The organism is Prauserella flavalba (assembly GCF_003202235.1).
GTDB classification, from domain to species: Bacteria; Actinomycetota; Actinomycetes; order Mycobacteriales; family Pseudonocardiaceae; genus Prauserella_A; species Prauserella_A flavalba.
The window spans coordinates 842,133-897,274 of record NZ_MASU01000005.1; the positions used below are offsets into that span (position 1 = coordinate 842,133).

60 protein-coding genes (2 of these 60 cut by a window edge) are annotated in these 55,142 nt (G+C 71.7%); 24 read left to right on the forward strand and 36 right to left on the reverse strand.

The window, feature by feature from the left end; translation table 11 throughout:
* Window positions 1-1,281: the 5' portion of a dipeptidyl-peptidase 5 gene (locus tag BA062_RS11360; protein WP_110336006.1), read on the reverse strand. Its footprint begins 648 nt before the window's first position; 1,281 of the gene's 1,929 nt are visible here — the first part of the coding sequence; the start codon lies at window positions 1,279-1,281; its stop codon lies beyond the left edge, outside the window.
* Between the two features lie 85 nt (window positions 1,282-1,366).
* Here BA062_RS11360 and BA062_RS11365 point away from each other — a divergent pair, with 85 nt between their 5' ends.
* Together BA062_RS11365 and BA062_RS11370 are read left to right on the forward strand one after the other, a co-directional pair.
* The gene (locus BA062_RS11365) at window positions 1,367-1,948 is read left to right on the forward strand and encodes a DUF3090 domain-containing protein (protein WP_110336007.1); all 582 of its coding nucleotides are present in this window, start codon (window positions 1,367-1,369) and stop codon (window positions 1,946-1,948) included.
* Window positions 1,949-1,955: 7 nt separating this feature from the next.
* A complete protein-coding gene (locus BA062_RS11370) occupies window positions 1,956-2,762 on the forward strand; it encodes an SCO1664 family protein (RefSeq protein WP_110336008.1) in 807 nt (268 codons plus the stop codon).
* Window positions 2,763-2,771: 9 nt separating this feature from the next.
* Here the strand turns inward: BA062_RS11370 and BA062_RS11375 are convergent, their stop codons facing one another.
* Window positions 2,772-3,596, reverse strand: coding sequence for an NmrA family NAD(P)-binding protein (locus BA062_RS11375; RefSeq protein ID WP_110336009.1), 825 nt, complete (start codon window positions 3,594-3,596; stop codon window positions 2,772-2,774).
* A gap of 86 nt (window positions 3,597-3,682) precedes the next feature.
* Here BA062_RS11375 and BA062_RS11380 point away from each other — a divergent pair, with 86 nt between their 5' ends.
* From BA062_RS11380 to BA062_RS11395, 4 genes are all read left to right on the forward strand, one after another.
* Window positions 3,683-4,426, forward strand: coding sequence for a TetR/AcrR family transcriptional regulator (locus BA062_RS11380; protein WP_110336010.1), 744 nt, complete (start codon window positions 3,683-3,685; stop codon window positions 4,424-4,426).
* A 49-nt stretch (window positions 4,427-4,475) separates the two neighbouring features.
* On the forward strand, window positions 4,476-5,282 hold the full coding sequence (locus tag BA062_RS11385; RefSeq protein WP_110336011.1) for a DUF3097 domain-containing protein: 807 nt from the start codon (window positions 4,476-4,478) through the stop codon (window positions 5,280-5,282).
* An 81-nt stretch (window positions 5,283-5,363) separates the two neighbouring features.
* Complete coding sequence (locus BA062_RS11390; protein ID WP_110337250.1) at window positions 5,364-5,795, forward strand: NfeD family protein; 432 nt, start codon at window positions 5,364-5,366, stop codon at window positions 5,793-5,795.
* Window positions 5,796-5,919: 124 nt separating this feature from the next.
* Window positions 5,920-7,257 carry an SPFH domain-containing protein gene (locus BA062_RS11395; protein ID WP_245959843.1) on the forward strand — a complete coding sequence of 446 codons (1,338 nt, stop codon included), beginning with the start codon at window positions 5,920-5,922 and terminating at the stop codon, window positions 7,255-7,257.
* A 59-nt stretch (window positions 7,258-7,316) separates the two neighbouring features.
* Here BA062_RS11395 and BA062_RS11400 read toward each other — a convergent pair whose 3' ends face one another.
* From BA062_RS11400 to BA062_RS11420, 4 genes are all read right to left on the reverse strand, one after another.
* Complete coding sequence (locus BA062_RS11400; protein ID WP_110336013.1) at window positions 7,317-8,666, reverse strand: MFS transporter; 1,350 nt, start codon at window positions 8,664-8,666, stop codon at window positions 7,317-7,319.
* Between the two features lie 84 nt (window positions 8,667-8,750).
* Window positions 8,751-9,521: an SGNH/GDSL hydrolase family protein gene (locus BA062_RS11405; protein WP_110336014.1), complete on the reverse strand. Its 771-nt coding sequence runs from the start codon at window positions 9,519-9,521 to the stop codon at window positions 8,751-8,753.
* Window positions 9,522-9,555: 34 nt separating this feature from the next.
* Window positions 9,556-10,071 (reverse strand): CGNR zinc finger domain-containing protein, encoded by a 516-nt coding sequence (locus tag BA062_RS11410; RefSeq protein WP_110336015.1) that lies wholly within the window; start codon window positions 10,069-10,071, stop codon window positions 9,556-9,558.
* Window positions 10,072-10,319: 248 nt separating this feature from the next.
* On the reverse strand, window positions 10,320-11,417 hold the full coding sequence (locus BA062_RS11420) for a tyrosine-type recombinase/integrase (protein WP_168213925.1): 1,098 nt from the start codon (window positions 11,415-11,417) through the stop codon (window positions 10,320-10,322).
* A gap of 140 nt (window positions 11,418-11,557) precedes the next feature.
* Between BA062_RS11420 and BA062_RS11425 the strand changes: the two genes are divergently transcribed.
* Both BA062_RS11425 and BA062_RS11430 read left to right on the forward strand, forming a co-directional pair.
* The gene (locus tag BA062_RS11425) at window positions 11,558-11,983 is read left to right on the forward strand and encodes a YciI family protein (RefSeq protein WP_110336018.1); all 426 of its coding nucleotides are present in this window, start codon (window positions 11,558-11,560) and stop codon (window positions 11,981-11,983) included.
* 34 nt (window positions 11,984-12,017) lie between these two features.
* Window positions 12,018-13,301, forward strand: coding sequence for an RNA polymerase sigma factor (locus tag BA062_RS11430; RefSeq protein ID WP_210406821.1), 1,284 nt, complete (start codon window positions 12,018-12,020; stop codon window positions 13,299-13,301).
* Here BA062_RS11430 and BA062_RS11435 read toward each other — a convergent pair.
* From BA062_RS11435 to BA062_RS11450, 4 genes are read right to left on the reverse strand one after another with little or no spacing between them, the layout of a single operon-like run.
* Window positions 13,282-14,271 (reverse strand): BtrH N-terminal domain-containing protein, encoded by a 990-nt coding sequence (locus BA062_RS11435; RefSeq protein ID WP_110336020.1) that lies wholly within the window; start codon window positions 14,269-14,271, stop codon window positions 13,282-13,284. The genes BA062_RS11430 and BA062_RS11435 overlap by 20 nt on opposite strands.
* On the reverse strand, window positions 14,268-15,074 hold the full coding sequence (locus BA062_RS11440; RefSeq protein WP_110336021.1) for a MerR family transcriptional regulator: 807 nt from the start codon (window positions 15,072-15,074) through the stop codon (window positions 14,268-14,270). The genes BA062_RS11435 and BA062_RS11440 overlap by 4 nt, the downstream gene beginning before the upstream one ends.
* 38 nt (window positions 15,075-15,112) lie before the next feature.
* On the reverse strand, window positions 15,113-15,766 hold the full coding sequence (locus BA062_RS11445) for a response regulator (RefSeq protein ID WP_110336022.1): 654 nt from the start codon (window positions 15,764-15,766) through the stop codon (window positions 15,113-15,115).
* A complete protein-coding gene (locus tag BA062_RS11450; RefSeq protein WP_110336023.1) occupies window positions 15,763-16,929 on the reverse strand; it encodes a sensor histidine kinase in 1,167 nt (388 codons plus the stop codon). The genes BA062_RS11445 and BA062_RS11450 overlap by 4 nt, the downstream gene beginning before the upstream one ends.
* Before the next feature lie 129 nt (window positions 16,930-17,058).
* On the opposite strand from BA062_RS11450, the gene BA062_RS11455 reads away from it, so the two are divergent.
* Window positions 17,059-17,679, forward strand: a complete 621-nt coding sequence (locus BA062_RS11455; RefSeq protein WP_110336024.1) for a class I SAM-dependent methyltransferase — start codon at window positions 17,059-17,061, stop codon at window positions 17,677-17,679.
* Window positions 17,680-18,259: 580 nt separating this feature from the next.
* Here BA062_RS11455 and BA062_RS41310 read toward each other — a convergent pair.
* Both BA062_RS41310 and BA062_RS11470 read right to left on the reverse strand, forming a co-directional pair.
* Entirely contained in the window at window positions 18,260-18,865 is a 606-nt protein-coding gene (locus tag BA062_RS41310) for a TetR/AcrR family transcriptional regulator (RefSeq protein ID WP_425452912.1), read from the reverse strand.
* Window positions 18,799-20,220, reverse strand: coding sequence for an MFS transporter (locus tag BA062_RS11470; RefSeq protein WP_245959776.1), 1,422 nt, complete (start codon window positions 20,218-20,220; stop codon window positions 18,799-18,801). Before BA062_RS11470 ends, BA062_RS41310 begins: the two co-directional genes overlap by 67 nt.
* A gap of 300 nt (window positions 20,221-20,520) precedes the next feature.
* On the opposite strand from BA062_RS11470, the gene BA062_RS11475 reads away from it, so the two are divergent.
* Window positions 20,521-21,693 (forward strand): Cmx/CmrA family chloramphenicol efflux MFS transporter, encoded by a 1,173-nt coding sequence (locus BA062_RS11475; RefSeq protein ID WP_110336026.1) that lies wholly within the window; start codon window positions 20,521-20,523, stop codon window positions 21,691-21,693.
* Here BA062_RS11475 and BA062_RS11480 read toward each other — a convergent pair.
* Entirely contained in the window at window positions 21,663-22,466 is an 804-nt protein-coding gene (locus BA062_RS11480; protein WP_110336027.1) for an aminotransferase class IV family protein, read from the reverse strand. The genes BA062_RS11475 and BA062_RS11480 overlap by 31 nt on opposite strands.
* Window positions 22,467-22,621: 155 nt before the next feature.
* On the opposite strand from BA062_RS11480, the gene BA062_RS11485 reads away from it, so the two are divergent.
* From BA062_RS11485 to BA062_RS11495, 3 genes are read left to right on the forward strand one after another with little or no spacing between them, the layout of a single operon-like run.
* Window positions 22,622-23,689 (forward strand): coiled-coil domain-containing protein, encoded by a 1,068-nt coding sequence (locus tag BA062_RS11485; protein ID WP_146240025.1) that lies wholly within the window; start codon window positions 22,622-22,624, stop codon window positions 23,687-23,689.
* A 50-nt stretch (window positions 23,690-23,739) separates the two neighbouring features.
* Entirely contained in the window at window positions 23,740-24,060 is a 321-nt protein-coding gene (locus BA062_RS11490) for an ArsR/SmtB family transcription factor (RefSeq protein ID WP_245959777.1), read from the forward strand.
* The gene (locus tag BA062_RS11495; RefSeq protein WP_110336030.1) at window positions 24,057-24,551 is read left to right on the forward strand and encodes an SRPBCC family protein; all 495 of its coding nucleotides are present in this window, start codon (window positions 24,057-24,059) and stop codon (window positions 24,549-24,551) included. The genes BA062_RS11490 and BA062_RS11495 overlap by 4 nt, the downstream gene beginning before the upstream one ends.
* On the opposite strand, the gene BA062_RS11500 is transcribed toward BA062_RS11495, so the two are convergent.
* The 6 genes from BA062_RS11500 to BA062_RS11520 all read right to left on the reverse strand — a co-directional run bounded on the left by BA062_RS11500 (window position 24,548) and on the right by BA062_RS11520 (window position 30,625).
* Window positions 24,548-26,857: an MFS transporter gene (locus BA062_RS11500; RefSeq protein WP_110337254.1), complete on the reverse strand. Its 2,310-nt coding sequence runs from the start codon at window positions 26,855-26,857 to the stop codon at window positions 24,548-24,550. The genes BA062_RS11495 and BA062_RS11500 overlap by 4 nt on opposite strands.
* A 163-nt stretch (window positions 26,858-27,020) precedes the next feature.
* Window positions 27,021-27,332 (reverse strand): hypothetical protein, encoded by a 312-nt coding sequence (locus BA062_RS39795; protein WP_168213926.1) that lies wholly within the window; start codon window positions 27,330-27,332, stop codon window positions 27,021-27,023.
* Window positions 27,266-27,484, reverse strand: a complete 219-nt coding sequence (locus BA062_RS11505) for a hypothetical protein (protein WP_110336031.1) — start codon at window positions 27,482-27,484, stop codon at window positions 27,266-27,268. Before BA062_RS11505 ends, BA062_RS39795 begins: the two co-directional genes overlap by 67 nt.
* 134 nt (window positions 27,485-27,618) lie before the next feature.
* Window positions 27,619-29,028, reverse strand: coding sequence for a vWA domain-containing protein (locus BA062_RS11510; RefSeq protein WP_110336032.1), 1,410 nt, complete (start codon window positions 29,026-29,028; stop codon window positions 27,619-27,621).
* Entirely contained in the window at window positions 29,025-29,912 is an 888-nt protein-coding gene (locus BA062_RS11515) for an AAA family ATPase (protein WP_110336033.1), read from the reverse strand. The genes BA062_RS11510 and BA062_RS11515 overlap by 4 nt, the downstream gene beginning before the upstream one ends.
* A gap of 80 nt (window positions 29,913-29,992) precedes the next feature.
* On the reverse strand, window positions 29,993-30,625 hold the full coding sequence (locus BA062_RS11520; protein WP_110336034.1) for an NAD(P)-dependent oxidoreductase: 633 nt from the start codon (window positions 30,623-30,625) through the stop codon (window positions 29,993-29,995).
* Between the two features lie 105 nt (window positions 30,626-30,730).
* On the opposite strand from BA062_RS11520, the gene BA062_RS11525 reads away from it, so the two are divergent.
* On the forward strand, window positions 30,731-31,375 hold the full coding sequence (locus tag BA062_RS11525) for a dihydrofolate reductase family protein (protein ID WP_110336035.1): 645 nt from the start codon (window positions 30,731-30,733) through the stop codon (window positions 31,373-31,375).
* Here the strand turns inward: BA062_RS11525 and BA062_RS11530 are convergent.
* Window positions 31,354-32,127 carry a putative protein N(5)-glutamine methyltransferase gene (locus BA062_RS11530; protein WP_110336036.1) on the reverse strand — a complete coding sequence of 258 codons (774 nt, stop codon included), beginning with the start codon at window positions 32,125-32,127 and terminating at the stop codon, window positions 31,354-31,356. The genes BA062_RS11525 and BA062_RS11530 overlap by 22 nt on opposite strands.
* A gap of 49 nt (window positions 32,128-32,176) precedes the next feature.
* Here BA062_RS11530 and BA062_RS11535 point away from each other — a divergent pair, with 49 nt between their 5' ends.
* Complete coding sequence (locus BA062_RS11535; protein WP_110336037.1) at window positions 32,177-32,623, forward strand: hypothetical protein; 447 nt, start codon at window positions 32,177-32,179, stop codon at window positions 32,621-32,623.
* 116 nt (window positions 32,624-32,739) lie between these two features.
* On the opposite strand, the gene BA062_RS11540 is transcribed toward BA062_RS11535, so the two are convergent.
* The 3 genes from BA062_RS11540 to BA062_RS11550 form a co-directional block, all read right to left on the reverse strand.
* A complete protein-coding gene (locus BA062_RS11540; protein ID WP_110336038.1) occupies window positions 32,740-35,154 on the reverse strand; it encodes an ATP-binding cassette domain-containing protein in 2,415 nt (804 codons plus the stop codon).
* Window positions 35,155-35,225: 71 nt separating this feature from the next.
* On the reverse strand, window positions 35,226-35,636 hold the full coding sequence (locus BA062_RS11545) for a VOC family protein (RefSeq protein ID WP_110337256.1): 411 nt from the start codon (window positions 35,634-35,636) through the stop codon (window positions 35,226-35,228).
* A 148-nt stretch (window positions 35,637-35,784) separates the two neighbouring features.
* Window positions 35,785-36,165 (reverse strand): hypothetical protein, encoded by a 381-nt coding sequence (locus BA062_RS11550; protein ID WP_391357081.1) that lies wholly within the window; start codon window positions 36,163-36,165, stop codon window positions 35,785-35,787.
* 66 nt (window positions 36,166-36,231) lie between these two features.
* On the opposite strand from BA062_RS11550, the gene BA062_RS11555 reads away from it, so the two are divergent.
* The gene (locus BA062_RS11555) at window positions 36,232-37,032 is read left to right on the forward strand and encodes a glycerophosphodiester phosphodiesterase family protein (RefSeq protein ID WP_110336039.1); all 801 of its coding nucleotides are present in this window, start codon (window positions 36,232-36,234) and stop codon (window positions 37,030-37,032) included.
* Here BA062_RS11555 and BA062_RS11560 read toward each other — a convergent pair.
* On the reverse strand, window positions 37,029-37,697 hold the full coding sequence (locus BA062_RS11560) for a transglycosylase family protein (RefSeq protein WP_110336040.1): 669 nt from the start codon (window positions 37,695-37,697) through the stop codon (window positions 37,029-37,031). The two genes, BA062_RS11555 and BA062_RS11560, sit on opposite strands and share 4 nt — an antisense overlap.
* A 176-nt stretch (window positions 37,698-37,873) precedes the next feature.
* Between BA062_RS11560 and BA062_RS11565 the strand changes: the two genes are divergently transcribed.
* From BA062_RS11565 to BA062_RS11575, 3 genes are all read left to right on the forward strand, one after another.
* A complete protein-coding gene (locus tag BA062_RS11565; protein ID WP_110336041.1) occupies window positions 37,874-39,298 on the forward strand; it encodes an MFS transporter in 1,425 nt (474 codons plus the stop codon).
* Window positions 39,299-39,325: 27 nt separating this feature from the next.
* Complete coding sequence (locus BA062_RS11570; RefSeq protein ID WP_110336042.1) at window positions 39,326-40,096, forward strand: thymidine kinase; 771 nt, start codon at window positions 39,326-39,328, stop codon at window positions 40,094-40,096.
* Between the two features lie 227 nt (window positions 40,097-40,323).
* Window positions 40,324-40,668, forward strand: coding sequence for an RNA polymerase-binding protein RbpA (locus BA062_RS11575; protein ID WP_110336043.1), 345 nt, complete (start codon window positions 40,324-40,326; stop codon window positions 40,666-40,668).
* 84 nt (window positions 40,669-40,752) lie between these two features.
* Here the strand turns inward: BA062_RS11575 and BA062_RS11580 are convergent, their stop codons facing one another.
* Genes BA062_RS11580 through BA062_RS11590 form a run of 3 tightly spaced genes read right to left on the reverse strand, consistent with a single transcriptional unit; the run spans window position 40,753 to window position 43,983 of the window.
* Window positions 40,753-41,517, reverse strand: a complete 765-nt coding sequence (locus BA062_RS11580; protein ID WP_110336044.1) for a polyprenol monophosphomannose synthase — start codon at window positions 41,515-41,517, stop codon at window positions 40,753-40,755.
* A 12-nt stretch (window positions 41,518-41,529) separates the two neighbouring features.
* The gene (gene lnt, locus BA062_RS11585) at window positions 41,530-43,125 is read right to left on the reverse strand and encodes an apolipoprotein N-acyltransferase (protein WP_110336045.1); all 1,596 of its coding nucleotides are present in this window, start codon (window positions 43,123-43,125) and stop codon (window positions 41,530-41,532) included.
* A gap of 30 nt (window positions 43,126-43,155) precedes the next feature.
* Window positions 43,156-43,983 (reverse strand): helix-turn-helix transcriptional regulator, encoded by an 828-nt coding sequence (locus BA062_RS11590; protein ID WP_110336046.1) that lies wholly within the window; start codon window positions 43,981-43,983, stop codon window positions 43,156-43,158.
* Between the two features lie 100 nt (window positions 43,984-44,083).
* Here BA062_RS11590 and BA062_RS11595 point away from each other — a divergent pair, with 100 nt between their 5' ends.
* Window positions 44,084-44,791: an SDR family oxidoreductase gene (locus BA062_RS11595; RefSeq protein ID WP_110337260.1), complete on the forward strand. Its 708-nt coding sequence runs from the start codon at window positions 44,084-44,086 to the stop codon at window positions 44,789-44,791.
* Window positions 44,785-45,192 carry a hypothetical protein gene (locus BA062_RS11600; RefSeq protein WP_210406822.1) on the forward strand — a complete coding sequence of 136 codons (408 nt, stop codon included), beginning with the start codon at window positions 44,785-44,787 and terminating at the stop codon, window positions 45,190-45,192. The genes BA062_RS11595 and BA062_RS11600 overlap by 7 nt, the downstream gene beginning before the upstream one ends.
* Here the strand turns inward: BA062_RS11600 and BA062_RS11605 are convergent.
* Window positions 45,177-46,775 carry an amidohydrolase gene (locus BA062_RS11605; protein WP_110336048.1) on the reverse strand — a complete coding sequence of 533 codons (1,599 nt, stop codon included), beginning with the start codon at window positions 46,773-46,775 and terminating at the stop codon, window positions 45,177-45,179. The two genes, BA062_RS11600 and BA062_RS11605, sit on opposite strands and share 16 nt — an antisense overlap.
* A gap of 99 nt (window positions 46,776-46,874) precedes the next feature.
* Here BA062_RS11605 and BA062_RS11610 point away from each other — a divergent pair, with 99 nt between their 5' ends.
* The gene (locus tag BA062_RS11610; RefSeq protein WP_110336049.1) at window positions 46,875-48,260 is read left to right on the forward strand and encodes a KamA family radical SAM protein; all 1,386 of its coding nucleotides are present in this window, start codon (window positions 46,875-46,877) and stop codon (window positions 48,258-48,260) included.
* A 6-nt stretch (window positions 48,261-48,266) separates the two neighbouring features.
* Here BA062_RS11610 and BA062_RS11615 read toward each other — a convergent pair whose 3' ends face one another.
* Window positions 48,267-48,965, reverse strand: coding sequence for an HAD family hydrolase (locus BA062_RS11615; RefSeq protein ID WP_110336050.1), 699 nt, complete (start codon window positions 48,963-48,965; stop codon window positions 48,267-48,269).
* Window positions 48,966-49,027: 62 nt separating this feature from the next.
* Between BA062_RS11615 and BA062_RS11620 the strand changes: the two genes are divergently transcribed.
* Window positions 49,028-50,110, forward strand: a complete 1,083-nt coding sequence (locus tag BA062_RS11620) for a GDSL-type esterase/lipase family protein (protein WP_110336051.1) — start codon at window positions 49,028-49,030, stop codon at window positions 50,108-50,110.
* Window positions 50,111-50,201: 91 nt separating this feature from the next.
* Here the strand turns inward: BA062_RS11620 and BA062_RS11625 are convergent, their stop codons facing one another.
* The 5 genes from BA062_RS11625 to BA062_RS11645 are packed head-to-tail and all read right to left on the reverse strand — an operon-like array spanning window position 50,202 to window position 53,029.
* Complete coding sequence (locus BA062_RS11625) at window positions 50,202-50,501, reverse strand: hypothetical protein (RefSeq protein ID WP_110336052.1); 300 nt, start codon at window positions 50,499-50,501, stop codon at window positions 50,202-50,204.
* Window positions 50,488-50,718, reverse strand: coding sequence for a hypothetical protein (locus tag BA062_RS11630; RefSeq protein ID WP_110336053.1), 231 nt, complete (start codon window positions 50,716-50,718; stop codon window positions 50,488-50,490). The genes BA062_RS11625 and BA062_RS11630 overlap by 14 nt, the downstream gene beginning before the upstream one ends.
* Window positions 50,719-50,757: 39 nt before the next feature.
* Window positions 50,758-51,213: an Lrp/AsnC family transcriptional regulator gene (locus BA062_RS11635; protein WP_110336054.1), complete on the reverse strand. Its 456-nt coding sequence runs from the start codon at window positions 51,211-51,213 to the stop codon at window positions 50,758-50,760.
* Window positions 51,210-52,358: a M24 family metallopeptidase gene (locus BA062_RS11640; protein WP_110336055.1), complete on the reverse strand. Its 1,149-nt coding sequence runs from the start codon at window positions 52,356-52,358 to the stop codon at window positions 51,210-51,212. The genes BA062_RS11635 and BA062_RS11640 overlap by 4 nt, the downstream gene beginning before the upstream one ends.
* A 38-nt stretch (window positions 52,359-52,396) precedes the next feature.
* Window positions 52,397-53,029 carry a class I SAM-dependent methyltransferase gene (locus BA062_RS11645; RefSeq protein ID WP_110336056.1) on the reverse strand — a complete coding sequence of 211 codons (633 nt, stop codon included), beginning with the start codon at window positions 53,027-53,029 and terminating at the stop codon, window positions 52,397-52,399.
* A 25-nt stretch (window positions 53,030-53,054) separates the two neighbouring features.
* On the opposite strand from BA062_RS11645, the gene BA062_RS11650 reads away from it, so the two are divergent.
* Entirely contained in the window at window positions 53,055-54,002 is a 948-nt protein-coding gene (locus BA062_RS11650; RefSeq protein ID WP_245959778.1) for a 5'-3' exonuclease, read from the forward strand.
* On the opposite strand, the gene BA062_RS11655 is transcribed toward BA062_RS11650, so the two are convergent.
* Together BA062_RS11655 and BA062_RS11660 are read right to left on the reverse strand one after the other, a co-directional pair.
* Entirely contained in the window at window positions 53,999-55,006 is a 1,008-nt protein-coding gene (locus BA062_RS11655) for a Rieske (2Fe-2S) protein (protein ID WP_110336058.1), read from the reverse strand. The two genes, BA062_RS11650 and BA062_RS11655, sit on opposite strands and share 4 nt — an antisense overlap.
* Before the next feature lie 38 nt (window positions 55,007-55,044).
* Window positions 55,045-55,142 carry the 3' portion of a flavin reductase family protein gene (locus tag BA062_RS11660; RefSeq protein ID WP_245959779.1) on the reverse strand. Its footprint extends 418 nt past the window's final position, so the window shows 98 of its 516 coding nt (coding positions 419-516); its start codon lies off the right edge, out of view — the gene reads right to left on this strand; it ends in the stop codon at window positions 55,045-55,047.

Sequence of the window (55,142 nt, forward strand, 5' to 3'; positions counted from 1 at the left end):
GAGGTAGGCGAATTCCAGTGACAGCACCGGGTAGTTCCGCCCCGTTGGGCCGCCGTGGGCGTGCACGACGTAGGGCGGCAGCTCACCGTCCGGCGCCGCGAACTCCGGGTTGGCGGGCGGGTAGACGTAGGCGGGCACCGGTTCGCCGTCGGCGGTGTGGAACGTGCGCGCCTGCGGAACCGGCAGGTAGGCCGCGGGTGGCAGCGGCGGCTGGGGCGTCAGGTCGGTGACGGCCCCCGTGCCGAGGTCGACGTGCACCACGGCGACGTCGCGCCGTGGTCCGGCGGCGATACCGGCGACGCCGCCGTCGAACACCGCGGGCGAGGTGGCCCACTCGGTCAGTTCGGGCGCCACCGGCGTGAGCGAGCCCGTGGCCTCGTCGAGCACCGCGAGCCTGCCGGAGTCGAGCACGGCGTGCCTGCCGTTCCCGAGCGGGACCGTCCAGCGTGCGCCGAGCTTCCACAGCGCACCGCCGAGTTCGGCCTCGGCGGGGGCGAGGTTGGTGAGCCCGCCGTCGAGCGTGACGCGGTGCAGGTTCCACCAGCCGTCCGGATCGAGCAGCGCCAGCAGCGTGCCCGATTCCTCCCACTCCAGCTGGCACACCGACGTCCCCGGTCCGCCGGCCAGCACGCGGTGGTCTCCGAACGTGCCGTCCTCGCGGACCTCGGCCACGCACAGCTCGGTGCCGTCCCACGGCATCGCAGGGTGGTTCCAGCCGAGCCAGGCCGCGTGCCGGCCGTCGGCCGAGAGCTGGGGCGCGGTGAGAAAGTGGTGGCTCGCCGAGAGCGAACGCGGCTCCCCTCCAGCGAGCGGGATCGCGACGAGGTCGCGGGCGACGTCGGTACGCCGGGGGCCGGTGGTGCGCTCGCGCACCGCCCACACCTCGCCGTCGCGGCCGGGCCGCAGGTCGCCGTAGCGGATGCCGTGCCGTTCGGGTGGTTCCGGCGTGAGGGGCGTGACCTCGCCGGAGGCCAGGTCCCGGAGGTAGACGCGCTGGTCGGCCCAGTTGGTGAAGACGAGTGTGCGGCCGTCGGAGACCCACGGCCTGCCGCCGTACTCGTGGACGCGGTTGCGGGCGTTCCACGGCGCGGGCAGCAGTTCCTCCACGGCGCCGTCGACCCATCTGACCAGCGACACCCGGCCGCCCTCGGCGGGGCGCGCCTCGGCCCACCACACGGTTCCGTCGACGACGTCGAGCCACTGCGGGACGACCCCCGCGGTCGCGACATCGGCGGCCTGGATGGGCGACGACCAGCTCCCGTACGGCGCGATCTCCGGCATCGTTCCAGCTTATGTGACTCGTGGGACACAAGTGCTCGCCCCGGACGAGCCTGATCTTCGAAGTTGGCTTAGGGTCGTAAGTGCCATGGCTCGCGTCATACACGTCTTCCGTCAACCCGACCGCTTCGTCGCGGGAACCGTCGGGGAACCCGGCGACCGCACGTTCTTCCTGCAGGCGTCGGAGACCACCCGCACGATCAGCGTGACCATCGAGAAGCAACAGGTGGCCGTGCTCGCCGAACGGCTCGGCTCGCTGCTCGAGGAGATCGCCAGCCGCTTCGGCGCCGACGTGCCGGAGGAGGTCCCCGACGAGCTGGTCGACACCGAACCGCTCGACGTCCCCGTCGAGGAGGAGTTCCGGGTCGGCACGATGGGGCTCGGCTGGGACGCCGAGAGCAAGGCGGTCGTCATCGAGCTGCTCGCCATCACCGAGGGCGAGGTGGACGAGACGGTGGTGCTGGACGACACCGAGGAGGGACCCGACGCGGTGCGGGTCTTCCTGAGCCCCGCCGCGGCGCGCGCGTTCGCCGCGCGCGCCGACCGCGTGGTCAACGCGGGCCGCAAGCCGTGCCCGCTGTGTGGTGAACCCCTCGACCCCGCGGGACACATCTGCCCGCGCCAGAACGGCTATCGTCGGGATTCGGAACTCACCGACGACGAAAGCTGACACCGAGTTGGCAGCAGAACACGTGGACCCGGCCGACCCCGCGGCCAGGGAGCTGGTCGCGCGCGGCCGTATCGACGTCGAGGGCAGGCTCGTCGACGCCTCGAACGTCACGCTGTTCTGCACCATCGAACTCGACGGCGTCAGCGCCAACGCGGTGTACAAGCCGGTGAACGGCGAGCGCCCGCTGTGGGACTTCCCCGACGGCACGCTGGCGGGCCGGGAGGTGGCGACGTACCTGGTCGCGGAGGCGGCCGAGCTGGGCAGCGTGCCGCCGACCGTGTTGCGCGACGGACCGTTCGGCGAGGGCATGGTGCAGCTCTGGATCGAGACGACGGACGAGGAGCTCATCGACGTCTGCGCCCCCGAGGACCTGCCGGAAGGCTGGCGCGTGGTGCTGCACGCCCACGACCGCCTCGGGGAGCCCGCCGTGCTCGCCCACGCCGACCATCCCGGTCTGCGGGACCTGGCGGTGCTCGACATCGTCGTGAACAACACCGACCGCAAGGGCGGGCACGTCCTCGCCGGCGGTGACGGCCGGATCTACGGCGTCGACCACGGCATCTGCCTGCACACCGACCCGAAGCTCCGCACGGTGCTGTGGGGCTGGGTGGGCGATCCGCTGCCCGGTGAGTCGGTGGACAAGCTGCAGAAACTGCGCTGGGCGCTGGATCACGAGCTGGGGGAGACGCTCGCCGCGCACCTCACGCGCGCCGAGGTCCGCGCGGTCGCCCGGCGCACTGACGAGCTCCTCGCGGAGCCCGTCTTCCCTGCGCCGGGCGACGACTGGCGGGCGATTCCCTGGCCGCTGTTCTGACGGCCGCGGTCAGCGGAACAACTCGACGTTGCGCCTGGCCCACTCGGCGTAGGTGATGGGCGGGCGGCCGGTGGCGCGCTCGAAGTCGTGCTCGACGGGCACCCGCAGGTCCGGGCCACCCGCGAGCAGCCACTCCGCGGTGGCCTCGTCGAACCCGGACGCCAGCCATTCCTGCTTGGCCTCCTCCCTGGTCTGCTCGATGTAGCGGATGTCCCTGCCCAGGGCGTCGCCGAGCGCCCGCACCTGCTCCGGGATCGTGAGCTGCTCGGGTCCACTGAGCCGGTAGACCCGGTTCTCGTGGCCGTCCCGGGCGAGCGCGGTGGCCGCGATGGCGGCGATGTCGGACATCGCGATGGCCGTGTCGGAGGACTGCGGGAACGGCGCCCGCACCACACTCTCGGCGCGGATGCTCCCCGCCCAGTTGGTCGTGTTCTCCATGAAGGCGCCCGGGCGCAGGAAGGTGCAGTCCAGGCCCGACTCGCGCAGTGTGCGCTCGATGGCGACGAACGACAGCGCGTACTCGTCCTCGGCGTCGTCGGTGGCGAGGATCGACGTGAGCGCGACGACGTGCCGCACGCCGGCCTGTTTCGCCATCGCCGCCACGGTCTCGATCGTCTCGGCGGTGGGCGGGAGGTAGAGCTTCTCGACGCCGTCGAGAGCGGCGGTGAGTGTCTCCGGCTTGCGCACGTAGCCGGTGAACACCTCGACGTCGGCGGGCAGCGCCGCCTTCGCCGGGTTGGTGGTGAGTGCGCGAATCTTGTGGCCGCGGCCCGACAGCTCGTCGACCACCATGCGGCCGATGTTGCCGGTAGCGCCGGTCACCAGGATCGTCATCGGAACAGCCCCCAACTCAGTACGGTGTACGAAGTGAAGGTGCCAGCCTACTCCGTACAGCGCACGGAGTCATAGGATGGCCCCCGATGACGCACGACAACGACGGTTCCCCCGACCTCACCCGCGGCATGCGGCTGCTCTGGCGTGCCGAGGGCGGCGCCCGCCGCGGCCCGAAGCCCGCACTCGACCTCGACCGGATCGTCAGCGCCGCCATCGAGATCGCCGACGCCGACGGGCTCACGGGGCTTTCGATGCGGAAGGTGGCCGAGCGGCTCGGCGTCGGCACGATGTCGCTCTACACCTACGTGCCCGCGAAGGCCGAGCTGGTGAGCCTGATGCTCGACGCCGTGGACGCCGAGGGCGTGCTGCCGCACACCGTCGAGGGATCGTGGCGCGCCAAGACCGAGTCGTGGGCGCGCGAGGACTGGGTCCTCTACCACCGGCACGAGTGGACGCTGCACGCCTCCGGCCGACACCCGCTGGGCCCCAACACGATGCGCCGCTTCGACTCGGCGCTGCGGTCGCTGGCCGCCACCGGGCTGCCGGAGGCGGAGATCGTGGCCGTCGCCGACGTGATCGACACCTACATCCGCGGGATGGCGCGCCGCTCGGTCGAGATGCGGGAACGTGAGCAGCGCACCGGCGTCAGCGAGACGCAGTGGTGGGCCGAGCACGGGCCGATGCTCGACGAGTACCTGACCGGCGAGGCGTTCCCCGCGGTGCGCGAGGTCAGGGCCGCCGGGGCGTTCGAGAGCGAACTCGACAGCTTCGAGTACGGCCTGCAGCGGATCCTCGACGGCGTCGAGGCCCGCATCGGGGCGGCGGGCTGACGGCGTGGCGGGCAGCGCACGGCCCCGGGCGCCCGCTAGGTTCGGCCCCGTGCGCTCCCATTCCTACGACGACATCCTGAGCGGGCCGCGCAGGCGGAAGGTGCCGGAGGTGCCCGCCGAGCCGGGTCTGGTGCTGGAGGACCCCGCGAGCGGTTACTGCGGGGCGCTCGTGAAGATCGAGTACGGCAACGCCGTACTGGAGGACCGGCACGGCAACCACCGCGTCTTCCCGCTGGGCCCCGCCGCGTTCCTGCTGGAGGGCAAGCCGGTGACGCTCGTGCCGTCCCGCAAGCCCGCGGCCCCCGCGCGCACGACGTCGGCGTCGGGCTCGGTGCGGGTCGAAGGGCTCAAGGCGCGCGTCGCGCGTGACTCGCGCATCTGGGTCGAGGGCAAGCACGACGCCGAGCTCGTCGAACGCGTCTGGGGACACGACCTGCGGGTGGAGGGCGTCGTCGTCGAGCCGCTCGACGGCGTGGACGTGCTCGCCGAGCGCATCGCGGAGTTCGGCACCGGGCCGGGCCGCAGGCTCGGCGTCCTCGTGGACCACCTGGTGCCCGGCAGCAAAGAGTCCCGGCTCGTCGCGGCGATCGACGACGAGAACGTGCTGGTCACCGGTCATCCCTACGTCGACGTCTGGCAGGCGGTGAAGCCCGCGTCGGTGGGCATCCGGCAGTGGCCGTCGGTGCCGAAGGGCGTGGAGTGGAAAGAGGGCGTCTGCGCCGCGCTCCGCTGGGGCGAGCCCTACGAGGGATGGCAGCGGGTGCTCGCCGGGGTGAGCAGTTTCCGCGACCTCGAAACCCCGCTGATCGGCGCCGTCGAACGCTTGATCGACTTCGTCACCGACCCGGAGGCGTGAGCATCCTCCGGCAAGGTCACGCGTAGATCACTTCCCGTGATCTTCTCGGTGGAAATGGTGACGATCTGGGAGCATGTCTGCATGACAGCGGCACTCATCTGGCTCATTGTCGGAGTCGGTCTGATCGTGGCGGAAGTGCTTTCCGGCGATTTCGTTCTGCTCATGCTCGGGCTCGGCGCTTTGTTCGGCGCGGGCTCGGCGGCGTTGTCCGGCAACGCGTTCGTCGACGTCGCGGTGTTCGCCGTGGCCTCGATCGGCCTTCTTGTGCTCGCCAGACCGGCGCTGAAGCGCCGGTTCCTCTCCGGTCCCGGAGTCAAGACGAACGCCGACGCCCTGGTGGGGGCGCAGGCGGTGACCGTGTCTACTGTGGATGCACACAGTGGTCAGGTGAAGCTCGCGGGCGACGTGTGGTCGGCCCGCAGCATCGCAGAGGGGCATGTGATCGATCCGGGTACGACGGTCACGGTCGTCGAGATCTCCGGGGCGACCGCCGTGGTTTCGGCGGAACCGTGATGGCCGTCGGCGCCAGCGCGGAAAACGATAGGAAGACGAAGGGAAGTACGTTTTGTCGACGGCAGCGATAATCGTTGTCGCCATCCTCGCGCTGTTCGTGATCGTCACGGTCGCGAAGGCGCTGATGGTGGTGCCTCAAGCGCAATCGGCGGTGATCGAGCGCCTCGGCCGGTTCAAGACCGTCGCCTCTCCCGGCCTGAACTTCCTGGTTCCGTTCCTGGACAAGGTGCGGGCCAGGGTCGACCTGCGCGAGCAGGTCGTCTCGTTCCCCCCGCAGCCGGTCATCACGCAGGACAACCTGACCGTCTCGATCGACACGGTGGTGTACTTCCAGGTCACCGACTCCCGTGCCGCGGTCTACGAGATCTCCAACTACATCGTGGGTGTCGAGCAGCTGACCACGACGACGCTGCGCAACGTGGTCGGTGGCATGAGTCTCGAGGACACGCTGACCTCGCGTGACTCGATCAACCAGCAGCTGCGTGGCGTGCTGGACGAGGCGACCGGCCGGTGGGGCATCCGCGTCGCCCGCGTGGAGCTGAAGGCGATCGACCCGCCACCCTCCATTCAGGACTCGATGGAGAAGCAGATGCGCGCCGACCGGGAGAAGCGCGCGATGATCCTCACCGCCGAGGGTCAGCGGGAGTCCGCGATCAAGACGGCGGAAGGTCAGAAGCAGAGCCAGATTCTCGCGGCCGAGGGTTCGAAGCAGGCCGCGATCCTCGCCGCCGAGGCGGAACGACAGTCGCGGATCCTGCGCGCACAGGGTGAGCGGGCCGCCCGCTACCTGCAGGCGCAGGGTCAGGCGAAGGCGATCGAGAAGGTGTTCGCCGCGATCAAGGCGAGCAGGCCGACTCCGGAGGTGCTGGCCTACCAGTACCTGCAGACGCTGCCGCAGATGGCGCAGGGCGACGCCAACAAGGTGTGGCTCGTGCCCAGCGACTACGGCAAGGCACTCGAGGGCTTCGCGCGCTCGCTCGGGGCGCCCGGCGAGGACGGCGTGTTCCGCTACGAGCCGCCGAAGGAGGAGCGGGTGGAGATGCCCGCGCTGGACGACGACGAGGTCGCCAGCTGGTTCGACACCTCCACCGACCCGAAGGTCGCCGAGGCCGTGCGGGAGGCGGAAGCCGTTGCGCGGCAGGAGGTTCCCGGTCCGCTGACCTCCGCTCCGGGGCCGAGGCCGTCGGCGCTGTCCCCGCTCGGGGGCACCACGCGGCCCGCCGGGCCAGAGGCGGAGGCGGACGAGGCGCAGGAGCCGCCGCAGCAGCTGCCGCCGACTCCGCCCCCGCCGCCTGCGGCTCCGCCGGTGAACAACCCGCCGACCCCGCCGTCGGGGCCGTTCGGCGCGGGCCCGCAGCAGAGCCGTCCGCAGCAGCCGGGGCCGTTCAACCCGCCGCAGGGCGGCGGCGGTCCCTACCCGCCGCAGAACCCGCCGTACGGCGGCCCGCCGCGACCGCAGTAACCACAGTGGACAAAGGGCGCCCCGCGATGTGCTCGCGGGGCGCCCTTTCCGTTGTGTGCTCAGCGTTTCCTGAGATAGACGCTGTCGTCGCTGATGTCGGCCCGTGAGCGGTCGGGCAGCAGGCGCACGCACACGACCGTGACCACCGCGGCGAGCACGATGTAGACGGAGATCGAGAACGGTGTGCCGGTGGCGTGCAGCAGCCACGTCGCCAGCAGCGGTGCCGGTCCGCCCGCGAAGACGGACGCGAGCTGGTAGCCGAGCCCGGCCCCGCCGTAGCGCAGGTGCGTCGGGAAGCTCTCGCCGATGAGCGCGGCCTGAGGGCCGTACTGCATCGCGTGCGGCACCATCGACACGATCACCATCACGAAGATCGCCGCCGCGCTCGCGTACTGCAGCACCGCGAAGTAGGGGAAGGCCAGCAACCCGACGAGCACGGCGCCGCTGACGTAGACACGCTTGCGGCCCAGCCGGTCGGACAGCTGCGAGAACCAGGGGATCGTCACGAGTTCGACGGCCGCGGCGACGAGTACGGCGTTCAGCACGAACGTCTTGCTCAGCCCGCGTTCCTCGACGGCGTAGACGAGCACGAAGCTCGTGAACAGGTAGAACGGCATCTGTTCGCTGAAGCGCAGGCCGGCCGAGAGCAGGATCTCCCGCCAGTGGTGGCGCACGACCTCGGTGACCGGGCTGCGGGAGGTGCGCTGCGTGGCCACGACGGCGGCGAACATTGGTGTCTCCAGGATCCGCAGCCGGATCACGAGCCCGACGGCGACGAGCACGAAGCTCGCGAGGAACGGGACGCGCCAGCCCCAGGAGTCGAACGCCTCGGCGGGCAGCAGCGCGGAGAGCAGCGTCAGGCCGCCGGTGCCGAGGACGAGCCCGGTGGGCACGCCGATCTGGGCGAAGCTCGCGAGGAGGCCGCGGCGGCGCTGGTCGCCCCACTCCATCGCCAGTAGCACCGAGCCGCTCCACTCGCCGCCGACGGCGACACCCTGCAGCAACCGCAGAGCGACGAGCGCGAGCGGGGCGAGGATCCCGATCGAGGCGGTGCCGGGCAGCACGCCGATGATGCCGGAGGAGATGCCCATCAGCAGCAGTGTGCTGATCAGCGTCGCCTTGCGGCCGATGCGATCGCCCCAGTACCCGAAGATCGCCGCGCCGATCGGCCGGGCCGCGAAGCCCACGGCGTAGGTCGCGAAGGACTGCATGGCGCCGGCGTAGCTGCTGGACTCCGGGAAGAACACGGCGGGGAAGATCAGTGCGGCCGCGGTGTTGTAGAGGAAGAAGTCGTACCACTCGATGGTCGTTCCGATGACGCTCGCCGCGGCGGCTCTCCGGGTCTGGGTCCCGCGCTGAGCCTGTTGTGTCCGCAGTGTCCGGTTCGCCTCGTCGCGCCCGAGAACCATGACGTCACTCCCTGCATAGGCGGAATACCGTATACATAAGGGACCCGTGGAGCGTGCGGTTCAATCGGCCGAACGGGGGAGCCGTCAGTGCCCGGGCTCGGACACCGGGCAGAGCTCGGGACGCTTGGGCGTGATGGTGTCGCCGGAGGACTCGCCACGCAGGCGGCGGCCGATCCACGGCAGCGCGTGCTCGCGAGCCCAGCGCAGGTTCTGCGCCCGCTCCTCCCTGGGGCTGAGGATCGCGCGCGGACCCAGCTCGCCGGGCGTGACGGTGTGCTCTACGCCGAGGACGTCGAGCACGGCGCGGGCGATGCGCGTGTGGCCGAGCGCGTTGAGGTGGATGCGGTCGGCCGACCACAGCCTCCGGTCGCGCAGCTCGCGCATGGCCCACATGTCCACGAGCAGCGCGCGGTGCCGCGCCGCGATGAGGCGCACGTGCTCGTTGTAGATGGCGGTGCGCCCGCGCATCCGGCGGAACAGCGGGTCCTCGACCCCGTCGACGCCGGTGAAGAGCACCACGGTGGCCCCGGTCTCGGCGAGTGCGCCCACGGCGTCGTCGTACCGCTCGGCGAGCGCGTCGATGTCGGTCTTGGGCCGCATCAGGTCGTTGCCCCCCGCGTAGAGGGTCACGACGTCGGGCTTCATCTCGAGCGCGGGCCCGAGCTGTTCGGCCAGTACCTGCGGCAGCAGCCTGCCGCGGATCGCCAGGTTGGCGTAGGCGAGTGCGGGGTTGCGGCGGGCGAGCTGCTCGGCGGTGCGATCCGCCCAGCCGCGCACGCCGTTGGGGTAGGCCGGGTCGTCGTCGCCGACGCCTTCTGTGAACGAGTCGCCGAGCGCCACGAACCGGTCGATCATGCTTCGACTGTAGCGATTCCGGCGTTGTGGCCTGTCACACGCGCTGCCGTTCGCGGTGGTCGGCGACGTGGACCCGGGTGGCGCAGCGGGTGGAGCAGAACCGGCGGCGGCCGTTGCGGGAGGTGTCGACGTACACGACGTCGCAGCCCTCCCGCGCGCACACGCCCATACGCGCGGGATCGTCGCAGAGCAGATGGGCGAGCCCGCCCGCGGTGTAGGCCTGGATGCGGCGCACCCAGCCGTCGTCCTCGCCGGCGTAGTGGATGTGGGGCGCCTTGCCATGGTGCCGGGAGATGTGCGGGCGGCACGCCGAGTCGGCCAGCAGCACGTTCAGCAGGTCCACGCGCCTGTCGGCGTCCGGTTCGGCGAACACCCGCCGCAGCCGCTCGGCCCACGCGGCCACCTCGCGGGCCTGTTCGGTGGTCAGCGACGTGAGCCGCATGTCCTCGGCCCGCAGCCGGGCCACCAGTTCCTCCGGCGGTGCGCCGGCCGTGTTGACGATCGCCACGGCGACGCGCGCCGCGGTGCCGCCGTAAGGGTTGAACTCCACTAAGCCATTACACCACGATGGCGGCATGATCGACCCACGTTGCCCCAGATGCGGGTGGCCACTGCACGAACTGCCCCAGCCCGCCCGGTCGACGCACCCGATGTCGGACGGCCAGGTCAGCTACCGGCGCTGTCTGTGCGGAAGCTGGCTGCTCGTGCTCAACGGCCAGGTACTGGCCGCGACTACCGCAGTGACCCGACCGCGGTGAAGGCCACCTTCACTGCGGTCGGGCTCCCTCGGCGGTGTGGCTAGGTTCGGCCTCGGTGTTCGGCGAGGATCTGCGCGAGCGTGTGGGCCGGAGAGCTGTCGAGCTTGTGCCGGTGGGCGTCGTAGCGGTCGCGGGTGGTGCGGATGTCGGCGTGGCCGAGGAGGTCCTGCACCTTCTGCACCGGGACGTTGTGGGCGAGCAGCAGCGTGCCCGTGGTGCGGCGCGCCGTGTGCGGCGAGATGGTGGCCGCGGCGGGCAGCCCGGCCGCGTCGGCGAACCGGCGCAGCGCCTGCCACACGTCGCGCTGCCGCAGCGGCTTGCCGCCGGGCTTGGCCGGGTCGTGCGGATGCGGGGTGGTCGCGAGCAGCGGGCCGGTGAGCCGCTCGGGGGCCACGCCCGCGCGGTCGGCGCGGCGGCCGAGGTAGCGCGCGAGCGGCCGCAGCGCCGGCGCGACCACGGGGACGAAGTCGCGCTGCCCGCCCTTGCCGGTGTAGCGCAGGATCGTGTGCCCCGCGTCGGTGTCGAGGTCGGCAACGGTCGCGGTGGTGATGCCGGAGACGCGCAGCCCCGTGTAGAAGAGCAGCGCCACCAGCGCGGCGTCGCGCCACGCGGCCTCGGTGTCGAGGCGCAGCGCGCGGGACTCCACGTGGTCGAGCAGCGCCGCGGTCGAACGCTCGTCGAGCGCGGAGCGCGGCGACGCCTTCGCCCGTTTGGGCCTGGTCACGGCGCCGATCGGGTTGGTGTCGGTGACGTCGTTGGACTGCAGGTAGCGGTACCAGCTCGACACGCCGGCGAGCGTGCGCGCGACCGTCGAGGGGGCTGCGGGCCGGGGAACGCCGTCGCGGCCGGTCACCGTCAGGGTCGTCTTCCACGCGTCGACGTCGGCGCGCCGCGCGCGGAGCGGGTCGAGCCCGCTGCGGTCGCACCACGAGAGCCAGGCCGCGAGGTCGGCATAGTAGGCGCGGCGGGTGTGGTCGCTCTTGTCGGAGCTCAGCCACAGCACGGTGACGTGCCGGACGGCGTAGCGGTCCGACGGGTCGGCCGGGGGCAGCGCGGGCAGCAGGTCCACCGCCTCGGCGAGGTCGTGCGCGGAGGCCTGCCGCAGGGCGAGCTCACCGGAGTCGGGGCTGTCGATCATGGTCTGGTGATTGTGCCCTGTCGCCGGAGAAAAAAGTCGGAAAAGATGTCGGGGCCGTGTCGATTCCGCCGGGGGTCCGTTCGACGCGTCGTTGACGACCGGCATGGGAGCCGGTCACCGACACAGAGGGAGACAACGACATGCGCTTCATGATGATCGTCAAGGGCAACGAGGACACCGAGTCGGGCGCGGTGCCGTCCGAGGAGGAACTCGCCGAGATGGGCCGGTACAACGAGGAGCTCGTCAAGGCCGGCGTGATGCTCGACGGCAACGGCCTGCTGGAGACAGCCAAGGGCGCGAAGGTTCGCTACCAGGGCAAGGGCAAGACCACCGTTGTGGACGGCCCGTTCACGGAGACCAAGGAGCTCATCGCCGGGTACTGGATCATCGACGTCAAGTCGAAGGACGAGGCCATCGAGTGGGCCCGCCGCATCCCGTTCGTCGAGGGCGAGGTGGAGATCCGCAAGGTGGCCGAGCCCGAGGACTTCGGCGACTCCTACACGCCGGAGATCAAGGAGGCCGAGGACAAGCTGCGCGAGGAGATCGCCAAGCAGCACAAGTCCTGAAGTCGCTTGCCGTCACGCCGCCGTCCTGCTGTGATTGGCGGCTGTGACGGCTGCCGTGGAAACCCATCGCGCGATCGAGGCGGTCTGGCGCATCGAGTCCGCCAGGCTGATCGCCGGGCTCGCCCGCATGATGCGCGATGTCGGCGCCGCCGAGGAGCTCGCGCAGGACGCGCTCGTGGCGGCACTGGAGCAGTGGCCCGAGTCAGGCGTGCCGGACAACCCCGGCGCCTGGCTCATGGCCGTGGCCAAACGCCGGGCCATCGACCAGTTCCGCCGCCAGGAGCGGCTCGAGCGCAAGGTCGAGGAGATCGGCCGTGACCTGGAGACGCAGGTCGAGCCCGAACCCGAGCTGGACGACATCGGCGACGACCTGCTGCGGCTGGTGTTCACGTCGTGCCACCCGGTGCTGTCCACCGAGGCACGCGTCGCGCTGACGTTGCGGCTGCTCGGCGGCCTGACCACCGACGAGATCGCGCGCGCGTTCCTCGTGCCCGAACCCACGGTCGCGCAGCGGATCGTGCGGGCCAAGAAGACGCTCGCGAAGAAGAAGGTCCCGTTCGAGGTCCCGCAGGGCGCCGAGCTGTCCGAGCGGCTGGCGTCCGTGCTGGAAGTCGTCTACCTGATCTTCAACGAGGGCTACTCCGCCACCGCTGGCGACGACTGGATGCGGCCGGAGCTGTGCGCGGAGGCGCTGCGGCTCAGCCGCGTGCTGGCCCAGCTGGCGCCGAAGGAACCCGAGGTGCACGGGCTGGTGGCGCTGCTGGAGATCCAGGCGTCCCGTGCCCGCGCGCGCACCGGCCCCGACGGGGAGCCCATTCTGCTGCTCGACCAGGACCGCGGCCGCTGGGACCGGCTGCTCATCCGCAGGGGCCTCGCCGCTCTGGAACGCGCCGAGGCGCTGACCGACTCGCTGGGCCCGTACGCGCTGCAGGCCGCGATCGTGGCCTGTCATGCGCGGGCCCGCACAGCGCAGGAGACGGACTGGTCCCGCATCGCCACGCTGTACGGCGAGCTGAACGAGGTGAACCCGTCGCCGATCGTGGAGCTGAACCGGGCGGTCGCGGTGTCGATGGCGGACGGTCCGGCCGCCGGGCTGGCGCTGGTCGACCGGCTGGCCGGCGAGCCGGCCCTCGCGAAGTACCACCTGCTGCCGAGCGTGCGCGGCGACCTGCTCGCCAAGCTCGGCAGGCACGCAGAAGCGTGCGAGGAGTTCACCTCGGCCGCGGGGCTGACCCGCAACGAGCGCGAACGGACACTGTTGCTGGAGCGCGCCGAGCGGGCGGCCGAGAAGGCCGGGCTCAGCGCCCCAGGCGGCTGAGCGCCCGCATGGCCTCGCGTTCGAGGCGGGCCAGCTCGTCCAGTACGGCACTCGCCTGCACGAGGTAGTGCGCCTCGCCGGACTCACCGGCTTTCGTGATCAACGCCGCGGTCTCCGTCCACAGTGGCGCCGCCTCGGCGTACAGGCGGTGCCCGGTGCGCAGGTGTTCGCTGTCGAGCACGTCGGTGGCCTCGGCGAGGAAGTCACGGTAGAGGTTCCGGAACAGGGCTCCGCCGGTGCCCGCGTGCTCCATGAGGCGGGCGGCCTGCGGCAGGTCCCGGCGGGGGTCGGCTGCGCGCTGGAGCCACGTCCGGACCAGCGTGGCCGCCTTCGCGATGCCGCGGTGGCCGACGTTGGCGATGGGCGGGTCGAGGAACGCGCCGGCGCAGGCGGTGATCGCGGGCACGAGCCGGGTCCGCGGCGAGGGCGCGGTGCCCGGCACGGTGAGAGTGAAAGAGCGGTGCCTCGCGGTCATGGGACCACGGGCGGCCCTGGCCTCGGCGAGGCTGTGCAGGCTCGTGGACACCGCACCGCCCTGCTGCTCGGTGTCCACGAGGTGGGCGGTGTGGTCGTCGTAGCCGTACATCGCCACGACGTGCCCGCCGAAATGCACCTTCGACGTGAAGTACTCCAGGTGGTAGCTGTCGAGTTGCAGGCCGACGGGCCGACCGGCGTCCAATGGGCCCGTGACGTTCTCCCACGCCCTGCGCGCCGAGGCGGTCTCCCGGACGCGCAGGTCCAGCCCGAGCGTCGTGGCCAGGTTCCTCGTGACCTCGAACGGCTTCACCCGCCCGCCGAGGAACGGGAAGTCCAGGTTCTTGCCGTCCCAGTACAGGAACGACAGCCCGGAGCCGAGGCCGAACAGCATGGGCTCCGACAGGTCGAGTCCCTGGTGTCGCAGCAGCACGCCGGGTGCCGTGGTCTCGCAGTGCTGTCCACCGCGGGTGTCGATGCCGGTCACCGTGGTCATGCGGGGTACTCCTCGACGGGGACGATCAGTCTGGTCACGAGTTCCTCCGCCCGCGCCTCGGGCGGTGCGACGAGATAGGCCTCGCGGACGGGTGCCCGCGGGCGCAGGCCACGCTCGTGGATGGCCGCGAAGAGCGCGTTGTAGGCCAGCGCCAGCTGGGCGTAGGGCCCGGTGTGCACGGTTTCGGCGACGAGCCCGCACGGCAACGTCGTGGACTCCAGGCCGTGAACGTCGTGCCCTGCCGGCGCCTGCGCGCCCACGGCGATCGCCAGTGGCTCGTCCAGGTCCAGCGGGTACAGCCCCCACAGCGGTGGCTCCCACGCGCGGCCCGCGGCTCCGAGAGCCGACAGCAGCCTGCCCACACAGTCGCCGAACGCCGCGCCGATCTCCGCGGTGGTACAGACCGCGCGCACCACGGCCAGCCGCCGCTGCGGCTCGTCGGTCAGCGTGATCTCGTAGCCGGGCAGGCCGTCCTCGGCCAGCCGTTCCAGCATCGCGAGCCGCGCGCGGTCGCGGTCGATCCGCTCGGCCAGCCGGTCCCGCTCGCCACGCAGGATCCGTGTCCGGTGCCCGGGTTCGGCGGCCAGCGCCTCGGCGATCACCGCCAGCGGGAGGTCCAGCTCGCGCAGCAGCGCGATGGTCAGTGCGTCGCGCGCCTGCTCGGGCGCGTAGTAGCGGTAGCCCGAGCTCGCGTCCACGTGGACCGGCGCGAGCAGCCCCAGCTCGTCGTAGTGGCGCAGCTGCTTGACGCTGAGCCGGCACAGCCGCGCGAAGCGGCCGATGGTGAGAAGTACGTCCCGCACGGCACCATCGTGGACCCTCCCACGGCGGGAGGGTCCACTCAGCCGAACGTGAGGTCCGCCCGCGCCGCCAGCACGGCAAGCCGCACGCGGTTCGGGATGCCGGTCTTGGTCATCAGGCTCGCGACGTGGGTCTTCACCGTCGTGACCCCGATGTGCAGGCGCTGGGCGATCTCCCCGTTCGACAGCCCGTCGCCGATCAGCGCGAGCACGTCGCGTTCCCGGTCGGTGAGCTGGGACAGCTCCGGCGGTGTGCGTACCGGCTCCGACTCCCGCGCGGTCACGGCGGTCCGGACCAGCCGGTGCAGCACGGTGCGACTGAACGGGGAGTCCCCTGCGGCGACGCGCCGGATCGCCTCGAGCACCTCCTCCGGCGCCGCGTCCTTGGCGAGGAAGCCGTGCGCGCCCGCCGCCAGCGCGGGGTAGAGATGCTCATCGTCGTCGAACGTGGTGAGCACCAGGATCCGGGTGGAGGGCCGGGACTCCAGGATGCGGGCGGTCGCCGAGATCCCGTCCACCCCGGGCATCCGCAGGTCCATCACCACGACGTCCGGCATGGTCCGCTCGACCAGCTGGGTGGCCTGGTGCCCGTTGCCGGCCTCGCCCACGACCTCGAGGTCCTCGGTGGTGCCGCACAGCATGCGCAGGCCCGCCCGCACCAGCTGCTGGTCGTCGACGAGCAGGACCCGGATCACCGCACCGCCTCCGGCACGCCTGCGGGCACGGCCACGGTCAGCTCCCAGCCGGAAGCCACCGCACCGGCCCGCATGTGCCCGCCCAGCAGGTCCACCCGTTCGCGGATGCCCACCAGGCCGAACCCGGTGCCGGGGCGCGCGTCGTGCCCGCCCGCGCCGGCACCGCCGTCGTCGCGCACCTCGACCCGCACCTCGTCGTCACCGGTGTGGACGCGCAGGCTCGCGCGCGCCCGCGTCCCGGCATGTTTGATCACGTTCGTCAGGCCCTCTTGCACCACTCTCAGGACCGCGAGCCGTCGCATGGCATCCAGCGCGGCGACCGCGGGATCGATCTCCGCGTCCAGTATCAGGCCGGTGCCGCGCGCGCGTTCGACCGCCGCGAGGAGCGCGCCGGCGAGCCCGTCCGGTTCGGCGAGCGCGGCGCCCGCCTCGTCGTTGACGGTCGCCGGATCCCGCAGCGTCGACACCAGCCTGCGCAGGTCGTTCAGCGCCGTGCGGGCCGTGCCGTGCACGTCGGTGAGCGCCTGCGCCACCTCGGGTTCCCGGTCGCCGAGGGCGAGCCTGGCCGCGCCGACCCGCATCGCGACCGAGGCCATGTAGTGGGCCACCAGGTCGTGCAGCTCCCGCGCGATCGCGGTCCGCTCGCCTGCCCTCGCCTCCCGCACGGCGGTCTGCCGTTTGCGCTCGGCGGCCATCGCGACGTTGAGCACCGAGCGGATGTAGTAGCCGAGCATCACCGGCGGCAGTGTGGCGAGCGCGATCGTCGGCGGGGTCAGCAGCGGGTCGAAGGTCTGCGTGTACACCGCGACCTGGGCCGCCACGTAGACAGTGCCGCCGACCCAGCACTGTGCGCCCGCCCGGCGCATCGTCAGCTCGCCGACCGCGATGGCCGCGAACACGAACAGCAGCACCTCGGCCGCCGTCGCCGACGCGACCCGCGTGCCGACGACCAGCAGCGCGGACTGCGTGATCGTGACCGCGAGCGGGAACCGCCCGCCCGCGATCGTGGCCGTCGCCGACACCAGGCCGAGCACCCAGTCCGCCGGGCCCGGGTTCAGCGGGTGGCAGAGCACGAACAGGTACGCCAGCGTGCACACGAGCGGCAGGAACCGGACCGGCGCCCAGACGAGCGTGGGAAACCGGCTCAGAAACCGCGACAACACGACTCGACCTTAGGGAGCCCGCCGGATCCGCGCCTCCTACCGGGGGAGGAGAGGGGCTCCTTCACCCGGCCGCGAGGTCCGGCCCCGGGGCCGAGGGAAACGGGCCTGATCGCTGCGAACGTCGGGATCATGACCACCAGGACACCCGCGCGCGGCCTGCCCGTCTTCCTCGCGGCGGCGCTGCGGCAACCGCACCTCGTCGGCGCCGTCGCCCCCAGCTCGCGTGATCTGGGGCGGCAGCTGGCCACGGTCGTGCCCCGGCAGGGCAGCCCCGTGGTCGTGGAGCTGGGTCCCGGCACGGGCGCGGTCAGCGAGGTGATCGACCGCCGCCTGCCCCCTGGCGGCAGGCATCTCGCGGTGGAGATCAACCCGAGGATGGCCGAGCACCTGCGGCGCAGGCATCCCGCGATGTCGGTGCTGTGCGGGGACGCCGCCGAACTGGGCACGCTGCTCGCCGGTGCGGACGCGGCGCGGGTGGACGCCGTGGTGAGCGGCCTGCCGTGGTCACTGTTCGGCGAGGACCTGCAGCGCCGGGTGCTGGCGCAGGTGTGCGCGGCGCTCGGGCCGCGCGGGGGGTTCAGCACGTTCGCCTACCGGCACGCCGCGCGCCTCGCCGGGGCCCAGCGGTTCCGCGCGCTGCTCGACGCCTGCTTCGACGAGGTCATCGTCACGCGCACGGTGTGGCGGAACCTGCCGCCCGCGCTCGTCTATGTGTGCAGGCGACCGATCGAGCGGGGCGCCGGTGCCTGACGTCCTGCCGTGGCTGGCCGGCCTCCCGCGGCCACTGCTGCTCGTGGTGGCCGGACTGCTGGTCGCCGCGGAGGCCGGGCTGCTGATCGGGGTCGCGCTGCCCGGGGCGAGCGCCGTCATCGCGATCGGGGTGCTGGCGAGGGGTGGCCTCGCGGAGCCCGCGCTCGCGGCGGCGACCGTGGCGCTGGCCGCCGTGGCGGGCACCCAGCTGGCGTACCTGCGCGGCAGGCAGGGTGCGCTGCCGACACCGAGGCGGCTGCACGGCCCGCGCCGTCGCGCGCTCGGCCTGCTGGAGCGCAGGGGAGTGGCCGCGCTCGGCGTGGCGCAGTGGTTCGCGGTGGTGCGGACGCTGACGCCGCGGCTCGCCGGGTACGGCGGCATGGACTACCGCCGCTTCGCCGCCGTGAGTGTGCCGGTGGCGGCGCTGTGGGGCGGCGCGCTCGCGACGCTCGGCTACGTGGCGGCATCGGCCTACGACTCGCTCGCCCAGTGGTTCGGCCTCTCGGCCGTGGCCGTGCTCGCCGCGGCGGGGGTGGCGGTGTGGCTGGTGCGCAGGGCATTGCGCGCGGGCCGGGCCCCGCTACCCGTCGATGAGCGCCTGCAAGCCGGGCGCGTAGTGGTCGGCGATCCGCTCGGGGTCCACGGTCGCGGCCAGGCCCTCGCGGTCGACGGCCATCACCGCGCCCAGCCCGAGCAGGTGCGCGATCACCAGCTCGGCGCGCAGGCCTGCGTCGGGGCCTGCCAGTCGGGTCGCGACCCGGTCGGTCACCTGCTCGCGGAACCGTTCCCGCAGCAGGGCGCGCTCGTCGCCGCTTCCCGCCGCGAACACCACGCGTACCAGCAGGTCGCTGCCCTGTTCCCGGCGGTAGCGCACGAGCGTGAGCACCAGATGCCTGCCCAGTCCGGCGTTGGGCACGGCGAGCAGGGCGTCGGCCGCTCCGGTGAAGTCGGCGACGGTGTCGAACAGGCCTTCCTTGCTGCCGAAGTGCTTGACGATCAGGGACGCGCTGACCCCGGCCTCGGCGGCGATGTCGCGCAGGGTGACCGCGGCGTAGGGCTGCCGGGCGAACGCCTTGCGCGCGGCCCGCAGGATGGCGCCCCGCCCGGAGTCCGACGCGGTCACGCGGCAGCCTCCACCAGCGCGGGCGTCGGCTGCCGTGCCGGCCCGGGGATCAGCAGGGTGCACACCAGCGCGGCGAGTGCCGCCGCCCCGGCGAGGACGAACACGAGCAGGTAGGCGTTCAGCGTCGGGGCGGTGTGCCCGGCGTGGGTGGCGGTGACGCCGGCCAGGACGGCGCCGACCACGGCACTGCACCCGGACTGGCCGATGGAGCGCATGAGGACGTTGAGCCCGTTGGCCGCGGCGGTCTCGGTCACGGGCACAGCATGCACGATCAGGGCGGGCAACGCGGAGTACGCCACGGCGGTACCCGCCGCGACCACGGTGGCGCCCGCGATGATCGTCGCGAGGTTCTCGCTCGTGAACAGGCGCACGACGTAGCCGAGGGCGAGCAGGGTGCACGCGACCGCCAGTGTCCAGCGGGGGCCTTTGGCGGCCGACAACCTCGCCGAGACCGGGGACAGCAGCACCATCGTGACCCCGGCCGGCAGCAGGCACAGCCCGCTGACCACCACGGACGCGCCGAGCCCGTAGCCGGTCGAGGCCGGTTCCTGCACGAGCTGTGCGGTGGACAGCGAGTTGGCGTAGTAGGCGAACCCGACGAGCAGGGCGGCGAGGTTGGTGAACAGCACCGTCGGGCGTGCGCTGACGCGCAGGTCGACCAGCGGGTGCCGCGTGCGCAGCTGGTGCAGGCACCAGACCGGGGTGAGCACCGCGGCCGCGGCGAACAGACCCAGCGTGATCGCCGCCGTCCAGCCCCAGGTGCCGCCCTTCGACACGGCCAGCAGGCAGCACACCAGGATCGCGGTGAGTCCCAGCGCACCGGTGATGTCGAACCGGCCGCCGGCGCGTACGGGAGACTCGGGCACGACGAGCAGCACCAGCAGTGCCTCGCCGACTCCGAGTGCGACGCAGACCCAGAACATGGTGTGCCAGTCGGCGTAGCGCACCACGAGAGCCGAGAACGGCATGCCGAACGCCGCGCCGACGCCGATGGTGGAGCTCATGACGGCGATCGCGGACACGACGCGTTCCGGTGGCAGCTCGTCGCGCATGATGCTGATCCCCAGCGGCACGAAGGCGATCGCCGTGCCCTGCAGCGCTCTGCCCGCGATGAGCACCGGCAGCTCCGAGCTGATCGCGCACAGCATCGACCCGGTGATCATGAACCCGAGGTTGAGCAGCAACATCCGGCGCTTGCCGTACAGGTCGCCCGCCCGGCCGAGCAGTGGTGTGCAGACCGCGCCGGTCACCAGCGTGGCGGTGACGAGCCAGCTCACGTCGGATCGGGAGCCGCCGGTGAGGCCGGGCAACAGGGGCAGCAGTGGGACGACGATCGTCTGCATCAATGCGACGACGACGCCGCCGAAGGCGAGGGTGGCGACGAACAGGCGCGGGCGGGAGACGGGCTGGTCGGTCACGTGGCTCCAGGGGTGAACCAATGTTTACCACCGTGATGGTAAACGTGTGTTCACCGCCCTGTCCAAGGCCGGGACCGATAATCCGGTGGACCCGCCCCGGCGGTCGTCGCTAGCTTGTGCTCATGTCCAGTCCCGAGGCATCCAGACTCTAGCCACCGGCGCGCCGGTGGCCTTTCCCGTGCCGTCGCCGTCTGCGACCGCCGCCACCGTTTCGCGCTCGACATCGGACTGATCCCTTTTCCGCGGCAGCGGGCATCTCGCTGTGCCCGCTGCCGCGTTCCGTGTGTCTGGAGTCTTGCTGTGCCTCTTGTCATCTACCTGCTCGGACTGGCGGTGTTCGCCCAGGGCACGTCCGAGCTCATGCTGTCCGGCCTGCTGCCGGACATCGCCGCCGACCTGCGGGTGTCGGTCCCGGTGGCGGGATCGCTGACGTCGGTCTTCGCCGTCGGCATGATCGTCGGTGCACCCCTGCTCGCGATCGTGAGCCTGCGCTGGTCGCCGCGCCGCGCGCTGTTGACGTTCCTCATCGCCTTCGTCCTCGTGCACGTGATCGGCGCGCTCACCCCGAGCTTCGGGATCCTGCTCGCGACCCGGGTGCTCGCGGCGCTGGCCAACGCCGGGTTCCTCGCCGTCGCGCTGGCCGCGGCGACCAGGCTCGTCGATCCCGGCGCCAAGGGGCGGGCCACGTCGGCGCTGCTCGGCGGCGTCACCCTGGCGTGCGTGGCGGGCGTGCCCGCCGGTGCGCTGCTCGGACAGCTGTGGGGCTGGCGCTCGGCGTTCTGGGCGGTGGCCCTCGTGTCGGTACCCGCGGTGTTCGCCATCCTGCGCTCGGTTCCGGCCGGTGCGGGCGAGGACGTGACGCCGAGCGCGCGGCGCGAACTGCGGGCGCTGCGCCGTCCGCGCCTGCTGGTGACCCTGCTGCTCGGTGCACTGGTGAACGGGGCGACGTTCTGTGCGTTCACCTACCTCGCGCCGCTGGCGACCGACGTCAGCGGGTTCACGCCGGGCTGGGTTCCGCTGCTGCTGGCGGTGTTCGGCATCGGCTCCTTCGCCGGAGTGACTCTCAGCGGCAGGCTCGCCGACACGCGGCCGCGGCCGCTGCTGATGGCGGGCGGGCTCGCCCTGCTCGCCGGCTGGGCGCTGTTCGCGTTCGTGGCCGCCAGCCCCACGGCGACGCTCGTGCTGCTGTTCGTCCAGGCGACGCTGTCGTTCGCCGTCGGCTCGACGCTGATCTCCCAGGTGCTCTACGCGGCACCGGAGGCACCCACGCTCGGCGGCGGATTCGCCACGGCGGCGTTCAACGTCGGTGCGGCACTCGGGCCGTGGCTCGGCGGGATCGTGATCGCGAGCGGCCTCGGCTACCGCTCGCCGATCTGGGTCAGCGCGGCGCTGGTGGCGGCGGCGCTGCTGTGCGGCGCGCTCGCCGCGGGCCTGCGGCGGTCTCACAAGGCGGTGAGCGGTTCCGCGGCGTAGGCCTCGTGCAACAGTTCCAGGAACCTCGGTGCCTCGGGTAGCGCCACGGATCCGATCCGGTTCACGGCGACGCCGGGTGTCCAGCAGTTCAGCACCGCGGCACCGGCCAGCGCGGGAACGTCGGCGGGCGTGACGGCAGCGGTTCGCTGCGACACGCCGAGCCGGTCGAGCTGCCTGCGGACGATGCCCATCGTGGTGCCGGCAAGCACGTCCGCCTCGGGCCACACCACGGTGTCGCCGTCCCAGAAGGCGAGGTACCAGATCGTGGCCTCGCTGAGCCGTCCGTGACGGTCGGCGAACACGGCGTCGTCGAAACCCTCGGCGACGGCCCGGCGCAGGTAGTACGTCTTGGCCACCTCGCCGACGTGCTTGATGTGGGGCAGCACGTGTTCGTGCCGCACCGGCAGCAGCGCCAGCGGCCCGGCCGGCCCCGCGGAGGCCGGGCCCGTGCGCACCAGCAGCTCGGGACCGGCCTCCGCGTCGGCGGCGGTGAACTCGCCCTCCGGTGAGAACACCGTGGCCGTCACGGAGGCATCGGCCGGGCCGTCCTCCACGGCCGTCCGCAGCCTGGCGCGCACGACGGCGTCGGGCAGCGCCCGGCCGAACAGCTCCACCGACGCCCTGCGGAGGCACGCCAGATGGAGATCGAGGCCACGCGCGCGCCCTCCGCGCACCTGCAGAGCGGTGAAGTGGGCGTACCCGGCCAAGGCGAGCGGGGTCACGTCCTCGGCGGTCGCGGTCCGGCCGTTGCGGTGGGCGACGAAGGAGGTCATGGCCGCACGCTCAGCGCTTACATCGGTGTCAAGGTCAAGTCTCCCGGGAGCACTCCGTGATAAGAGGCATTATCACGGAGTATCTCGTTCGAATCTTTTCGCTGATTCGCGTGTCGTGATAGCAGTTTTAGTATCGCGTGCGCGAAACTTGCTGTGTGGAAAACGAGCTGGTGAGCGACGTGGAGACCGGGGAAACCGCGCAACCGGAGCCGGTGTGCGCGCTGGAGGGCTGCGACAACCCGCTGCCGCCTCCGTCGGTGGACGAGAACGGGCGCCGCAAGGGCGGGCGGCCCTCGTCGTACTGCTGCAAGGCCCACGCCGACGCGGCGTCGCGCCAGCGCCGGGCGGCCCAGACCGCGGCGGTGGTGGACCCGCTGGTGGAGCTGCGAAGGGCCGCCGAGCTGTTCGGCCCGGTAGCGGGGCCCGTGCTGGAGGCGCTCGGGGACATGACGGCCCGGCTCGAGGCGGCCGAGCAGGGCGCCGTGGCGCAGGTGCGGCAGGCCGAGGAGCAGGCGGCGGCGGCACGCGCCGAGGCCGAGGACGCACTGCGCCGGGCCGAGCAGGCCGAACGCGCGAGGGACCGGGCGCTGGCGCAGGCCAGGGACGACAAGGCCGCGCGAGCCGAGGCGGAGAAGGCGGCGCAGCGGGCGGCGGCCGAGGCCGAGCAGGTTCAGCGCGATGCCTGGGCCCGCATCGCGCAGCACGAACGCGCGCGGGGTGCCGCCGAGTCGGCCGCCACGGCGAGCGCGCAGGCCCGTGACGAGCTGGCCCACCAGCTCCGGGCCGCCCGGCAGCAGCTCGACGAGGCGCGGGACGGCCGGGCCGCGCTCGCCGACCAGCTGGAGACGGCGCGGGACGAACTACGGGACCTGGTCAGCGCCCACACCCTCGCCGGCGAACGCCTGGAAGCCGCCACAGCACGGCTGACGGCCACCGAGGCGTCGCTCGAGCACGCCCGCAAGGACCTCGCCGAGGCGCGGCGGGAGAACACCGCGCAGCGCGAGCAGCTCGACCGCACCCTCGGCGAGCTCGCCGAGCAACGCACCGCGGCACGGCTGGCGGAGGCCAAGGCGCACGCGGCGGAGCAGTCGCTCTCCGGCCACGAGGCACGGCTCGCCGAACTGGGGGAGCAGCTCGCCCAGGCCCACGCCAGGGTCGACCGGTTGCTCGCCGCACCGGCGGTCCCCGACCCGCCTGCCGGGGATGAGCAGCCGAAGCCGTGAGCGGTTGATGTCAGTTGCTGGTTACGTAAATGCGTGGTTACATAAGCGCTGTGACCACGGACGTTTTCGCGGTACTGGCGGACCCACATCGCCGGAGAGTGCTGGAGCTCGTCGCGGCGCGCGAGCGTACGGCGGGGGAACTGGCCGCCGAGTTCGACGTGAGCAGACCCGCCGTCTCGCGGCATCTCCGCGTGCTCAAGGAAGCCGGCCTGGTCACGTGCAGACAGGACGCCCAGCGCCGGATCTACCGGCTCGACCCGGGGCCGCTGACGGAGGTCACCGGCTGGGTCGAGCGCATGCGCGGCTACTGGGCGGGCCGGCTCGACGCACTGGAAGCCCATCTCGACGCGCACCCGGAGGTACCCGAATGAGTTCCGTTGGCAGAGCCCCGCTCGACGACGTGAAAGGCACCGTCGGTCTCGGCCGGGACGGCGCCTGGCAGATCCGCTTCGAACGCCGCCTGCGCCACGCGCCGGAGCGGGTGTGGCGGGCTCTGGTCGACCCGGTCGAGCAGGGTCGCTGGTTGCCGGGTGTGACCCTCGAGGCGCGGGTGGGCGGCGTCGCGGTCTACGACTTCGGCGAGGAAGGCCGCGCGGAGGGCACCGTCGTCACCGTCGAGCCGCCGAGGGTGCTGGAGCACTCGTGGTCGTGGCCGGGCGAGGAGGACTCCGTGGTGCGGTGGGAGCTGCGGGCCGAGGACGACGCCACGGTGCTCGTGCTCCTGCACCGCCCCGTACGCCCCGAGCCCGCCGTGCACTACTGCCTCGGCTGGCACGTCATGCTCGACGCCCTCGGCACGCACCTGGCGGGTGGCGAGCCGGGCGAGCCCGACTACGACCACCTCGCCTCCCTGTACTCCTAGCGCCCGGTGTCGTGGCGGTCGAAGTCGGTGCTGTAGCCGAGTTCGACGTCCTGCCGCTCGGTGCCCTCGCCCGCGACGGTCAGCTGCGCGGTGGCGGGAGCGTAGCCGGTGGCGATGATCGTGTACTCGCCGGTGCCGAGGTCGCCGAAGCGGTAGCCACCCTCGGTGTCGGTGAGCGTCACGCCCACCACCTGGCCCTCCGCGTCGAGCAGGGTCACCTGCGCCTCGGCCACGGCCTGCCCGCTCAGCCCGGAGCGGACCGTGCCGAGCACCTGCCCGGCCGGAGCCAGCTCGACGTCCCGGGTGAGCTGCTCGCCGTCGACGAGGGCGACCGGCACGGCCTGCGGCCGGTAGCCCTGGGCGGTGACGGCGAGGGTGTAGCTGCCACCGATGACGTCGGGGAACTGGTACCAGCCGTCTCCGCCGCTGAGCCCGGAGCTGAGCACGTCGCCGCGGGCGTCGGTGAGCACGACGGTCGCGCCGCCGACCGCCCGGTGGCCCGCACCGCGGATCCGGCCGCTCACGGCACCCGCACCTGACAGGACGACGTCCCTGCGCACCGGTGAGCCGGTCAGCTCCACGGTGTGGGCCACGGGCTGCAGGTGCTCGGCGGCGGCGATGAGGACGTAGCGGCCCGACGCGGGCGCGGTGACCAGGTAGCTGCCGGTGGGGTCGCTGCGCTGGAGGTCGACCTGGGCCCCGCTGCCGTCGGTCAGCGTGAGTGACACGCCGCCGATGGGATCGCCGCCCGCGGTGACCACGCCGTACATGGCGAGCGGCGCGCCCTCGGCGAGCACCGCGGGCCGCGCCGCCGGTTCCGGCTCCGCGGCAGGCTCCGGCGTGGGCTCCGTGCCCGTGTCGAGGGTGCTGCGCAGCGGGGTCTCCTTGAGGAACAGGACCGCCAGCAGCGTCACCACGGCGATGATCGCGGAGATGAGGAAGATCGTGCCGGTGCCGTCTCCGTAGGCGGCGCGGACGGCTTCCCGCACCTCGGGCGGCAGGGCGGCGAGGTCGAGCGATCCGCCGCCCGCGCCGCCGTTGCCGCCGCTGACCTCGTTGGCGAGCACCGCGCCGAGCGCGGACACGCCTGCCGAGCCACCGAGGGTGCGGAAGAACGTCACGACCGCGGTCGAGGAGCCGATGTCGCGCATACCCACGGTGTTCTGGGCGACCAGCACCAGGTTCTGCATGAGCGCACCCACGCCGATGCCCATCAGCGCGAGGTAGCAGCCCATCAGTGTGAGGTTGGTGGTGTGGTCGATGGTGCTCAGCAGGAACAGCGCGGTGACGAGCAGCACCGAGCCGCCGATCAGGAACGGCTTGGTGCGGCCGATGCGGGACACGATCTGCCCGCTGATCGTGGAGGACAGGAACAGACCGAGCACCATCGGCAGCGTCATGAGGCCGGCGTGCGTGGGGGAGTAGCCGCGGGCGATCTGGTAGTACTGCCCGAGGAACACGGCGCCGCCGAACATCGCGGTGCCGACGGCGAGCGTGCCGAGCACCGCGAGCGAGAAGGTGCTGTTGCGGAACAGCCGCAGCGGCACCACGGGCTCGCGAACCTTGGCCTCGACGACGAGGGCCAGCGCCAGTGCCACGACCGCGCCGCCGATGAACCACAGCGTCTCGAGCGACCACCACGCGAAGTTCTTGCCCGCCAGCGACACCCAGATCAGCAGCAGCGCCACGCCGCCGACGATCAGGGTCGCGCCCAGCCAGTCGATCTTGACGTCACGCTTGAGCACGGGCAGGTGCAGCGTCCGGCCGAGGACGATGAACGCGAGGATCGCGATCGGCACGCACACCCAGAAGCACCAGCGCCAGCCGAGCGCCGAGTCCACGATCACGCCGCCGAGCAGCGGGCCCGACACCGTGGCGACGGCGAACACCGCGCCGATGTAGCCGGAGTACTTGCCGCGGTCGCGGGGGGCGATCATCGCGGCCATGACGGCCTGGATGAGCGCCTGCAGGCCGCCCATGCCGATGCCCTGCAGGGCGCGGTAGCCGATCAGCTCGGGCATCGACTGCGCGAAGCCGCCGAGCACGGAGCCGACGGTGAAGATCACGATCGCGAGCTGGTAGAGCAGCTTCTTGCTGAACAGGTCGGAGAGCTTGCCCCAGATCGGCGTGGTGGCCGTGGAGGTCAGCAGCATCGCGGTGACGACCCAGGTGTACTGGCTCTGGGTGCCGTCCAGATCGGCGAGGATCGTCGGCAGCGCGTTGGAGACGATCGTGGAGGAGAGGATCGCCACGAGCAGCGCGAGCAGCAGACCGGTGAAGGCTTCCAGAATCTGCCGATGCGTCATGGGCTCGGTGGCCGGGGCGTGCACGGGCGCGGACGTAGTGAGCTCCTTGTCGAGAGAGACTGCGGGATTTCTCTCCACGGTAACGCAGAAAACTTGTGTGCTGCAACTACATATCTGCGCCGGGGTGTCGCCCAGCACGTCGAGCACTCCGCTCAGGCCCAGGTCAACGCCCCTTCGAGCCTCGCGAGTGAAGCTCTCCACACCGAGGGCGGCCGTGGCCGAGGCCGTGGTCCGGGCGACATCGTGACGCTCCGCAATGGGCAGGGGCGCGCCCACCGAGGCGCGCGGCCTCGGCCATGCCGAGCAGCAGTGCCGCGCGGGCGTGCTCGCCGCCGGGCGCGGCGGCACCGGCCAGCCCCTCCAGCGCCAGCGCGATGGCCCGCGGATCGCCCACCCGCTGCGCCGCCGTCAGCGCGGCCTGGTGCCTCGACTCGGCCGGCTCGGCGTCACCGCGCTGCTCGGCGACGAAACCCACCGCTCGCCGAACAGCTCCGCGGACTCCCGAGCGGCCCGCTCCGACTCGTCCAGCTCGCCCAGCGAGAGCAGGTGTCCCGCGCCGTCCGCCAGCGCGGCGGCCGTGCCCCAGCGGTCCCCGAGCGCGCGGAAGCCGGCCAGCGGCGATGGCACGGTCGTAGTGGGACTTGACGGCCTCCGCCGCGGGCCACGGCAAGGACAACTGGACGAGCCTGTGCGAGATCGTCAGGGCCACGGGCTGAATCCGTGCCGGGGGAGACCCGGGCGTTCCCGCGGTGACGGAGCTGCTACCCGGGCAGCAGCTCCGTCACCAACCGCGACAGCTGCCGGATGTTGCGGCACTCGTACATCGGCACCAGCTCCGCGTACCGCAGCGCCGCCGAGTCCCCGGTGCCCCAGAACGTCCGCCCCTCCGGGTTGAGCCAGTACACGTGCCGCGCACGCTCGGCGATCCGGCGCAACGCCCCGAGATTGGGATCGCCGAAGTTGGTGCGGCCGTCGCCCAGGATCAGCACACTCGTGCGCGGACCAAGCGCGTCGGAGAACTCCTCGACGAAGCTGCCGAGCGACTCGCCGTAGTCGCTGCTCATGCCCCACCTGGTGACCCTGGCCTGTGACAGGATCCGCGTGGCCAGCCCCTCCGGCTCGTCCCTGCCCGCACTCACCAGCTCGGTGATCTCGTCGGTCAGGCCCACGAACGCGAAGCTGCGGATCTTGCTGAACTGGTCGGCCAGCGCCTGCGTGAGCAGCAGCGTGAACTGCGCGAACCCGGCCACCGACCCCGACATGTCGCACAACACCACCAGCTCGGGCCTGCCCGGCCGCCGGGCGCGCAACACCGGGCGCATCGGCACGCCGCCCGTGGCCAGCGAGCGGCGCAACGTCCGGCGCAGGTCGATCTGCCCGCGCCTGGCTCGCCGCCTGCGAGCGGCGAGCCGTGTCGCGAGCTTGCGGGACAACGGCTGGATCGTGCGCCGCATCGCCGCCAGTTGCTCCCTGCTCGCGCTCGTGAACGTCACGAGCTCGGTCTGCGGCGCCACGGCGTGCCGGGCGATCCGCTCTCGGCCGCGCAGCTCGGCGGTGCGGCGCCGCGCCTCCGCCTGCACGTGCTCCCGGAACGCCGCGAGCCGGGAGCGGGCCTCGCGCCCCGCGAGCGCCTCACCCAACCCGCCGTGACCGTCGTCGGGCCGGGCCGTCCGCATGGCGGCCAGCACACGGTTCAGCAGCGCGTCCGGGCGTACCTCGCCCAGCGTCTGGTACGCCGACCAGCCGCTGAGCCGCCGTGACCCGGTGCCGTTGCCGCCGCTGCCACCTTCGCCGACATCGCCGTAGCGGCCGAACGCCTCCACCCCGGCCGCCGCGAGGGCCCGCAGCCGCGCGTCGTCACCCTCGGCGAGCGCGGCCACGAGGGCGTCCCGCAGCTCGTACACATCGGACGGTCGCTCGGCCGCCGACTCCGCGGACCCCACGGCGATGGGGAAGTAGAGGTCGAACACCGCGTCGAAGACACCTCGCTGCCCCGAGCGCCGCAGCACCGTCGAGGCCAGCGCCTCCCGCAACTGCGCGCGGTCGGCGAGGCCGAGCACGCCGATCGCGGCCGCGGCGTCGACGGTCTCGCCCGGCCCCACCTCGATCCCGCGCTCGCGCAGCGCGCCGACGAAGTCGACGAGCCGCGTGGGCAGCACCTCGGTGTTCACGGCGACGCCGGATCCAGCAGCTGGTCGAGACGCAGCTCGGCGGCCGCCTTGCGGTGGTCGGACTGGTACTTGAGGATCACGCCGAGGCTGCTTTCCACGATATCCTCGTCGAGGCTGTCGGCACCGAGCGCGAGCAGGGTCCGCGCCCAGTCGACGGACTCGGCGATCGACGGGGCCTTGCGCAGGTCCATCTCCCGCAGCGCGCCCACGACGCGCACGAGCGACTCGGCGAGCGCGGCGTCGAGCCCGGGCACCTGCATTGTCACGATGTCCCGTTCCAGGTCCGGCGCGGGGAAGTCCAGGTGCAGGAACAGGCAGCGCCGTTTGAGCGCCTCCGACAGCTCACGGGTGGCGTTGGACGTCAGCAGCACGAACGGCCTGCGCGCCGCGGTGATCGTGCCGAGTTCCGGCACCGTGACCTGGAAGTCGCCGAGCACCTCCAGCAGCAGGCCCTCCATCTCGACGTCGGCCTTGTCGGTCTCGTCGATCAGCAGCACTGTCGGCTCGGGGTTGCGGATCGCCGTGAGCAGGGGCCGGGGGAGGAGGAACTCCTCGCTGAACACGTGGTCGCGCGTCTCCCGCCAGCCCTCGTCCCGCGCCGCGGTGATCCGCAGCAGCTGCTTGGCGTGGTTCCACTCGTAGAGCGCCCTTGACTCGTCGATGCCCTCGTAGCACTGGAGCCGGACCAGCTCGCTGTCCGTGGCCGTGGCGAGCGCGCGGGCCAGTTCGGTCTTGCCGACGCCGGCGGGACCCTCGACCAGCAACGGCTTGCCGAGCCGGTCGGCGAGGAAGACGGTGGTGGCCACGGCGGTCGAGGCCAGGTAACCTGCCCCGGCCAGTCGCTCGACGACCTCGTCGACCGAGCCGAACAGCGGTTCTTGCACGAGCCCTCCCCGGGACGAGTGGATCCGCTCATTGTCGTCACGCCAAGACAGCACGACGCCCTCGGGTGGCTCAGGTCACGTCAGCCCGCCACGCCGACCGGCCTGCGGATGGTGACCGGGTCGTCGAGTGCGGCCAGCATCGCGTGTGCGAGGTCGGCACGCGAGATCCGGTGTTTTCTCGCCACGTTGGCGCCGATCTCGCGCGTGTAGGCGGCGGTGAGCGGACCGTCGGTGAGCTGCGGCGGCCGCAGCACCGTCCAGTCCGTGTCGCTGCGCGCGATCTCGTCCTCCATCCGGGCGAGGTCGGCGTAGACGTCTTTGAGAGCCGCCAGCAGTACCCGGCGCAGGCCTCGGAACAGCACGCTCTCGCCGGACGGGACCGGACCGACCGGCATCGCGCTCACGGCCACGAACCGCCGCACACCCGTATCCGCCATCGCCCCGAGGATCGCCCTGGTCCCCGCCGTGGCGATCCCGGCGCCCTTGCGGCTGCCCGCACCGAGCGAGGAGAGCACCGCGTCGCGATCCGCCACCAGCGGGCGCAGCGCGGTGGGATCGGTGACATCCGCGGCCTCGACCACCAGGGATTCGTGATCGACCGGCAGCCTGGCCGGGTCGCGTACGACCGCGGTGACGGAGTGCCCCGTGTCGAGTGCCTGCCGCACGAGCTGTCTGCCGGTGCCGCCCGTCGCGCCGAAGATCGTCAGCTTCATGACTACTCCTCCTGGGGTTGGTGAGTACTTACTCACCAGGGTAGCGCCGATGAGTTTTCCCGGCCCCCGGAGTCTGCCCGTCAGCACACCGCAGAAGGGAAGCCTGTGAATCAGCTGCTGAGAGTCCAGAACTTCAACGTCTCGCGCGACGGATACGCCGCCGGTGAGAACCAGAGCCTCGAGAGACCGTTCGGCGATGTCGATCCCGGGGACATGTTCGCGTGGGCGGGGGCCACGGCGAGCTGGCCCATGCGGACCGACCCCGGCGGCAGCCGCGGCCTCGACGACTACTTCACGCGGGACTTCGCCCACAACATCGGCGCCGAGATCATGGGCCGCAACAAGTTCAGCCCGCACCGCGGCCCCTGGCGGGACCACGAATGGCGTGGCTGGTGGGGCGACGAGCCTCCGTTCCGCACTCCGGTGTTCGTCTTGACGCACCACAAGCGTCCCTCGATCACCCTCTCCGACACCACATTCCACTTCGTCGACGGCGATCCGGCCACGGTCCTCGAGCTCGCGCGGGAGGCGGCGCAGGGCAAGGACGTCCGGCTCGGTGGGGGACCGAGCACCATCCGGCAGTTCCTCGACGCCGACCTCGTCGACACCCTGCACGTCGCGGTGTCGGCGGTGGAGCTGGGATCCGGCGTGCGGCTCTGGGAGTCACCCGACGAGCTGCTGGACCGGTATCACCTGGAGGTCGTACCCAGCCCGAGCGGGGTGACCCATCATCTGTTCTGGCGAAGGTGAACGTTCCCGCCGATGACGACGGCGGTGTCGTCGGAGGTGGCCACCTGCGGTCGCAGTCCCGCCGCCGCGAACGCCTCGACGGCCACCGGCGCCTGCTCCTCGCTCGTCTCGATGAGCAGGTGACCACCGGCCGCGAGCCACGGGGGAGCGCCCGCGGCGACCCTGCGCAGCACGTCCAGGCCGTCGGCGCCGCCGTCGAGCGCGATCCTCGGCTCGTGCAGCCTCGCCTCGGGCGCGAGCAGGGAGAGCGCGCCGGTGGGCACGTACGGCACGTTGGCGACGAGGACGTCGACGTGGTGGCGCAGGGGAGTGGGCAGTGCGTCGAAGAGGTCGCCCTCGTACACCCGCGCGCCGGCGGGAAGGTTGCGGCGCGCACAGCGAACCGCGGCGGGATCGATGTCGGCGGCGATCAGCGAGATCGGTCCGGCGGCGGCCACCGCGGCACCGACGGCGCCGGAACCACAGCAGAGGTCCACGACCACCGCGCCGGGCCGGGCGAGGGCGGCCGCCCGCTCGGCGAGGAACTCGGTGCGCTTGCGCGGCACGAACACGCCGGGTTCGAGCGCGATGCGCAGGCCGCGGAACTCGGCCCAGCCGACGACCTGTTCGAGCGGTTCACCGGCGCAGCGCCGGCGAACCAGCGTGGCGAGTTCCCCGGGCGTCCGTGCCGCCGCGGTGAGCAGGCGGGCCTCGTCCTCGGCGAACACGCACCCAGCGTTGCGGAGGGCGGTGACGACAGCGGAAAGGTTCACTGGGGAGCGACGCTACCGGAGTGGGTCATATCCGAAGTGAGGAGCGGCGATGCGCAACGAGGCCATGCGGCGGCTGGACGTGCTGACCGGGTCGTGGCGGACGACGATGCGGAACGCGTGGTTCCTGGAGCCGCCGGACCGGGAGGTGCCCGGTTCGGCGACGGTCGAATGGCTCGGCGACGCGTTCGTGGTCTTTCGCTGGACGATGAAGGGCGATACCGGTGAGGCCACGAGCGAGATGGTCCTGGTTCTCGGTCGCAGCGACTCCCAGGACGCCTACACCGCGCTGTACCACGACGAGCGCGGTGTCTGCCGGGTCTTCGCCATGTCCTTCGAGGGCTCGCGGTGGATGCTCAGCCGCGAGGACCCCGACATGTTCCAGCGGTTCGTCGCCGACGTCGAGCCTGGCCGGATCGTGGGCCGCTGGGAGGCTTCGGGGGATCGCGGGTCCACGTGGCGCAAGGACTTCGATCTGATCTTCGAACGCGCGACTTAACATAATGTAGCTTATCGGCACTTGAAACAAGGTGACGGGAGAGCGGCCCCCAAGGCCACCTTCGGTGCGCTCAACGCAACAAAGGTGGCCTTGGGGGCAAGCAGGTCAGGCTCGGTTCAGGCGCCGACGTAGTCCGCGAGATGTTCGCCGGTCAGGGTCGAACGCTTGGCGACGAGCTCGGCGGGCGTGCCCTCGAAGACGATCCGGCCGCCGTCGTGTCCCGCGCCCGGACCGAGGTCGATGATCCAGTCGGCGTGCGCCATCACCGCCTGGTGATGCTCGATCACGATCACCGACTTCCCGGAGTCGACGAGGCGGTCCAGCAGACCCAGCAACTGCTCGACGTCCGCAAGGTGCAGGCCGCTCGTCGGCTCGTCCAGCACGTAGACGCCGCCCTTCTCGCCCATGCGCGTCGCGAGCTTGATCCGCTGGCGTTCACCACCGGAGAGCGTCGTGAGCGGCTGGCCCAGCGTCAGGTAGCCGAGGCCGACGTCGGCCAGATGGGTGAGGATCTTGTGTGCCGCGGGCGTCTTCGCCTCGCCGTCGCCGAAGAACGCCTCGGCCTCGGCGACCGACATCCCCAGCACCTCGCTGATGTCCCGGCCGCCGAACTTGTACTCCAGCACCTCCGCCTGGAACCGCTTGCCCTCGCACACCTCGCACGGCGCGGAGACGCTGGCCATGATCCCGAGGTCGGTGAAGACGACGCCCGCGCCGTTGCAGTTGGGGCAGGCACCCTCGGAGTTGGCGCTGAACAACGCGGGCTTCACGCCGTTGGCCTTGGCGAACGCCTTGCGGATCGGCTCCAGCAGCCCCGTGTAGGTCGCGGGGTTGCTCCGCCGCGAACCGCGGATCGCGGTCTGGTCGACCGCCACCACGCCGTCCCGCGCGGACACCGAGCCGTGGATCAGCGAGCTCTTGCCCGAGCCCGCCACGCCGGTGACGACCACCAGCACACCGAGCGGGATGTCCACGTCGACGTTTTGCAGATTGTGGGTGTCCGCCCCGCGCACCTCGAGCCTGCCCGACGGCGTCCGCACCGACGGCTTGAGCGACGCCCGGTCGTCCAGGTGCCGCCCGGTGAGCGTGTCGCTGGCCCGCAGGCCCTCGACGGTGCCCTCGAAGACCACCTGACCGCCGTCGGTGCCCGCGCCGGGGCCGAGGTCGACGACGTGGTCGGCGATCTGGATCGCCTCTGGCTTGTGCTCCACCACGAGCACGGTGTTGCCCTTGTCGCGCAGCTGCAGCAGCAGGTTGTTCATCCGCTGGATGTCGTGCGGGTGCAGCCCGATCGTCGGCTCGTCGAAGACGTAGGTGACGTCGGTGAGCGACGAACCGAGGTGGCGGATCATCTTGGTGCGCTGCGCCTCGCCGCCCGACAGCGTGCCCGACGGCCGGTTCAGCGACAGGTAGCCCAGCCCGATCTCGACGAACGAGTCCAGCGTGTGGCGCAACGCCGCCAGCAGCGGTGCGACGGACGGCTCGTCGAGGCCGCTCACCCACTCCGCGAGGTCGGTGATCTGCATGGCGCAGGCGTCGGCGATGCTGACGCCCTCGATCTTCGAGGACCGGGCCTGCTCGGACAGCCGGGTGCCGTCGCACTCGGGGCACGTCTGGAACGTCACCACGCGCTCGACGAACGCGCGGATGTGCGGCTGCATCGCGTCGACGTCCTTGGACAGGAACGACTTCTGGATCTGCGGCACGAGGCCCAGATAGGTCAGGTTGATGCCGTCGACCTTGATCTTGGTCGCTTCCTTGTACAGCAGGTCGTTGAGCTGTTTCTTGGTGTACTTCTTGATCGGCTTGTCCGGGTCGAAGAATCCGCAGCCCCGGAAGATACGGCCGTACCAGCCCTCCATGCTGTAGCCGGGAATGGTGACCGCGCCCTCGTTGAGGGACTTGTTCTCGTCGTAGATCTGGGTGAGATCGATGTCGTTGACCTGTCCCCGGCCCTCACAGCGCGGGCACATGCCGCCGACGATGTTGAAGCTGCGCCGCTCCTTCGTGGTGCGGCCGCCCTTCTCGAAGGTGACCGCGCCCGCGCCGCTGATCGAGGCGACGTTGAAGGAGAACGCCTGGGGCGAGCCGATGTGCGGCTTCCCCAGCCTGCTGAAGAGGATGCGCAGCATCGCGTTGGCGTCGGTCGCGGTGCCGACCGTGGAGCGAGGGTCGGCACCCATCCGCTCCTGGTCGACGATGATCGCCGTCGTCAGCCCGTCCAGGACGTCGACCTCGGGCCGCGCGAGCGTCGGCATGAAGCCCTGGATGAACGCGCTGTAGGTCTCGTTGATCAGCCGCTGCGACTCCGCGGCGATCGTGCTGAACACCAGCGAGCTCTTGCCCGACCCGGAGACCCCGGTGAACACCGTCAGCCTGCGCTTCGGCAGCTCGACGCTGACGTCCTTGAGGTTGTTCTCGCGTGCGCCGTGCACGCGGATCATCTCGTGGCTGTCGGCGGCGTGCGGCTCGGCCTGCCGCGCCTGCGGGGCCTTCGGTCTTGCGGCCTTCGTTCTCGGGGCCTTGGTCATCGGGGTCTCCATCGAGGTCGGGCAGTGTCGAGCGGTACGTCGAGCTGCGATTCCGGACTGTTACGGCAACGTCAGGCGAGCTGCTGGATACGGATCATGTTGCCGGAAGGGTCACGGAAGGCGCAGTCACGCACGCCGTACGGCTGGTCGATCGGCTCCTGGACCACCTCGGCGCCGGCGGCCTGCAGCTTGTCGAACGTGCCGTCGACGTCCTTGGTCGCCAGGTTGACGCCGCCGTAGGTGCCCTTGGCCATCATCTCGGTGATGGTGCGGCGTTCCTCGTCGGTGATGCCGGGGTCGACGCCCGGCGGGTGCAGGACGATCGACGTGCCGGGCTGGCCGGGAGGGCCGACGGTGATCCAGCGCATGCCTTCGTACCCGACGTCGTTGCGGACCTCGAAGCCGAGGATGTCGCGGTAGAACCTCAGCGCGGCATCCGGGTCGTCGTGTGGGAGGAAGCTCGAGTGAATGGTGATGTCCATGTCGCTCACGCTATCCGCGGCCGCCGAGCCCGCGCTTCTCGATTCCTGACCGGTCCGCCGCCCGTTCAGGTGGACTCCCCCTGTTCCTCCGGCCGCGCCCGCCAATACGTCACCGTGACGTATTGGGCGTGACAGCCTGGATGTTGGATCAGCGGAGTTGTTCGAGTTCGTGGGCGGCGTTGGCCAGCTCGGCGGCCATGCGGCGGAGCTCGTCCGTGGTCGCGCCGTCCTCGGCGGCCGTGACCACGTCCTCGGCGGCGCACCGCAGCTGGAACAGCCGGTCCTGCAGCGTGGCGATCTCGGTGTCGGACAGTACGACGGCATCTTCGGGCAGGCCGGTGCGCTGGACGGCGGCGCGGCGTTCGTAGGCGCGCTGACGGCACGACTGACCGCAGTAACGGCGCCTGCGGCCGACCGTCCCGCTCTGCTCGAGCCTGCGCCCGCACCAGCCACAGTGCTTCGGCACCGGTGTCCGCAACTCCCGCAATTCGTCACGTGACGCAACAACGGGTCCTGCCAGATCGCTCACGTGTCCGACCCTAGCTCGCCACCAATTGCTCATGCCGAGGCCACGCCGGGGCGGCACACTTGAGGCGTGCCGACGCCACCGCATCCCTATCTCGCCGAGCCGCTCCCCCGCGCGTTCGCGCACCGGGGCTGGCACCTGGACGAAATGTCCGAAATGGAGAATTCCCTTCCCGCCTTCCGGCGCGCCGTCGCGGAGGGCTTCCGGTACGTCGAAACCGACGTCCACGCCACCTCGGACGGCGTCGTCGTGGTGCATCACGACGCGCTGCTCGACCGCACCACCGACGGCACGGGACCGATCGCTCGGCAGACCTGGCGCACCGTCAGCCGGGCGAAAGTCGGGGGCCGCGCACCCATCTCGCGCCTGGAGGACGTTCTTGAAGAACTCCCCGGCGCGTTTTTCAACGTGGACGTCAAGGCGGCCGACGCCGTGGAGCCGTTCGTCCGTGTGCTGGAGCGGCTCGACGCCTTCGACCGCGTGGCCGGAGCCTCCTTCTCCGACGCGCGACTCGCCCGGCTCCGCAAGCTCGCCGGCCCTCGGCTCATCACCTCGCTCGGTCCGCGCTCGGCCGCCATTCTCTGGGCCAACGGGTGGCTGCCGTTCCTGCGCCTCGGTTTCCTGAGCCGGGGCGCACTGGCGCAGGTGCCGGTACGCCAGGGGCGCATGACCATTGTGGACAAGGCTTTCCTGCGCTCGGCGCGGAAGGCGGGCGTCGAGGTGCACACGTGGACGATCAACGACAAGGAGCACATGCGCTCGCTGCTGGACCTCGGCGTGGACGGCATCGTCACCGACCGGCCGGACCTGTTGCGGGAGCTCCTGATCGAGCGCGGCGCGTGGCCCTCGGTCAACGGCCACAACCCCTAGCGCGGCGCCTTGCCGCTCCAGGCTGCCTTCCAGGTCTTCGGTCCGAGGCGTCCCGAGTCGTTGATGCCGTTGGCCCGCTGGAGGTCGAGCACCGCCTTGCGGGTCTTCTCGTAGTAGCAGCCGGTGCCCTGGAAGTCGTAGCCGTAGGTGTTCATCCGCAGCTGGAACGTGCGCAGTTCGGGCGCGCAGTCACCGTAGGCGTAGACAAGGCCCGGCCAGGCCGGCCGCACCGGCTTCGCGGGTGCGGGCTTGCGGCCGCTGATGTAGGCGGAGTCGGAGTAGCTGGGCTTGACCTTGCTGCGCGCGTCGCGGTCGTTGACGAGGCCCAGCATGCCGGCGCACTCCCAGGGCTGCCAGCCGCGCATCCGGTACAGGTAGAGCGCGCGGTAGTCCTGTTCGGCCCTGGTCGCCTGGTCGGGCCTGCCCGTGCCGCCGACGCTGCGCCAGGTGGGCAGGTCGAACTGGTAGGCGCCGTAGTAGCCGTTGCCGGTGTTGACGGCGTAGCGGTCGGTCGACTCGCACATGCGCAGCTTCGCCCACGTGTCCGGGGACGGGTCCCCCGCCGCCGGGATGCTCAGCGCCACCGGCAGTCCGAGTGCCACCGCCGCCACGAGCAGGAAGCGCACTACCAGTCGTTTCGCGGTGCCCGCCCAGTGCTTGTCCATGACTGCACACTAAGCAAAACGGACAATGGACCACAAGAGTCACACCAAAAACAACAGTCTCTCATACCACAGAGGGGGGATGCCATGACCGACACGCCGTCGCACCGGCTTCAGCCGTGCTATGGGCACGCAGTAATCTCCGCTCACTCGACGACTCGCAGTGCAGGGAGCCCCGCATGACCGTGACCCCGCAGGGCCCGGCGCCTGCGGCCGACGCCAGGGAACGCAAGCGGGAACAGCGCGGCTGGTACTTCTACGACTGGGCGAACTCGACGTTCTACACCTCGGTCATCACGGTCTTCGGCGCGCTGTACATGAGCTCGGTCGCCGCCGACGACGCCAAACAGGACCTGGCGCGCAACGGACCGAACCCCTGCGTCGACGCGCAGGGCCAGGAGAACAACCTCCAGAACTGCGACGTCTCCCTGTTCGGCCTCGAGTTCCCGGCCGGCTCCCTGTGGGGCTATCTGCTCTCGGTGGCCACGATCGTGCAGGTGCTGATCCTGCCGATCACCGGCGCGATCGCCGACCGCAGCCAGTACAAGAAGCGCATCCTCGGCGGGTTCGCCCTGCTCGGCGCGACGGCCTCGGCGCTGCTGTTCTTCGTCGCGGACGGCCGTTGGCAGCTGGGCGTGGCGCTCTACATCCTGGGCAGCATCGGCTACGGCGCGTCGATCGTCACCTACTACTCGTTCCTGCCCGACATCGCCACGCCCGACGAGCGGGACGCGGTGTCGGCGCGCGGCTGGGCGTTCGGCTACCTGGGTGGAGGCGTCGCATTGGCGCTGCAGCTGGCGTTCTACCTGAGCCACGAGTCGTTCGGCATCTCGCAGTCCACCGCGGTGCGGATCTGTTTCCTCAGCTCCGGCGTGTGGTGGGCGGCGTTCACGATCATCCCCCTGCGCAGGCTCAGGGAGCGGCAGGCGCCGCACGGGAGCGAGCGCGGCCTCGGCGTCGTGCGGGCCGGCTTCAGCGAGCTGCGCGACACGATCAGGGCGGCGCGGGCGTTCCCGCTCACGCTGGCCTTCCTGGGCGCGTACCTGATCTACACCGACGGCATCTCGACGGTGGTGACGGTGTCCGCCCAGTACGGGACGGAGGAGCTGCGGTTCAGCGACGAGGTGCTCATCGCGACGATCCTGGTGATTCAGTTCGTCGCCTACTTCGGCGGTATGGCCCACGGGCTCGCCGCGCGCCGGTTCGGCGCGAAGAAGACCATCCTCGGCAGTCTGGTCGTGTGGATCGTCGTGATCGCGGCGGCGTACTTCGTGCAGGAGGGCCAGGCGCTGCAGTTCTACGCCGTCGCGGTGGGCATCGGGCTCGTGCTCGGCGGCACCAACGCGCTGTCGCGCTCGCTGTACAGCCAGATGATCCCGGCGGGCAAGGAGGCCCAGTACTACTCGCTCTACGAGATCGGCGAGCGCGGGACGTCGTGGCTGGGTCCGCTGCTGTTCGCCGGTGTCGGGCACGCCACGGGCTCGTTCCGGTACGCCATCATCGCGCTGGTGATCTTCTTCGTGATCGGGTTCGTGCTCGTGGCGCTGGTCCCTGTGAGAAGGGCCATCGCGGCGGCGGGTAACCGGGAGCCTGCCGTCCTGTAGCCCGCCAGGCGGATAGGGTCGCTCGACGTGACCGCCGTGGAGAACGAGCATTCCGACCCGACCGACGCGCTCTCGTCCGCCCCGGCGTGGGGTGCCCGCAGAGAGCTGCCGATCGCGGGCAAGGTGAAGTTCTGCTACGGCCCGATGGACTGCGGGAAGTCGACGCTCGCCCTGCAGATCGACCACAACCTCGCCCGGCAGGGGCGGCAGGGGCTGTTGCTCGTGCGGCACGACCGCTCCGGCGCGCCGCAGATCACCAGCCGGATCGGGATCACGCGCACGGCGGTGGAGGTCGAGTCGGACACCGATCTGTGCGCCCTGGTGCGGCGCGCATGGGCGAGCGGGCGGCACGTGGACTACCTCATCGTCGACGAGGCCCAGTTCCTCTCCCCCGCGCAGGTCGAGCAGCTCGGTGAGCTCGCCGACGACGCGCACGTGGACGTCTACTGCTTCGGCATCGCGACGGATTTCCGCAGCGAGCTGTTCCCCGGCGCGCGGCGGCTGTTCGAGCTGGCCGACGAGTTGCAGCCCGTGCAGGTGGAGGTGCTGTGCTGGTGCGGGCTGCCCGGCCGGTTCAACGCGCGCGTGCGGGACGGCCGGGTGGTGCGGGAGGGCGACACGGTGTTCGTGGCCGACACCGAGGGGCCGGCGAGGTCCACCGCTGAGGTGAATTCGGTACCGACACGCGCGCAGTCCGAAACCGCTACGGTCCGTTACCAGGTACTTTGTCGTCGCCACTTTCGCCGAGGCGACCTGGGGCCAACGGTGTCCCACCAGGGACAGCTCCGGTTGACCTGAGTGGCCACTACCTAGCCCAAGTGGGGGATATCCCCAAGAAGAGAGGCATTTGCGCGTCACGCGGAGACGGTGAACGTCTCCCACTAGAGAAAGCTGTTCCCGAGGGTGATGCAGCTCATCGTGAGTAACGGCATGGTCGGTTGGGAATTCAACGACCCGTAGCCTCGTTGCACAGGGTGAGCACCGCCCTGGCTCCCTGGCTGGGAGCCGACTGAAAGGACCCACTCATGGCCGACCGTGTTCTCCGTGGAAGCCGGTTGGGAGCGGTCAGTTACGAAACCGACCGCAATCACGACCTCGCCCCCCGGCGCACCGTGCGTTACTCGTGCCCGAAGAACCACGAGTTCGAAGTGCCGTTCTCGGACGACGCCGAGATCCCTTCCGTGTGGGAGTGCCGCCTGCACGGCACCGAGTCGGAGATCGTGGACGGCGGGCAGCCCGAGCCCAAGGAGACCAAGCCTCCGCGCACCCACTGGGACATGCTGCTCGAACGACGCTCCATCCCCGAGCTCGAGGAACTGCTCAACGAGCGGCTCGCCGAGCTGAAGGGTCGAAGGGGCACCCGCGCCTGACGGCCACCGGCCACGCACCGCTCCCACCAACAGCAGAGCCCCCGCGACCTCCCGCCGCGGGGGCTCTGCTCTGTCCTGGACCGGTCAGCGGCCGAGAAGCCTGCGCAGCTGGCCCAGCCGACGCTGGAGGCCCCACTGGGCGACCTTGAGCGCGGCCTCCCCCATGATCGCGCCGCTCATCTTCGACTCGCCCACCTCGCGGTCGGTGAAGGTGATGGGCACCTCCACCACCTCGAAGCCCTGCTGCACCGTGCGCCACGTGAGGTCGATCTGGAAGCAGTAGCCGGTGGAGGCGACCTCGTCGAGCGCGAGCTTCTCGAGCACCTCGCGCCGGTAGGCGCGGAAACCGGCCGTGTTGTCGTTGACGCCCATGCCGAGCGCGAGCCGGGAGTAGAGGTTGGCGCCGCGGGAGATGAACTGCCGGGACAGCGGCCAGTTGACCACCGCGCCGCCCGGCACGTACCGGGACCCGATCACGAGGTCTGCACCCTCGAGCGCGTCGAGGATGCGGGGCAGGTCCTCCGGCGCGTGCGAGCCGTCGGCGTCCATCTCCACGAGCGTGCGGTAGTCGCGGGCCAGCCCCCAGCGGAACCCGGCGATGTAGGCGGCGCCGAGGCCGGCCTTCTCGGTGCGGTGCAGGACGTGCACGCGGTCGTCGGCGGCGGCGAGCTTGTCGGCGAGCTCTCCGGTGCCGTCGGGGCTGCCGTCGTCGACCACGAGCACGTGTACCTGCGGCAGCGTCGCGTGCAGTCGCTGCAGGAGTGGCGTGAGGTTCTCCCGCTCGTTGTAGGTCGGGATGATCACCAGCACGGGGTCGACCTGCTCCCTGTGCTGCGTGCCCTCCGCCATGCTTCTCCCCTTCTATCGCGTGTGGTCCGCGTTGGCGCGGCGCGTGCGCGACCGGAGCACGAACCCGGCGACCACCGCGAGGAGTGCGGCCCCGACCAGCACGTACTCGGTCGACGCACCGAGTCGATCCGACAGCGTAGTCTGCTGCCGCAACGGCACGTCGGCCACCAGTGACGCCGCGGTGAACAGACCGGTCTGCTGCGTCACGCTACCGTCAGGCTGGACGATGGCGCTGACCCCACTGGTCGCCGCCACCACCACCGCACGGCCGTGTTCGACGGCGCGCACACGCGACATCGCCAGCTGCTGGTAGCTCATCTCCCCCGGCCCGTACCAGGCGTTGTTGGTGGGCACGACGAGCAACTGCGCCCCCGCTGTCGTGGCCTCCCGGGAAACGTAGTCATAGGCCACCTCGTAGCAGATGACGGGTCCGATTCGGGTGCCGGCGACGTCGAGCTTCCCCGGCTCGGTGCCCCAGCGCATGTCGACCGTGTCGTCGAGGAACGGGGTGAACCAGCCCGCAATGGTGCGCAGGGGGATGTACTCGGCGAAGGGCACGAGTTCCTGTTTGACGTAGCGCTCCCCCTCCCCTTCACCGGGCCGCCAGGCGGCGACGGCGTTCTCGGTCATGCCGTCGGGTGCGCGGTACGCGGCGCCGATGAGCGTGGGCACGCCGAACTCGTCGACCATCGCGTCGAGTACGGGATCGGGGCCGTCGACCTCGGTGGCGGTCTCGGGCCACACGACGAGGTCGGGGCGCGGCACGTCGCCCGTCCTGATGCGCTCGGCGAGCCGCTCGCTCTCGGCGAGGTGGTTGGCGCGGATGAGGTCGCGGCGGCCGAGCAGGTCGAGTCCGATGTCGGGGGCGTTGCCCTGCACCACGGCGACGGTGCGGGTGCCGGCCTCGGCGGCCGTGCCGACGGTCGGCCACACCGCCAGGCCGACGGTCACGGGCAGGATCGCGGCGACGGCGGGGCCGAGCCAGGATCGGCCGGGACGAAGGCCGTGCTCGCGGATCCGCATGACGAGCCACGCGAGCCCGAACCCGGTGACCACGACGGCGAAGCCGACGAGCGGCACCCCGCCGATCGAGGCCAGGGAAAGGTAGGCGCCCTCGGGCTGGCTGAAGCCGACGCGGCCCCAGGGGAAGCCGTTGGTGGGCCAGCGAGAGCGCGCGAACTCCTGGAGCAGGAACACCATCGCCAGCCACACCGGCGCGCCGGGCAGTCGCGCGGCGAACGGCATGAGCGCGCACGCGAGGCCGAGGTAGCCGGCCAGCACGGCGGACAGGCCGAGCCAGGGCGCGGAGCCGAAGTCGTCGCCGAGGAAGTCCTGGATCCACAGCAGGTGTGGCAGGAAGAACGCGAACCCGAACACGGTGCCGTAGCCCGCACTGCCCCACGACCGCCTGCCGTAGAGCACGAGCCCGAGGCCCGCGAAGGCGAACGGCGCCAGCCACCACAGCGGGCGCGGCGCGAAGCTGGCGAACAGCACCAGTCCGGAAGCGACGGTCAGCGCGAGCCGGGCGAGCACGGGCACGAGGCGGCGGCCCTTGGGGACTGGCTCGTGACGCTCGGTGGAGAGGGGCGCTTCGGCCGCGGCGGTCACCTCGACAGCGTAACGCGCGGGCAGATCACGTCACTGTGAGTGGGTGAAACGTTCGAGGCCGGTGACCCGGAGGAGTTCGAGGGCCGACGCCGTGCGGGTGCCGGGCGCGGCGGAGTAGACGAGCACGAACTGGTCGTCCTCCGGGACCGCGAGGATGTCGCAGTCGAGGGTGAGTGTGCCGAGCTCGTGGTGCTGGACGGTCACGCTGCCGGAGCGCAGTCGCCCGGAGCGGGCGGCCCGCCAGAGCCGGTCGAACGCGGGGCTGCCGGTGCGCAGCTCGGTGACGAGGCGGGCGAGGTCGGGGTCGCCCGGGTACCGGGCGTGTGCGGTGCGCAGGCAGCCGACGCAGTCGGCGGCCGACTCGGCGTCCGGGTTCGGGGTGGGACCGAGGAAGCGCTGCCAGATGAGGTTGCGCCGGGTGGGCGGCCATTCGGAGAGGTCCCCGAGCAGGGCGGCGGCGAGCGGGTTCCAGGCGAGCACGTCGGACTTGGCCGACAGCACGAGTGCGGGCAGGTCCGCCATCCGGTCCAGCAGCCGCAGCACGCTCGGTCGGACGAGCATCGGCACGCGGCCGTCGTGGGGCGGAGGGGCGCCGGCGAGCCGGAACAGGGTGTCGCGGTCGTCGTCGGACAGCCGCAGTGCCCTCGCGAGCGCGGTGAGCACCTGGACCGAGGGTTTGGGGCCCCTGCCCTGTTCGAGCCGGGTCACGTAGTCGACGCCGAGACCCGCGAGCTGGGCGACCTCCTCGCGGCGAAGCCCTGGCACCTGCCTGCGTGCGCCTGTGGGCAGGCCGACGTCGGCGGGGGTGACCCTGGCCCGCGCGGTCCGCAGCACGGCGGCCAGTTCGGCTCTGTCCACGACCCCATCATGCCGGGCCGCACGGGGTTCGGGGTGGTACTGGCAGGCCCATGCCGGGGTGGTCCTGGTGCGGGGCGGCGAGCTCGGCGACGCTCGGGGCATGACCACGACGGCGCTGGTGACCGGCGCGAACAAGGGGCTTGGCCGGGAGACCGTGCGACGGCTCGCCGCGCGCGGCTGGGAGGTGTTCCTCGCGGCCAGGGACGAGGAGCGCGGTCGTACGGCGGTGGCGGAGCTGGCGGGGTCCGGGCTCGCGGTGCGGTTCGTCGCGCTGGACGTGACCTCCGACGAGTCCGTGGCCTCTGCCGCGTCGCAGGTGAAGGCCGCCGTGGGACGGCTCGACGTGCTGGTGAACAACGCGGGCGTTGGCGGAGAGGACGGCCCGCCCGCCGAGGCGCGGGTGGCGGGGTTGCGGGAGCTGTTCGAGGTGAACGTGTTCGGCCCGATCCGGGTCACCAACGCGTTCCTCCCGCTGCTGCGCGAGGCCGCGAGTCCCAGGATCGTGATGGTCTCCAGCGGGATGGGCTCGTTCGCCGTGGCTCGCGACCCTCGCTGGTTCGACCTGGTGCCGCCGGGTCTCGGCTACCCGGCGTCGAAGGCGGCACTGAACATGATCACCGTCCAGTACGGTCGCGCCCTGGACGGCATCCGGATCAACGCGGTGGACCCCGGCTTCACCGCGACCGACCTCAACGACCACCGCGGCTACCAGACCCTGGCCGAGGGCACGGACGCGATCATCAGGCTCGCCGGCGCGGACGGTCCGACCGGCGGATTCTTCGACAGAAAGGGGCCCGTTCCGTGGTAACCAGCAAGGGAGACACCGTCCTGTCGCTCGGGATGCACCCGAGCGCTATTGACTTCAGCCGCTACCCCGAGGTCACCGAGGAGATGCTGACGGCACGCATCGAGGCGGGTGAGGCGGCGCTGCGCGAGGCCGGGTTCGACATCGTGCCGTGCCGTCTCACCTCCGGCGACGCCGACGACGCGGAGAAACTCATTCGCGAGACCATCGCCGCGCGGCCGGTGCAGGTGGTGGTGATCGGCGCCGGGTTGCGGATGGCCGAGGAGTACACGCTGTTGTTCGAGCGGGTCGTGAACCTGCTGGTGGAGCTCGTGCCCGGGATCAGGTTCTGCTTCAACACCTCCCCGGAGACGACGATCGACGCGCTGCGCCGGTGGGCTCGGCCCGGCTACGGGCGCTCGTAGATCACCTCACCGGCGCGGACGGTGCGCAGGCAGCGGGGCAACGGCGCGCCCGGTTCGAGCGGCGGCAGCCCGGGAACCTGGGCCCTGGGGTCGGTGGACCAGCGCTGCACGCGTGAGTCCGGCGTGGCGACCACGAGGTCGGCCGACTCCCAGACGGCGTAGTGCGCGGGCGCGCCGGGCACGAGGCTGCCGGTGACGCCGTCGTTGACGCCTGCCGCGCGGTGCCCGCCCCGGGTGTGGGCGTTGAAGGCGGCGCGCGCGGACACGCCCGCGCCGGGCGTGTGGTGGTGCACGGCCGCGCGGACGCTCGCCCACGGTTCGAGTGGCGTCACGGGGGCGTCGGAGCCGAACGCGAGCAGCACTCCCTCGCTCGCGAGCGTCGCGAACGGGTTGAGCGCGGCGGCACGGTCGGTGCCGAGACGTGTGGCGTACATGCCGTCGCGACCGCCCCACGCGGCGTCGAACTGGGGCTGCACGGACGCGGTGACGCCCCAGCCCGCCAGCGCGCGGGCCTGTTCGGCGTCGATCATCTCGACGTGTTCGAGGCGGTGGTGCCGCCCGGCGAGGGCGCGCTGGCCGACGGTCTTCTCCGCGAGCCTGAAGCCCTCGACGACCTCGGCCACGGCGGCGTCGCCGATGACGTGGAAACCCGCCTGCAGCCCGGCTTCGGTGCAGGCGACGAGATGGCCGGCGATGGTCTCGGCGTCGAGGTAGCGCGCGCCACGGGTGCCGGGCCGGTCGGCGTAGGGCTCGTGCAGGGCGGCGGTGTGCGAGCCGAGCGCGCCGTCGACGAACAGGTCGCCGGCGAGGCCGCGGGCACCGAGGCGCGCCGCGGTGTCGGCCGCGCCGAGCTCTCCCCAGTAGGCGACGACCTCGGGCAGGCCGGGTTCGCTCGCCAGCCGCTGGAGGTCGCGCAGGTCCGCCTCGCCGGAGATGTCGGGGCCCGCGCATTCGTGGACGCTGACGATCCCGGCCGCCGCGGCGGCGTGCAGGAAGGCCCGCTGGGCGCGCTGCCGCTGGTCGGTGGTGATCGCGGCGCGCACGGCGGAGCGGACGAGGTGGTGGGCGTCGCGGGTGAGGGGTCCGTCGGGGGACCAGCCGTCGGCGTCGCGGGCCGCCGGCGCCAGCTCGACCAGTGCGCTGGTCACCAGCGCGGAGTGCACGTCGACCCGGCTCAGGTAGACCGGTGCGCCGCCCGTGGCCTCGTCGAGCTCGGCGCGGCTGGGCAGCCGGGGGCTGGTCCAGGTGGACTCGTCCCAGCCGTGGGCGCACAGCACCTCGCCGGGGGTGACGGCGGCGCGCACCGCGGCCAGCAGTTGGCCCGCGTCGCGGACGCCGGTGAGGTCGAGGCCGGACAGGTGCAGCCCGGTCGCGGTGGCGTGGACGTGGGCGTCGACGAAGGCGGGCGCGACGAACGCTCCGTCGAGCGGCACCTCCTCGGCGCCCGGGTGCAGTGCGCGGCCGGGTCCGTCCTGCCCCACCCAGACGACGGTGCCGTCGGTGATCGCCAAGGCGGTGGCGTCGGTCGAGCCGGGCGTATGGACGCGCCCGCCGAGCAGGAGCGTGGTCGTGCTGGTACTCACGGCGAGCAGTCTGCCAGGCCACTCGGAGACGGGAATATTTGCATCCTTCTGATGATCTGGCAGGATATTTTTACGCCTGAACCGACATGAGGAGCAGATGTGACTGCGATCCAGGAACCTGCTGTGGATGCCGGCGACCAGCCGTACACCTACCGGCGTGCCGAGCTGACCGAACCGGACTGGCGTCGTTTCCCCGGCTGGCGGGACGTCACCGAGGCCGAGTGGCGTGACGCCCAGTGGCAGCGGGTGCACTGCGTCCGCAACCTCCGGCAGCTGCGCGGTGTGCTGGGCGAGCTGGTGGCCGACCGGTTCTACGACGACCTCGCCGCCGACCAGCGCGAGCTGGCGACGATGTCGATGCTGCTGCCGCCGCAGATGCTCAACACGATGGCGCCGCACGCGGGCACGGACCCGGAGAAGGTCACCGACGCCTTCTACGCCGACCCCGTCCGGCGCTACATGTTGCCCGTGCGCAGCGACCGGGACGCCGTCTGGCCGAGCCACCCGCACTCGGAGCGCGACTCGCTGCACGAGGCCGAGATGTGGGTCGTGGAGGGTCTCACCCACCGCTACCCCACCAAGGTGCTCGCGGAGCTGATCTCCACCTGCCCGCAGTACTGCGGGCACTGCACGCGGATGGACCTCGTCGGCAACTCCACCGAGCTCATCGACAAGCACAAGCTGACACTCAAGCCCGTCGACCGGCAGGACGCCATGATCGACTACCTGCGGCGCACCCCGGGGGTGCGGGACGTCGTGGTGTCCGGTGGCGATGTCGCCAACGTGCCGTGGCACCAGCTCGAGGCGTTCCTCATGCGGCTGCTCGACATCGAGACCGTCCGCGACATCCGCCTGGCCACCAAGGCGCTCGCGGGACTGCCCCAGCACTGGCTGCAGCCGAAGGTCGTGGAGGGCCTCGCGCGGGTCGCGGGCACGGCACAGCGGCGCGGGGTGAACCTCGCCATCCACACGCACGTCAACCACGCGCAGTCGGTGACCCCGCTCGTCGCCAAGGCGGCACGCACGGCGCTCGAGGTCGGCGTGCGGGACGTGCGCAACCAGGGCGTGCTGCTGCGCGGCGTCAACGACACTCCGGCGCAGCTGCTGGACCTGTGCTTCGCCTTGCAGGGTGAGGCGAACATCCTGCCCTACTACTTCTACCTGTGCGACATGATCCCCAACGCCGAGCACTGGCGGCTCGCCGTGTGGGAGGCGCAGGAGCTGCAGCACGCGATCATGGGCTACCTGCCCGGGTACGCGACGCCGCGCATCGTGTGCGACGTCCCGTACGTCGGCAAGCGCTGGGTGCACCAGCTCGCCGAGTACGACCGCGAGCGCGGGATCTCCTACTGGACCAAGAACTACCGCACCGGCATCGAGCACCACGACCCCGAGGCGCTGCGCCGCCGCTACCCGTACTACGACCCGATCGCGACCCTGCCCGAGTCCGGGCGCGCGTGGTGGGCCGACAACGCGCGGCGGTGACGGGCCTCAGAAATGCCGCAGCAGCTCGGGAAACGCGCTGAGCCGCAGCACGCCGGGATCGCCGGGGTCCAGCTCGCCGTGCTCCAGCACCCACGTGTTGTCGTTGGGGATGAACACGGCACCGAGCCCGGCCTGCCTGGCCGGCAGGATGTCGGACTTCGGCGAGTTGCCGATCATCCACGTCGTCTCCGGTGCGAACGCGTACTCACGGGCGAGGTCGTGGTAGGTCCCGGCGTGCTTCTCGGCGACGATGTGGATGCCGCCGAAGTGCCGCTCCAGCCCGGAGACGGTCAGCTTTCGTTGCTGCTCCTCGGTGTCTCCCTTGGTGAGCAGCAGCAGGTCGTGTCGCTCGCCCAGCGCGTCCAGGGTCTCCGCGACGCCGGGGATCAGCTCGATCCGGCCCTCGACGAGCGCCACCGCCAGCTCGTCGATCCGCCGTAGTTCCTCGCGGGTGGCCGGCCGTTCCCGCAGCCGTGCCACACAGTCGCCGAGGCTGCGCAGGAACACCTTGCTGCCATAGCCGTGCGCGGCGGAGTTCGCGCGCTCGATGTCGTCCAGGATCTCGCGCAGTTCCGCGCGGTCCAGGGTCGGATGCGCCAGCCAGTCGAGAAAGTCGTCGATGACCCGCTCGAAGAGGACGTTGTTCTCCCAGAGCGTGTCGTCGGCGTCGAAGATCAGGACCTGCTTCTCGTATCGTGCGCGCACCGCGCGAGTATCAGCGCACGGTCCCGGCGGCCGCCACCCGTTTTCTTCTAGACTCGACCGCGATGGCCAGATCTCGCTGGTGGCTCGCCGCGTTCGCACTCGTCGGGGTCGCCCTCCTCGTGGGAGTCTTCGTTCTCATCGGCAGGGACGAGCAGCAGCCCACCGAACGGCCTGGCCCGCCCGGCCGTGGCCCGTTGACCGTGGTGGGGCTCGGCGACAGCACGATGTCCGGCGAGGGCGCCGGGGACTACACCGCCGACACCGACGGCCGCAACGGCAACTGGTGCCATCGCTCCCCCAACGCCTCGGTGCACCACGTGACGGTGACGAGCATCGTGAAATCGGTGAACCTGGCGTGTTCCGGTGCACCGTCGGGCCAGGTGGCGCTGGGTGACGTGAAGCAGTGGACCGAGCCCTCCCAGGCGCAGCAGCTGGCGCAGCTGGTGAAGAACCATCGCGTGTCGGCCGTGGTGGTGGCCGTCGGCGCCAACGACGACCCGCATTTCTCCCGGCTGATCTCCGAGTGCTTCACGTCGTGGTTCATGGACGACGGCGACCCGTGCAGCGAGCGGATCAAGGACGACTGGCAGTCGCGGATCGACAAGATGGTGCCGAAGGTCGTCGGCGCGCTGGAGGACATCAAGAAGGTGCTCCGCGGCGCGGGCTACGACCGCGAGGACTACGAGCTGGTGCTGCAGTCCTACGCCGCGCCGATCGGTCCGGACATCCCGGAGAACCTGCGCAACCTCAACGGCTGCCCGTTCCGCACCGAGGATTTGCGCTGGGTCAAGGACACCGGCGCGACCTCGCTGTCGGCGGGGCTGCGGCAGGCGGCGTCGGAGGCCGGCGCGCGGTTCCTCGACCTCTCGCGCGCGGGCGATGGCCACGAGGCGTGCTCGGGTGGGCGCGACGCGAGCGGCGAATGGTTCACGCGGTTCACGGTGCAGTGGGACGACCTCACCGACGCCGAGCGCGCGACCCACGCGATCCAGGAGTCGTTCCACCCCAACGCCGCGGGGCACGAGCAGTTCGGCCGGTGCCTCAGCGAGTTCCTGACCACCAACGACGAGTCGGCGGCCTGTCTGGAGGGCGAGGACGGGAACCTGCACGCCGCGCCCTCGGTGCTGGCGCAGAGCCGCGGCTGACCGCGAGGAGCGTGCTGAACGACCCCGCCCGTAGCGAGCCGCGATCCAGACTGGGCGTCGCGCAGCAGGGCAGCGGTTGTTCAGCGCGCTCCTAGAGGTCGAGGGCGGCGCGCAGCGCGCTGTCGATCTGTTCCTGCACGTCGGTGCCGATCGTGGCGATGCGGCGGTCGAGCCACGGTCGGTAGATCCGGGTGAGCTGTAGCGTCGAGATCCAGAACCGGCCGTCGATGGCGACGCCGAGAATGTCCTGCGGGTCCTTCTCCAGCAGCTCGGTACCCAGCAGCCAGGGCCGTTCGGATTCGTTCACGCCGTCCGAGGAGAGCAGCAGGATCGCGCGGGGGCGGGCGGGTCGTGTGGGTGGGTGGTAGGTCCAGACTTCACCCCTCCGCACGCAGGTCCTCCAGCGCGGCCGCGATCTCCGCTTCGTCCGTCTTCGCCGCGGACTCGGCCGACTGGGCTGCGTGCGGGTGGTATCCGGTGCGGACGGCCTCCCTGCGGGCGGCCTTGGACAGCCAGGACGACACCGAGATGCCGTGCGCCTTGGCGGCCCGTTCGGCGAACTCGAGCGCACCCGCGTCCAGCGACAAGGTGACCTTACGTGTTGCCATACCTTTTACCGTACTCCCGCGCGCCCGCGACCGACACTCCTAGAGGTTCGGCGAGCGACCCTCGAACGGTGTGGAGAGCACCACCGTGGTGCGCGTGGACACCTTCGCGGCCTCCCGGATCTTGCGGAGCAGGTCCTCGAGCGCGAGCGGCGAGGCCACCCGCACGAGCAGGATGTAGGACTCGTCGCCCGCCACCGAGTAGCACGACTCGATCTCGGTGATGTGCTCCAGCCGCTGCGGGTAGTCGTCGGGCGCGGCGGGATCGTTCGGCGTGAGCGAGATCAGCGCTGTGAGCGGCAGGCCGATCTGCTCGCCGTCGAGCCGGGCGGTGTAGCCGCGGATCACGCCGCGCTGCTCCAGCCTGCGCACCCGCTGGTGCACGGCCGACACCGACAGTCCGACCCGCTCGGCGAGGTCGGTGAAGCTGCGCCTGCCGTCGGCGGCCAGCTCCCGGACGATCGCCTGGTCCAGCGGTTCGAGTCCGGCGCCTGTCATGAGCCCAGCACGACGAGCTCGTGCGGCCGCTTGTTGAGCGCCTCGGCGCCCTCGGAGGTGACCACGACGATGTCCTCGATTCGCGCGCCCCAGCGGCCTGCCTGGTAGATGCCGGGCTCGACGCTGAACGCCATGCCGGGTTCGAGCGGGAGGTCGTTGCCACCGACGATGTAGGGCTCCTCGTGCACGTCGAGGCCGATGCCGTGCCCGGTGCGGTGGATGAAGAACTCGCCGTACCCGGCGTCGGTGATGATGTCGCGCGCTGCCGCGTCCACCTCCTGCGCCGTGGCACCGGGGCACACCGCCTCGACGGCGGCCTGCTGGGCGCGCTGCAGCACGGCGTAGGTCTCGGCCACGTCGGCGTCGCGCGGATCGCCGACCGCGTAGGTGCGCGTGGAGTCGGAGTTGTAGCCCTCGGCGATCGGCCCGCCGATGTCGACCACCACGACGTCGCCCGGCTCGATCACGCGGTCGGACACGTCGTGGTGCGGGCTCGCGCCGTTCGGCCCGGAGCCGACGATCACGAAGTCGGCCGTGGTGTGGCCCTCCTCGATGATCGCGGCGGTGATGTCGGCGCCCACCTCGGCCTCCGTGCGGCCGGCGCGCAGCCACTCGCCCATGCGCGCGTGCACGCGGTCGATGGCCTCCCCCGCCTTGCGCAGCGCGGCGATCTCGGTGGCGTCCTTGCGCATCCGCAGTTCCCGCAGCACCGGTCCGGCGAGGCACTGCTCGGCTCCGCCGACGGCGGAGCGCAGCGCGAGCACGTGCAGCGCGGCCATCATGTCGCTCACGGCCACGCGGCCGGGCTTGCCGAGGCGGTCGGCCACGAGCTGGTACGGGTCGTCGCCGTCGACCCACGTCACCAGCTCGACACCGAGGTCGTCGAGTGGTACGTCGGAGTAGCCGGGCGCTTCCAGCTTCGGTACGACCAGTGCGGGCGGCCCGTCCCCGCCCGCGGGGATCACGAGCGTGGTGAGCCGCTCGAACGAGCCGCCCGCCTGGCCGATCAGGTAGCGCAGGTCGGAGCCGGGCGCGATGAGCAGCGCGTCGGTGTTCGCGTCGGCGGCGGCGCCGCGGGCCCGGTCGAGGCGGGCGCGGAGGCTGGCGGCGTCGGGGGCGGGGTTGTGCAGCGATCGGCGCGACATGGCGCTGAGCCTAGTCGGCCCTCGGGCCGTCGTCCTGGCTACCTTGGCCGCGCCACGCCGAGCACGCGCGTGGCCACCACCGACACCTTCGCACCGGGCGGGAAGATCAACTCGCGGAGCCGGACGAGGTCGAAGCCCGCGCGCCGCAGTGCCGACACGGTGTCGCGGTTCGGGTGGCAGCCACCCATGAGGTGCGGCCACACCAGGTTCGCGACGTCCTGCCAGCGGCCGCGCACGGCATCGCCGGAGCGGACGTGCTCGAAGAAGCGCAGCTCACGGCCGGGCCGCAGCACCCGCCGGAACTCGGTGAGCGCGGCGGCCGGGTCGGCGACCGAGCACAGCACGCCCGACACGACCACCGCATCGGCTGAACCCGTGCCGACCGGCAGCGCGTCGGCGAGCCCGTCCACGACGTCGATGGGCACCGGTGCGCCCCGGGCCGCCTCGACCGCCTTCTCCTGCAGCGTCGGTTCCGGCTCGACGGCCGTGACTCGTTCGACCGTCGGCGGATAGTGCGGGAAGTTCAGGCCGGTGCCCGCGCCCACCTCGACCACGTGGCCGGTGAGCCCGGCGAGCAGTTCCTTGCGCAGCTCGGCCTGCCCGCGAGCCTCGTTGCGGGCACCGATGCGGATGAACAGTCTCGCGAAGAACGGGTTCTCGACGAGTCCCATCCCCCGAGCATGGCACGCTGTGCGGGTGACGACCGCTCCTTTGGCGCTGCTCGACGCGGCAAGCCTGTATTTCCGTTCGTTCTACGCGCTGCCGGACACGATGACCGCGCCCGACGGCACGCCCGTCAACGCCGTGCGTGGGTTCGCCGACACGATCGCGCGGATCATCGTCGACCGGCGTCCGTCGCGGCTGGTCGCGTGTCTGGACGCCGACTGGCGGCCGCAGTTCCGGGTGGACGCGCTGCCGAGCTACAAGGCGCACCGCGTGGCCGAGGTCGCCGACGAGGGGGTCGATGTCGAGGAGGTGCCGGACACGCTCACCCCGCAGGTGCCGATCATCCTCGATCTGCTGGAGGCGGTCGGGCTGGCGACCGCCGAGGCGGCGGGTTTCGAGGCCGACGACGTGATCGGCACCCTCGCCACGCGGGAGGCCACCGACCCGGTCGAGGTGATCACCGGCGACCGCGATCTCTTCCAGCTCGTGCGCACGGAGCCGACGCCGACCTCGGTGATCTACGTCGGCAAGGGCTGGGCCAAGGCCGAGGTGCTGGGCCCCGCCGAGGTCGGCGCCCGCTACGGCGTCCCCGCCGAGCACGCCGGGCCCGCGTACGCGGACATGGCGATGCTGCGGGGCGATCCCTCGGACGGCTTGCCGGGCGTGGCCGGTATCGGGGAGAAGACCGCGGCCAAGCTGATCACGCAGTTCGGCTCGCTCGAGGCACTGGTCGAGGCCGCGCGCAAGGAGAGCCCCCAGCTGCCGTTGAAGACGCGGACCAGGTTGAACGAGGCCGCGGACTACCTGGCGGTCGCGCCGACGGTGGTGCGCGTGGCCGAGGACGCGCCGGTGGTCCAGTCCCGCGACGACCGGGTCCCCGACGGGCCCGCCGATCCGGACCGGGTGGCCGAGCTCGCGGAGCGCTGGAACCTCGGCAACTCCGTCAAACGCCTGCTCGACGCGCTCTCCGCTCGCTAGACCGAGCCGGTGCGCAGGGCGTAGCGGCGCTCGGCGTAGGCGAGATCGTCCCGCCACAGCCGCGCCGCGACCCTGCGCATCACCGGCCGCACGAGTGGAGCCAGCGAGCGCGCCACCGCGAAGCCCGTGCGTGGCGACGTCGCCACGGTGGCCTCCAGCACCGCCGTGCGAGGCCTGCCGTCGGCGCCCGGGCCCAGCGGGGTCGCGTGGGTCTCGACGACGCTGCCCTCCCCCTCGCCCGAGACGATCCGCATCACGACCGTGCGCGGCTCCGGGGCCGTGAACTCGGCGCGCACCGGCACGCCGAAGCGCCCGCCCACGCGGAACGTCACATCCACCAGGAACCGGTCGTCGCCGTCGACCGCGCCCGGCTCCGGGGCCCGCACGACCGTCAGGCGGGTGAACGAGTACGGGTGGAACCACGCGCCGTGCCACGGATCGAGGCGGTTGGCCACGACGTCGCACGGCTCGCACACGCCCTCCAGCCTGGCCACCGCGGAGAGCGCACCCGGCAGTTCCGGCCGGGCGGGCAGCACCGGCCGCGGGGTCGGCGGTTCCCCGCCCTCGGCGTCGAGCCGCACCCAGGCGAGCACGCCGTCGTCGTGTGCGGGCAGCGGTCGCCAGCCCCGGCCGCCGCCCGGCGGCACCGCGAGGCCGTGCCAGCGGCACACGACCTCACCGCACACCACGCGGCCCTGCGCCAGCGGCGCACCGAGGTGCGGGCAGGCACCGGGGCCGACGACGAGCCGTCCGGTGCCGTCCCGCCACGCGACCAGCTCCCGGCCCGCGACCCTGGTCCCGAAGGGACGGTCGGAACGGATCGCGTCGGCGGCCGCGAACGGGAACCAGTTGCCCGACGGGCGGGCCTGCGCACGGTCGGCGGCCGCCTGGATGACGGCGGGATCGGCCTGCCCGACCGTCGGCCGCTGCCGGGCCCAGCGCGTGCGGGAGATCGGCTGCACCGGCCAGTGGGCAGGCCACCGCCGCTGAGGGTTGTCGCTCACGCGTCCTTGTTAACCCAGGTGCGTCCATCGATAAACGCTCAGTAGAAGAACACGTCCTCCGTGAGCCCGGCGTGCAGCGCCCGGTAGCCGCCCGTGTAGAACAGCAGCGGGCTGCCCTCGCGGTACTCGAGATGCT

Bases quoted from the DNA above. Each gene is read 5' to 3' on its own strand.
- BA062_RS11620 (WP_110336051.1), top strand. From the start codon at position 49,028: ATGGCCAGATCTCGCTGGTGGCTCGCCGCGTTCGCACTCGTCGGGGTC.
- BA062_RS11420 (WP_168213925.1), bottom strand. From the start codon at position 11,417: ATGATCGACAGCCCCGACTCCGGTGAGCTCGCCCTGCGGCAGGCCTCC.
- BA062_RS11635 (WP_110336054.1), bottom strand. From the start codon at position 51,213: ATGACAGGCGCCGGACTCGAACCGCTGGACCAGGCGATCGTCCGGGAG.
- BA062_RS11630 (WP_110336053.1), bottom strand. From the start codon at position 50,718: ATGGCAACACGTAAGGTCACCTTGTCGCTGGACGCGGGTGCGCTCGAG.
- BA062_RS11580 (WP_110336044.1), bottom strand. From the start codon at position 41,517: ATGGCGGAGGGCACGCAGCACAGGGAGCAGGTCGACCCCGTGCTGGTG.
- BA062_RS11395 (WP_245959843.1), top strand. From the start codon at position 5,920: ATGGTGGTGCCTCAAGCGCAATCGGCGGTGATCGAGCGCCTCGGCCGG.
- BA062_RS11400 (WP_110336013.1), bottom strand. From the start codon at position 8,666: ATGGTTCTCGGGCGCGACGAGGCGAACCGGACACTGCGGACACAACAG.
- BA062_RS11495 (WP_110336030.1), top strand. From the start codon at position 24,057: ATGAGTTCCGTTGGCAGAGCCCCGCTCGACGACGTGAAAGGCACCGTC.
- BA062_RS11435 (WP_110336020.1), bottom strand. From the start codon at position 14,271: ATGACCACGGTGACCGGCATCGACACCCGCGGTGGACAGCACTGCGAG.
- BA062_RS11500 (WP_110337254.1), bottom strand. From the start codon at position 26,857: ATGACGCATCGGCAGATTCTGGAAGCCTTCACCGGTCTGCTGCTCGCG.
- BA062_RS11565 (WP_110336041.1), top strand. From the start codon at position 37,874: ATGACCGTGACCCCGCAGGGCCCGGCGCCTGCGGCCGACGCCAGGGAA.
- BA062_RS11645 (WP_110336056.1), bottom strand. From the start codon at position 53,029: ATGGGACTCGTCGAGAACCCGTTCTTCGCGAGACTGTTCATCCGCATC.
- BA062_RS11380 (WP_110336010.1), top strand. From the start codon at position 3,683: ATGACGCACGACAACGACGGTTCCCCCGACCTCACCCGCGGCATGCGG.
- BA062_RS11480 (WP_110336027.1), bottom strand. From the start codon at position 22,466: ATGACCTCCTTCGTCGCCCACCGCAACGGCCGGACCGCGACCGCCGAG.
- BA062_RS11455 (WP_110336024.1), top strand. From the start codon at position 17,059: ATGACCACCAGGACACCCGCGCGCGGCCTGCCCGTCTTCCTCGCGGCG.
- BA062_RS11390 (WP_110337250.1), top strand. From the start codon at position 5,364: ATGACAGCGGCACTCATCTGGCTCATTGTCGGAGTCGGTCTGATCGTG.
- BA062_RS11425 (WP_110336018.1), top strand. From the start codon at position 11,558: ATGCGCTTCATGATGATCGTCAAGGGCAACGAGGACACCGAGTCGGGC.
- BA062_RS11375 (WP_110336009.1), bottom strand. From the start codon at position 3,596: ATGACGATCCTGGTGACCGGCGCTACCGGCAACATCGGCCGCATGGTG.
- BA062_RS11365 (WP_110336007.1), top strand. From the start codon at position 1,367: ATGGCTCGCGTCATACACGTCTTCCGTCAACCCGACCGCTTCGTCGCG.
- BA062_RS11545 (WP_110337256.1), bottom strand. From the start codon at position 35,636: ATGGACATCACCATTCACTCGAGCTTCCTCCCACACGACGACCCGGAT.
- BA062_RS11405 (WP_110336014.1), bottom strand. From the start codon at position 9,521: ATGATCGACCGGTTCGTGGCGCTCGGCGACTCGTTCACAGAAGGCGTC.
- BA062_RS11535 (WP_110336037.1), top strand. From the start codon at position 32,177: ATGCGCAACGAGGCCATGCGGCGGCTGGACGTGCTGACCGGGTCGTGG.
- BA062_RS11575 (WP_110336043.1), top strand. From the start codon at position 40,324: ATGGCCGACCGTGTTCTCCGTGGAAGCCGGTTGGGAGCGGTCAGTTAC.
- BA062_RS11640 (WP_110336055.1), bottom strand. From the start codon at position 52,358: ATGTCGCGCCGATCGCTGCACAACCCCGCCCCCGACGCCGCCAGCCTC.
- BA062_RS11540 (WP_110336038.1), bottom strand. From the start codon at position 35,154: ATGACCAAGGCCCCGAGAACGAAGGCCGCAAGACCGAAGGCCCCGCAG.
- BA062_RS11520 (WP_110336034.1), bottom strand. From the start codon at position 30,625: ATGAAGCTGACGATCTTCGGCGCGACGGGCGGCACCGGCAGACAGCTC.
- BA062_RS11560 (WP_110336040.1), bottom strand. From the start codon at position 37,697: ATGGACAAGCACTGGGCGGGCACCGCGAAACGACTGGTAGTGCGCTTC.
- BA062_RS11595 (WP_110337260.1), top strand. From the start codon at position 44,084: ATGACCACGACGGCGCTGGTGACCGGCGCGAACAAGGGGCTTGGCCGG.